The following is a 57671-nucleotide window of genomic DNA, read 5'->3' as shown; positions in this document are numbered from 1 at the left end:
GGAATAACAAATACGCTTAACTGACCAGCTATAAAAATAATCATACAAGAAATGGCTATATTTTTTACTGCCACTAATATTTTAGCAATCCACACTTTTTTTAAATCTACCGGCAGTGCCATTACTAATTTATTTTTCGTATCTCCATCTATCTTATATAAAAAGCATCCCTCTATAGCAATAACCCCTGGAAGAATTGTCGTATACCACCAGTTATAAATAGACACTTGAAAATAATTTACTATTAAAAAAACTGAAAGAAGAATCACCATTATTGGAGCTATCCATACTAATTTCTTTACAAATTTACGCTTTATCTTCATATTTTCTGAAACAAAGTATTTAAGCATAATTACTTCTCCCTCCTATATTTTCCCGCAATATTCATAAATAATTTTTCTAAATCTTCTCCTCTTTTTAACTCTCCTTCATATCCAAGAACTCCACCTGATATAATTCCAATATGGTCAGCAATCTGTTCTACTTCGCTTAGTATATGACTTGATAATATCACTGTAATGCCTTTGCTTGGGAAAGAACGTATAAGTTCTCTTAATTCTTGTATTCCAAAGGGGTCTAGTCCATTAGTTGGTTCATCTAAAATTAAAAGTTTTGGATTGTTTAAAAGTGCAATGGCAATTCCTAGTCTTTGTTTCATCCCCATAGAAAATTGTCCTGCCCTCTTTTTCCCTGTGTCTTTAAGTTCTACTATACTTAATACTTCATCTATTCTTGAATCTGGTAATCCGAGTACTGTAGTTCTAACCTTTAAATTTTCTTTTGCCGTTAAATTTTCATACAAAGGTGCTGATTCTATTAAAGAACCAATTTTTCTAAGATCCTTTCTACTCCATTTATGTCCATGGAAAAAAACTTCACCTGAAGTTGGTCTAAGCATTCCTGTAATCATTTTTAATAATGTTGATTTTCCTGCCCCATTTGGTCCTAGTAATCCATATATTGAATTTCTCTGAACTGATATTGAAACTTCCTTAACCGCCTCTTGTTTTTTAAATGTTTTACACAATCTTTTTGTTTCTAAAATAATTTCGTTCATTTCTATCATCCTCCTTACAATTAAATACTAAACCCTAATTATAAGGAATTTATAAGGAAATGAATTTTAATCCTTGATGAACCTTTTGGTAGATATATGCATCTAATTAGTGTAAGGTAAAAAAGTAGCGCTACATTTTGCAAAGGAAGGTAGGAATTCAATTGAATAAAGATGCATTTGCAGATAAGGTCCTTGAGACTGAATCTACTTTATATCATGTATCAAAATCAATTTTGATTCATGATGAAGATTGTGAAGATGCAGTTCAAAGTGCAATTTTAAAAGCCTATAACAAATTAGGCACATTAAAGAAAGAAGAATATTTTAAAACCTGGCTAATTAGGATACTTATAAATGAATGTTATAGTTTAAAACGTAAAAAGCATCCAGTGGTATCTTATGAAGAATACTTTGAGTATTCAAAAGCCCAAGATAAAGAAGATTATAGTGAATTATATTTTGCTATTAGGCAATTGCCACATCGTATTCGTATTACAATTGTTCTTCATTATGTGGAGGGATATTCTGTGGAAGAAATTAAACAGATTTTAAAAATACCCTCAGGAACTGTAAAAAGTAGATTATCAAGAGGACGAAAATTATTAAAAATAGAATTAGAGCATATGGAGGTAAGTTATGAATAATTATAATTGGAATAATGCCTTTCCAAATACACCTGAAAGTTTTAAAAATACGGTAAGTGCAACATTAAACAGCTTACCAGATCAAAAGGAGAATTGTGAAATGGAAAATAAAAAAATATGTATAAAGGGATTATTTAAGAAAAAAATTGTGGCTGCTCTAGCGGCTGTTATGATAGTAGGAACAACTGTATTCGCTGCTGGGAAAATATTCTCTATAACTTCACATAGCAGTATCATACCAACTTACACTGATATACCTACAATAGAGCAAGTAAAAAAGGACTTTGGATTTAAACCTAAATTAGTTAAGAAATTTGATAATGGCTATACATTTAAAAGTGGGCATACTGTAAATAATGAAGCACTAGATGAAAAAGGTAATTCTTTAGAGAAAACAAAATCACTTGATTTTACTTATAAAAAAGGAAATGATAGCCTAGGTCTTTATATGGAAAATGGAAGATTAGGTGAAAAACCAAAGAAAGCAACTATTGTTGATACTTATAACGGTATAGAGTTATATTATCATTCATATACTAACAAAGTTGTACCAGCAGATTACAAAATGACAAAACAAGATAAACAAGATGAATTATCTGGTAAATATGTATTTACCTATGGATCTAATAAGGAAGGAATTTCTCAAGTTCAAGGTTTACATTGGATGGAAAATGGAATTAGCTATTCTTTTGTAGCAATAGATTCTAATGTATCACAAGATGAATTAGTTAAAATGGCACAACAAATTATTGATGCCAAATAAAAGTAGTAGCTATTATGACTTTTAATGTAATGGAGGTTTACATCTCCCAGATATCCTTGTAATACCAAAAGGGGCTGTCGCATTAGCATAAAAAATATTCTAACGGGACAGCCCCATTTTCTTAAGCCCTATACTGTATCTACATAATATCCTCTACACCAAAAATGCCTATTTCCGTATTTATACTTTAAATTTGCAAATTTTTCAAATATCATTAAGCTACTTTTTCCCTTTAAAAAACCTACAAATCCTGAAACACTCATTTTCGGTGGTATTGATACAAGCATATGAATATGGTCTTTACATGCATTTGCTTCTATGATTTCTACACCATTCCTTCACATAACATCCTAAGTATTTTTCCTATTTCTTTTTTCTTATCTCTATATATTTCTTTTCTTCTATATTTAGGTGCAAATACTATATGATATTTACTCATTATTAAAATACTTAGATATAATTAAAATACTTAAACTTAATATAATAATGCTAATTAAAAATTGTACTTTAAATATATGTCTCAAAACAATCTCCTCCAAGTATATTTTCCTTTTATAATTTAAAATTATAAAAGGATTTTTAGAACATTCATAGAAGAATGCATATATAGTAAATATTTTTACTTTAGGGGGAATTTTAAATGTGTAAAAATAAGTTTACTCAATATTTTGCAAGAATCCTAATTGATATTAACAATGAACATTAATATAAAGTTTATATTAACACAATTACTTATAAGATTTTTATACTGGATATTTACATCAGTACTTGTTAACCTAGCAACTAATTTTAATAATATGTTTTTTATTGTATTTCTATGTTGCTTGTTTTTAGGTAGTTCTATTTTATTTCATAAAAAAAGAAGTAAAAAAATGTCCTTATAGCAGACTGTTTAATAGTATTAACTTTTATATTTCTAAATTATATTTTAAGATAGTATATAATTAATTTTTACTTTTTCAGTGTTTGGATCTGTTTGTATATAAGCATCTACTTTATACAATTCTTTAATAAGCTCAGGCTTTAAAACTTGTTTTGGAGTTCCACTGTCCACAATTTTTCCATCTTTTATTGCATATATTCTATCGCAATATTCTGCTGCCATGTTTAAATCATGTAAAGATATTAAAATTGTCTTTTTTAAGGTTCTAAGCAATTTAAGTATTTTTATCTGGCAACCTATATCCAAATGATTAGTAGGCTCATCAAGTATCATAAATTCCGTGTCCTGTGCTATTGCTCTAGCTATTAATATTCTTTGTTTCTCTCCACCTGATAGTTTTGAAAAACTTTTTTTCTCCATACTTTCCATTCCTACTTTTTCTAATGAGTCTCTTACTATTTGTATGTCTTGGCTATTACTTCCTTCAAAAAGCTTTTTGGATGGGTATCGACCCATTAAAACTATCTCCTTTACACTGAAATCAAATCCTACATTGTTTTCTTGTGCCACTATAGACATCTCTTCAGCCGCTTCTCTATTGGAACTTTTAATTAAATCTTTACTATTCAAATAAATGGTACCACCTTTAGGTTTTAGCACTTTATATATATTCTTTAAAAGTGTAGACTTACCACTTCCATTAGGTCCTATTATACCTACAAACTCTCCTTTGTTAACCTGAAGTTTTATTTTATCACATATTTTTTTATTTTCTATCTCATAGTCAAGATTCTCTATTTCTAGGTACATATTATTCACTCTCCAAAAGAATATCTATTTCGTTTAAGTAACCATATAAAAAATGGTCCTCCAGTAAGTGCAGTAACTATTCCTATAGGTAGTTCCTGAGGGGCAACCACCATTCTAGCTGCAACATCTGCCCAAATTATCAATAATGCCCCTAAAAGCGCAGAAATGGGAAGAACTTTTCTATGATCTGAGCCTACAAAATTCCTTGATATATGTGGCACTATTAATCCTACAAAACCTATTGATCCGCTTATGGCAACCAAAGTTCCTGTAAGTAATGCACAAACCAAAACTACTATAGTTCTTATAAGCTTTATATTCATTCCTAATACTATAGCTGTTTGCTCACCAATTAGCATGGTGTTTAACGCATTACTTAAACAAAATAATACTAGAATTGATACTATAAGTACTGCTAAAGGTATGGGAATATATATCCATTTAGTACCTGAAAGTCCGCCCATCATCCAAAATACTGCATTTCTAATTCCACTTTCATCTTTGGAACTATATATAAGGTAATTTGTAAATGCGGAAAAAATTGAAGACACTGCTAGTCCAGTAAGAACTAGTCTAATAGGTAATATTCCTTCTTTGGTTCTTGATAGAGAATATACAACAATTATAGATATTAACGAACCTATAAAAGCTCCTATTGGCATAGCAAAAATCCCAAAAATATTAAATATGCCTATAAGGGCTGCTGCCACTGCCCCTGCAGATGCTCCTGATGATATTCCAAGTATATATGGATCGGATAATGGATTCTTTGTAAAAGCCTGCATACTTACTCCAGCTATTGCAAGACCACTTCCTACAACTGCACTTAATATAACTCTTGGGAGCCTTAAATACCATACTATTCGTTGAATATTGCTACTTATTTGTGCAACCCCATCTATATTAAAACCTAGCTTGTATAATATTATTTTCCAAACATCCATAAAATCAATAGACACAGGACCAATTCCAACAGCTACCACCATTGATAAAATCATAATTACAAACAAAATTATAAAAAGAAAAGATGTGTTTTCTTTGAAGATAGTCTTCAATTATTTCACCAACCTATCTAAATAAATCAGGATAAAGTTCCTTTGCTAAATTCTCTACTGCATCTCCATTTCTAATTCCAGTAAATACACTTGGTAATGGTAAAATTACAAATCTGTTATTCTTTATTGCATCTATATCTTTTAATGCTTTGTTGCTTTTTAAGAATTTGATTTTATCTTCTGCTGACACTTTGCCATAATCATTTATAATTATGCATTGTGGATTTCTTTCTACAACTGCTTCCCAACTAACCTTTTCCCATGTCTTTTTTAAATCACCAAATATATTTTGTCCACCTGCAAGTTCAATAATATTGCTTTGAAGACTTTTTCCTGCTGTATAGGCCTGATCATTTCCACTATCATACACAAAAACTTTAATCTTTTTATCTACTTTACTTGTCTTTTTTTGTACTTCGCTAATTTGATTTTTCATCTTTTCAACTATCTTTTCCGCTCTATCCTCTACATTAAAAATTTTACCTAGATTGCGGAAATCTTCATATGTATCTTCTATTGTAGCCCCTTCTGTATAAGTAGCCTTTGAAACATAAGGCATTATACTATTGTCTACAAAATCTTTAACTGTCCCTACTCCCTTTTTCCCAAAAGCAGAACTTCTACCATATACAAAATCAGGACCTGCTCCAAGAAGAGCTTCCATTGAAGGATATTTTTCTGCCAACACAGGTATTTTTTTAAGTTTTTCCTCATATTGTGGAAGTATTTTTGCATTATTATAAGCTGTTCCAATTATTTTATCTTCTAAGCCTAATGCAAATAAATTTTCTGTTGTATGTGCATTAAAACTAACTACCTTTTCAGGGACTTTTGTATATTTTACAACTGTATTATAAGTTTCAATTTCAAAAGGAGTAAATTTTGTAGCCTTTACTTCTGTAGCCTTTCCATCTTTATTTGCTGTATCTTTAGCTGTATTTGAGCATGCTGTAAATGATGCTCCTAAAACCAAAGCTATACAAGTAGCTGACATTATTCTCTTAAAGTTCAAATTTTTCTTCATATATTTTCCCTCCTAATTCATTAAATAAAATTATGTATAAGTGATTAGCTCTGACACTAAAATTCTACAATTAAATTTAAATATTATATTATTCGTAAAAAATAAAAACTTCTCAATAACATATGAGAAGTTGATATAAAAACATATTATAGTTGTCTATAAAAGTAACTTTAATACACCTCCCCTATCAACCGTAGAGTTATTAGTGTCTAATTACAGGTAAGTCTTCTGACTTTGGTTCTTCAATTCTATAAACCTTCCCTCTTATGTGAAGTGGTATACTTTATAAAATCTCCCCATTACAGCGGCGGGACCGTACAGGATTTTCACCTGTTTCCATATTAAGCCTAACAAGGCACCTAAAATTTAAACTATTAAACTATTAAATTATTTACTTATTTTATTATAAATACGTAAACGAAATTTGTCAAAAGACGCACTTTGAGGTTTTATATTATTGCCTTATACTTGTAATAAATAGAATAGTGGAATTAACTTAAAAATATTGAATTACTTTTATTGTTAAATTTTATAATTATAGTTGCACACTTAACGTCTTTTTTAAAATAATCATCTGAAAAATTAACCATATATCTGCCTAAAAATTTTTCATTAGAATTTGGAATATATTTTAATCTATCAAAATACAAAGATATTATTTAATCTTATCCTTTTTCTTTTTATCAAAAAACCCCATAATTAACAATGTCATGAATAATGTTGTTAACATATATAACGATTGTTCCAATAATTTCACTCCCTAAGATAGTAGATTAGTTTAATATTCTATATTTTTATTATAACATAATATATGGATTTTTAATATGCTATGAAGTTGATAGTAAAAGCTTTAAATATCCTGTATACTTAATGTCAACAGACATAAAGCTTAATACTCAAACTATAATAAAATACTATTTAAACAGGTAGAGCATTGAATTGTACAACTCATGATATAATATAAAGGAAATATCTGATAAAAACTGAAAGGATGGGTTTTTAACATCACATTATAAATTGGAGATATCTATGAATAAAATTAATTCTTATTTTAAGCATTTTTTTAAGTTTTTATTGCTTTATTCCATAGCAATAATAATAATATCAATATCAATGATTTTAATAAACAATGAATTAAGTTATAATTCTATGAAATATTTTATTTTGTCATTTATAATAATGGCTGTTATTAATGCTTTTCAATATATGGATACAGAGAAAATTATACCTATTATAAATACAGCACATTTAGAAACTGCTCTAGAAGATATGAAATGGGAAATGAAACAAGAAAATAATATTATTATAATAAAACCAAGATTTATTGATTCTTTATTTGGGGAAAAAATTTTTATTAGCACATATAATGATGATAAAGTTAAAATAACAGGTGCTAAAAGGCTTGTAAATAGACTTATTAACTATTTAAATTTCATTTCTTAGTTTTACATTATCTTTAAAATGGAGTATTAATGAAATTATTATCTATAAGATTTCTATGAGGTGTTTAAAATGAAGCAAAATAAAAAAATTATATTATCTTTTTCACTTATACTAAATATTATATTAGTTGTATTATTAATATTTAGTATTTATAATTTAAATAAAGAAAAACCTTTAGAATATATTAAAGGTTTTTATCAATCTACAGAGTATTTACCTGATGTATACGAATTTAATTTTACAGAAAAAGAATTTTTTATAAAATTTAATAATAGTATAATTGAAAAAGGAAAATATCATAAATATAAAAATAATATATTTATTTGTTATGGAGAAAAAAGTATTCAGGTAGTTTCACTATTGAATAAAAACTTTTATATTTATGATAATAATAATAACAGAGTAATTGAACTGAAAAAAATATCAAATATTCCATCATCGTAAAACACATTTGTTACTGCAAATAGTAAAGGAGGTTTACCCTATTTGTAACTTCTTCATTAGATGGTATAAGATTTTATTTTTTTCCTTCAATAATAAATATTTTATCTCTAATTAACTTATCTAATAGTTGATCATCATTCAAGTTATTATCATTATGCTGTCCTTATACTATTTATTAATAATAGAAATATTTCTTAGAATAAACCTTTAATATATTCATTGCTTCCTCTATGGAAATATCACCTTTTATTTCTCCAAAATGTATTCCAAAACAATAAAAAACTTTAGTATTATATTTTGAATCTTTACTTATAGAATAAAGCCAATTATTATCTTTATCTAGTGATTTAAACTCACCATAGTCATCTAAATTAATAAATGTTTTAATTTGCTCTGTGAAAATATACTTTTTATCATTTTTATTAATATACTCATATTCTGTTACACTATCATAGCCACTTTTTATTGGATAAGCATTTATTTTATTTAATTTAAATCCATTAACTTCTCCTATTTTATCTACTTTTTTGTTACTAGAATATATTTTATCTCCATTTACTATTTTATTATAAGTATCCATATTAAAATTAGTTAAAAAATTTGATATTAAATAGGCTGTATTCTTTAATTGTTCTGAGTCTACATATGGAAATTGATCTTCTTTTTCATCTAACCTTTTTTTGCATTTATTGCATCCAATCCATTTTGAAGCAGGGATTCCTACTACATTTGATCCCAATACTCTTCTTTTTTTATCTCTTCTAAAATTTGTTTTACTTTCATATTATCCACTGAATTAAATACTTTTTCATAAAGTTTTTTTCCATCTTCAATATTTAGATTATCTACTAGTACTGATTTTAATAGCTCCTTTAAAAGTTCCTTATCTTTTTTAGGTACATTATTCATATTATTTAAAGCATCTATTACCTTTACTACATTCATCTTTTTTAAACTAATTTCTCCGCTTTTTAATGTATTTATAGATTTTGTGTAATCTTGTAGATATATGTCAATATAAATCATATCTATAAATTTATAATCTGACATTTTCTCATAATTTTCTCTAGCCTTTTCAAATTCCTCTAAAGCCAAATGGTATTTAGCTCTTTCATGATAATAATTTGTATCCCTATGTTTTTGTGGAATGTTATCTAATATTTCTTTTACTAATTTTTGATTTTCTCTTATATTTTTATTTTCCATAAAATTCACTACTTCAAAAGAAAGTTTATTATTAGTTAAATCATCATATTCTTTGGCATATTTTAAAGCTTTATTGTAGTCTTTCTTATCTTTTTTCCAACCAATCATGTAAAATTTACATAAATAAAGAAGTGCTTCCTTATCCTTTGGATTTTTATTTAATTTTTCTTCATAATGTTTAATGGCTTTTTCATATTTTTTATCTAGTATAAGTTGTTCTCCTAAAGTTAAATCTCCCTCCACTTTTATACTAGGCATTTCATCATAATTACATATTAAAGGAAGGCTGCTACCTATTAGATTTCCTTCTTTATCATATCCATTAACCACAATTGGATATTCTATATTGGGAATAAAAGTTCCTAGTATTCCTGATGGATTAACTATCATCTCTTCTCCATCAAAGGAAAGTCCTCCTACACCTATATTTTCATTTAGCTTTTTTATATTAAATTTAATATTATTTTCTCCTATCTTGTACTCTCCACTTTCATGATGTAATGGAGATCTAAAGCTACTTCCTGATTTTTCTTTTGGATTACCAAATGTTATAGGTTCTACTGTATAATAATCCGCTCCCTTTACTTTATCCCAAGAAATTTCAATTTTTTCTTTTACTATGGTTCCTGGTAGTGGTTTTTTTATTTTTATTGGTTTGATTAAATTAAAGTCAAAATCCATATCTTTATTTAGTTGTATAGAGCTTATATTTTTTCTTAAAAAAACTTTATCATATAATTGAGAGGTATTAATTCCAATTCCAATATCATAAACACCTTGTGTAAATCCTAAGGTTTCAAATTCTCCATTTTTATCTGTTATGGCAACTGGGAAATTACCTCCAGTATAAAATACTCCAATTTCATCATTCATATAAACTTCTACAAAAGGTAGTCCTTTTCCGTTGTAACTTACCTTTCCTCTAATTTTGTAGTCTCCTTTTAATTTGTTTTTATAATCCTTAAACAATATATTTTTATGGCTTACATCACTTCCACCAAATAAATACTCTCCAGGTATCCAACCAATATTACTTGCTTTTTCAAAGTAGTCCATAGCCTTTTCTATATTGCCCTTGTGTGAATAAATATCTCCTAATAAATAGTAATATTTAAAATCTAAATCCATTCCCTTATTATATCCTTGTAAAATTGTTTCTGCCTTTTTATAATCTCTTTGAGTGTAATAATAGTATCCTTCATAAAGTTTGCTTATATTTTTAATTTCTTCATTATTCTTGCCTTTTCCCCAATTTATCCAATGAATTAATTCATCTATATCTAAAGTAGCTATGCTTATATCCATTAATCTAGAATAAGCTTTTTTAGTGTATTTATTATTATAATTTTCATCTAAGTCCTTTAATAAAATTTTTTCAAATACTTCTTTTGCCTTTTTTATGTCTTCTGGAATGTTATTTTTCTCTCCACCAGATCCACTACACGTAGACATAATAGTATATTTGTGAAACCCTCCTAAAATATTTTCTCCATATAAATATAAAGCTTTTTTTTCCTTTAGTTTTATGGGACTAGATAAATAATTTTTATAAAAAGCTTGTGCTCTAGAAGATCCATTTTTATCTAAAAATTCTCCTATTCCTAAATTTATATAGGGTACTACAATTAAAAATACAAACAAAGTTAATATTATAAGTGATATTAAAGTTTTTATCTTTATTTTCATATTTTATTCACCTCTTTATCACTTCTAAAAATTATTTGAGAACCATTTAAATTTATTATTTCTATTTTTTCTTTATTAAATAAATCCTTTGGTAATATGGTTATGGCTAAAATTGCTACAAATCCTATTATTGCAGGGGATAAATTAATTTCTATTTCTCTGTTTAAAAAATTGTTTAATTTATTTTTTAAAGTTAATTTTCTATTTTTCATAATATCATCTAAAACTTCTGTGGATAATTGTATATTTTTACTTTCTTCTTCAAATATATTTTTTATTTCATCTCCTAAAGAATCCTTATAATTCATTTAATTTTCCTCCTTCTAATAGAGATGTTTTTAATAGTTTTCTTCCCCTAGAAAGCTTACTCTTTATAGTGCCTTCCTTTTCATCTAAAATTTCACTAATCTCTTTTATACTAAAATCATTAAAATAAAATAGCACTAAAACCTGTTTATATATAAAACCCATTTCCTTTAATTTTTCTTTTAAAATTCTTTTATTATTATTGTTTATTATAATTTCTTCTATGTTATCTTCACTAGTATAGTAATCTTCATAGGGTATAGTAGAAATATCATTTTTACATTTATCTTTTATAATATTTTGGGCTATTTTATATACCCAAGTATACAAGGAACTATTTCCTTTAAAACCATTAATATATTTAAACACTTTTATAAATGTGTCTTGAACTATATCTTCAGCTTCTTTTTCATCTTTCAACATAAGAAAGCAAGTTCTAAGAAGTTTATTCCCATATATATTAACTAATTTATAGTATGCTTCTTCTTTTCCACCTTTTAGATCCTTTATTAATTTCTTTTCTTCCAAAACTCCCCCTCCTCTACTTATTAGACTATATGTATCAAAAAAGGTTGCAAAAAATAAGGGACAGGGCTTTATTTATTATTTAGTAATACCTGATCCAAGCCCCTACTATGAACCATTAAAAGGATTTGAAACTGAAGTAAAAATTAAGTAAAAAAAAACTAAAAGTACGCGTTACACATACTTTTAGTTTTTATTTTTCCAAAACTCTAAGATAGTACTTATTTTCAAATTTATGTTACACTGTAATATAGTGGAACTTATAATATGTTAAATAGGAGTGCTTTTATGAATTTAAATATAAATAAACTAAAAAGAAAATTACCGCTTTTTTTCTTTTTAGTTTTTACACAAATATTTGGTTCTATATTAGGTTTTTATATTTCTCAAAAAATAAATAATGGTATTAATGTATTTAGTAATCTTAAAATGTTTTGTGTAAAATTTCAACATAACATTTTGCCTTATGTATTATTAATTAATATTCCTATTGTTTCTATTATTGTATTAAATTTTAAAAAACATGAAAAGTAAAATAGCCATTGGCTATTCACTAATCTAAGCTTTTTCGTAATGTCAATAGAGAAAAAACAACCATAATTACTCATTAATTATGGTTATTCATTAATCAAAGGGGGCTGTGGCACTAATTTTTTACTGCCACAGCCCCGTATATTAAAATATTATTTTTCTGGAATTTCATAAACTGATATTGTATCTAAAGTAAGTATTGGGTCTTCATATACATTAACTGCTGATACCTGTTCAGGTATTCCTGCATTTCCTGCTATTTTAAATGCTCTTGCTTGTATTTTTAATTTATTTCCACAAACTCCTATGATTCTTCCCACAACTTCTATAAAATCTCCTGAATATGTTGGAGCTGTAAAAGCTAATTTTTCATATCTTTTGCATTCACCTTCGTTGCCTGCATACATAATACATAAATTTGTAGCAACATCCCCTATATATTCTGTTGTACGGGAACCGTTAACTAATTCTCCTGCATAATGTGCGTGTGACGCTGATATACGAACACGTATCATCGCTTCATAATCTTTATCAGGCTTTACAAATACTTCTGCCATTTAAAAGCACCTCCAAATTTATTTAAATTTTATTTTAGGTTTTTGATTTTAATACCCTAATCCCACTTATTTTTAATTATACCTTCTGGTTGGTCTCCCCTTTGTAGGTTCTTTTTAACAATTAAAGTTCCTTTAGCCTTAGCTACTAGAACTGGTGGATCTAATACGTCTACGTCATTTACTGCAGCATTTTCTTTTCCGTTTCTTAAAGCAGGTGTAGCAACTTTATAAGTTTCAAATTCACAAGTTCTTGATGAATTTCCTAATTTAACAACCTTTCCTCTACACTCAATATAGTCTCCTTCATAAACTGGTGCTAAAAATTCTACATAATCATAACCTAAAAATAAGGATTCATCTCCATCTTTTAAAACACATAATTCTGTTCCAAGATCTCCATAGATATCTAAATGCTTATTAGGCTGAACTACTCCTCCTAAATAATGAGCATCTTCTGGATTCATTCTATACCTGTGTATAGCTTCTCTAACCATAAAAGGCACCTCCTAATTATTTTCTGTAGGTCATCTCCTACACTACTAATATATTAGGTTTCTTTTGAAAATATTTCTATTTTATTACATTTACTCAAAAGTTTTTTACGACATTTTTTTACTTTCTACCATAATAATGATTTTCTTTATATATATGCTACACTAATATAATATTAACGCTATACTTTATACTCTTTTTTAATACTTTTTTTATCTTTGTAGATTTTATACTGGTATTAACGTATAATATATATTATAATTTTAATATTTATAAAGTATAAAGGAAGTGTTCTTATGACTTTGTATGATGAAGATAATATAAACTTAATCAAAGATGATCTTAGATACTTAAAACTTTTATCAACTAAATACCCAAATATTCCATCCGCTTGTTCTGAAATAATAAATTTACAAGCAATATTAAATTTGCCAAAGGGGACGGAGCATTTTATAAGTGATATTCATGGAGAATATGAATCCTTTACGCACATGCTTAAAAATGCTTCTGGAGTTATTAAAAGAAAATTAGATGATATATTTGGTACCTCACTAATGGACAAGGATAAGGACAGTTTAGCTACTCTTATTTATTACCCAAAAGAAAAACTTGAAATATTAAAGGAAAGTAACAAAGATTTAGAAGAATGGTATAAAGTTACTTTATATAGATTAATACAGGTTTGTAAGTCTGTTTCTTCAAAATATACCCGTTCTAAAGTTAGAAAAGCATTACCTAAAAACTTTTCTTATATTATAGAGGAACTTTTAAATGAACAAGCTGATAGAGTAAATAAGCAAGAATATTATAGTGGCATAATAAATACCATAGTAGATATTGGTTGTGCAGATTCATTAATAATTGAAATATCAAAAGTTATACAAAGACTAGTTGTAGATCGACTTCATATTATAGGAGATATATACGATAGAGGGCCTGGTGCTGAAATAATAATAGATGCTTTAATGGATCATCATTCCATAGATATACAATGGGGAAATCACGATATACTTTGGATGGGAGCAGCTTCTGGATCTAAAGCTTGCACTGCTAACGTTTTAAGAATTTCCCTAAGATATGCTAATTTAGCTACAATTGAAGATGGTTATGGTATAAATCTACTTCCTCTAGCTACCTTTGCTATGAAACATTATGGAGATGATCCTTGTAAAAGTTTTATACCTAAGGTTTTAGATAAAATTTTAGATGAAAGTGATAAAAATTTATATGCTAAAATGCATAAAGCTATAGCTATAATTCAATTTAAATTAGAAGGTCAAAAAATCAAAAGACATCCTGAATTCCAGTTAGAAAATATGCTTTTGTTAGATAAAATAAATTTTGATGAGGGAACTATAACCTTTGAGGGAGCAACTTATAAATTAAATGACACTAATTTCCCAACAGTGGATCCTAAAGATCCATATGAACTGACAAAAGAAGAATTAGAATTAATAGAAAAACTTCAAAGATCCTTCTTGAACAGCGAAAAACTTCAAAAGCATATAAGATTTATGTACAGTATTGGAAGTCTTTATTTAGTTTATAATTCTAATTTGTTGTTCCATGGATGTATTCCATTAAATAAGGATGGTTCTTTTAGAACTTTAAATATTTTAAATAGGGAGTATAGGGGTAAAAGTCTTTTAGATTTATTTGATAAATACGCAAGAGAAGCTTATTACTACAAAGATGATGATAATATAAAAAATTATGCTATGGATATGATGTGGTATTTATGGTGTGGACCTATCTCGCCATTGTTTGGTAAACATAAAATGACCACTTTTGAAAGATATTTTATAGATGATAAGAAAACTCATAAAGAAATTAAGGATCCTTATTATACTTATAGAGATAGCGAAGAACTTTGCAATAGAATATTTGAAGAATTTAATTTAGATGCTGAAAAATCTCATATAATAAATGGGCATATACCTGTTAAAACTAAGGATGGAGAAAGTCCTGTAATGGCTAATGGAAAACTTCTTGTAATAGATGGAGGTTTTTGTAAGGCTTATCAACCACAAACAGGTATTGCAGGATATACATTAATATATAATTCCTATGGCTTTTTACTTTCTTCTCATGAACCCTTTGAGTCTACTAAAAAAGCTATAGAAGAGGAAGAAGATATTCTGTCCTCTACTGTTATTTTAGAAAACTCTGTTACTAGGAAAAGGGTAATGGATACGGATATTGGAAAAGAATTAAAGGATCAAATTAAAAACTTAGAAAAATTATTAGTAGCCTACAGAAAAGGATTAATACAAGAAAATATATAAACAATGGCTGTGTAAGAATATTTTAATCTTACACAGCCATTATTTTATAAATTATTTACATTCTGCAGTTTCCTCTAGATCTCTTAACTGATTCATATCTTTATATAAGAAAAACATGGTTACTAGAGCAGCTAAAATATCTGATACTGGTCCTACTATCCACACTCCATTTAATCCAAACATTGGAGGTAATATTATAAGCATCGGAATAAGAAATATAAATTGCCTTGATAAACTTAAAAATATTGCAATTTTTGCTTTTCCTACTGCTTGAAAATAGTTTGAACTAACTACTTGAAATCCTATTATAGGAAGCAGGGATAAAAATATTCTTATACCATGTGTTCCTATAGATACAAGCTGTTCGTCGCTATTAAATATTTTTATTAATGCAGTTGGAAACACTTCAACTACAATAAATCCTATAGTTGCAATGGTTACTGATGCCATTATGGCAAGTTTTAAAGTTTTTCTAACTCTTTTATATTGTTTAGCTCCATAGTTATATCCTATTATAGGTTGCATACCTTGATTTATACCAAACATAGGCATAAAAAATAACATGGATATACTATTTATAATTCCCATGGCCCCTACTGCTAAGTCTCCTCCATAGGTAAGTAAATTTTTATTTAAAATAGTTGTAACCAAGCTTGCTGCTATTTGCATAGAAAATGGAGATATTCCAATAGACATTATGGTTTTTATAGTGCCCTTGTGTAAACTTAAATTTTCTCTTTTTATTTTTAAAGTACTTTTCCCGCTAAAGAAATAGTATAGTACCCAAATAGAAGATACTGTTTGAGCAAATATAGTAGCAATAGCTGCACCCTTTATTCCCATTTTGAATACAAATATAAAAATTGGATCTAATATAGTATTTATAATGGCACCTATTAACATTGTTGCCATAGCTATTTTAGGATTTCCTTCTGCACGAATTATATTATTCATACCAAATCCTATGTTTTGAAGTAAAGCTCCTGCCATTATATATTTCATATAATCTCTAGCATAAGGCAAAGTTTCTTGACTTGCACCAAATATTTTTAATATGTCATCTAAAAATATAAGACCTATTATACTTAAACATATTGATATTAATATAATTAATACTAAAGCATTTCCTAATATTCTTTCCGCTTCATCCTTCTTTTTTTCTCCAAGTTTTATGGATATCATAGTAGAAGAACCTATACCTATAAGCATTCCAAAGGCCATATTTATTATGGACAAAGGAAAACCTACTGCCAATCCTGATATGGCAAGAGCACCTACTCCTCTTCCTATAAATACCCTATCCACCATATTGTATAAAGCATTAACTAACATTCCCACTATAGCTGGCAAGGAAAACTTAAATAAAAGTGTACCTACTTTTTCTTCACCTAATTGCTTTGATCTATCTACATTTTTTGACATAAATTTCCCTCCCTTATACCGTCTTTTGTATAATAATCAATTACATAATTATATATTAATTAAAAATAAATTTCAATAATGAAACAGTTTAACCAATTAACAATGAATAATGGATAATGAACAATTTTGGAAGGGTGTATATTAAAAATCATAAGCAAAAATGAAACTTATGGTTATGAAATATGCGAAAAATTAATAGAATTTGGATTTAAAGAAGTAACAGAGGGCAGTGTATATCCTATTCTTATAAGATTAGAGAAAAAAAGACTTATATATTCTATTATGAAGCCATCTTCATTAGGTCCTATGAGGAAATATTATTATCTTACTAATGAAGGTGAAAATGAATTAAGTGAGTTTATAAACAGTTGGTATAAGATTAAAGAAAATGTTAAAAATGTATTGGAGGGTTAACTATGTTTTTGGAATTAAAGCTTTTAAAAATAAGAATGAAAGAAGAAAAAAAGTTAAATAAAGAAAATCATACTCTGTTCAAAGAAATTGAGGAATACATGAATAATAGTACATTAAGCTCATTTGAAAAAGAGGATTTTTTTCAACAACTATTGGATATAATGCTTCAATCCCAATTACAAAATAAAAGTATAGATTTATTTATTGGAGAAGACCATAAACAATTTTACGACTCAATAATAAATGAATATAATGTTTCCAAAAGTTTTATTCTTAAAACAATAAATTTTATTGAACAATTTATTGTTTATATTGGTGTATGGATTATATTGGATATGATATTCTATTTTAAATTGCATTTTAAAGTAAGTTTTTTAATAACAGCTTCATTATTTTGTATTATTCTTTATATAAAAAAATCTCAAATATCATCAAATAACAATGTAAACTCAGGACTTAAATCACTTTCATTTGTAGTTCCAATAGTTTTTATTTCAAAAATTATAATAAATATTCTAACAGATATGCTAAGTATTGATATATCGAAAACCATAAGCTTGTACTCTATAAGATATTTTATAGTAATATCTATATTATTTTTCATATTTTTAGAGTTCTATAAGATAAAATCTAACAAATCAAAAATCATTGTATAAAATTTAATGAAAGGTTTTCTGACCCAAAGGTCAGAAAACCCTCCTTAGCTATTCACTATTATCTATTCACTATATAAGCTCATTTTATCCAAAATTTTCATAAAATCCTCTACTTTTACGCTATTATCTTTTAAAATCACACTATATCTTATATTACCTTCTGCCCAAAGAAATATATTTATATTTCCTTCAATGACTGTCCCCTTTTGTCCTCTTATAGTTATATCTTTTTCACCAGGAATTTTATCATCTTCTGAGATATTGCTCCCACCCTTTCTAACGCTGATACTACAAAAGGGTTTATTATCTTTTGTATATTCCATAATAATTTCATCATCAATATCCTTATTACCATATTGTTGTAAACTTATATCCTTTATATCTACTCCTGATTCCTTATTAAAATATAAGAAACTACAACCTAAATAATCTTTCAATGCTTTTAAATCCATTTTCTTTGTTTTTGGACCTATGTCTTCCATCTTTTCAACCTTTACTCCCTTAGGAATTTCTTGAGTAAATAAGCTATCCTTAATTTTAGGTGAAAAATCAAGTTTTGTGTACTCGCAGGAAATCTTTGTATTTGCACTTTGTGAAATACCTTTAACTACAAACCAATTATCTTTATTTATCCATAGTTCTTGTTCTCCTAATATACTTTTCTCCTCATTTGGTGTAGCCTTTAAATGATAAGTATCCATACCATTTATTTTTTCTTCTCCTAGGGTTTTTATTTCATGACTTTTCTTTATTACATCTAACATCACTTTTGTTTCTTCTCTTATAGATTTTACTGGAAGACTACCACTATCTATACTTTCCATGGTTAAAGCCCTATTTTGGTCCTTCATATAAAGTACAACTTTCTCTCCATTATTTGTAGATATAAATCTAGGTTTATTGTTCTTATCATAATCTTCAATTCTTACTCTCATTTTATCTTTAGAAACATCAAACCATTCCTTAGCATTACTCTCCTCTATCACCTTATCTCCTTCATAAACCAACATTTTTCTTTCACCATAATAAGTTTTTTTATCATTTACTTCCATAGCATGGGCAACTATTTCTTCTGGCAAAATACTAGCCTTACTTTGACATCCTGCTAATGCAGTTACTCCAAGTAACCCCACCATAAATATACTCATAATTTTCTTTTTTATCATAAAAATTCATTCCTCTCCTCTTTTAAAACACAAACCATCAAGGTTCCTCTATCTTTACTTGATAAAATATTTATTTCTCCACCATGCTTTTCTATTATCAATTTTACTATGCTTAATCCTAGCCCCGTCCCCCCTTTTTCTAGCCCTGTCCCCAGTTTTTTTCTATCTATATTTCTAGCCCTGTCCCCTTTATAAAAGGGTTCTATGATTCTTTTTATATCTTCTTTTGGTATTTCTTCGCCTTCATTTTTTACAATTATAACTGTGTTACTTTTTCTAAAACTATTAATTTTTTCCCTATCATCTCCCTGTACCCAATTAGGTAATTCATATTGGCTACTAAAGGCTCCAATGTAGATATGCTTCCCTTTTTCTGTGTGTCTTATTGCGTTGGCTACTAGGTTGTCCACAAGTCTTATCATTTGTTTTACATCTACTTTATAATTTCTATTAACCTTAATTTCTGATAGGTAATTTATATTATTTTTTTTACAAAGTTCTTCATATCCAGAAAATAGCATTTCGAAGAATTCTTCACCTTCTACATCTACAAAATCCATATTATAGTTTGATGAAAGTATTGTATACATTAGTAAGTCCTGAAGCATATTAGTCATATAATCACATTTATTTAATATGCCTTTTACATATTTATTATTTTTTTCTTCTTGTACATTCATAAGTTCTGCATAGGCTCTTATAGATGTTAAAGGGGTTTTTAAGTCATGGGATATAGCAGCTATCATGTATTCTTTGGATTTTTGTTGTTTTTCTATTTCATTATTTTTTTCTATTATTTCTCCTTTCATATAGTTAAAATGATTTATAAGCTCTCCTATTTCATCGTTAGCTTTATAATCTATAAAACTTTCTTCTCCTAGTGGAAAAGCTTTCATGGCTTTAATAGTTCCGTTATTTACTCCTTTAATTATGTTACTTCGCATTATGGTAATTTCATAAAATCCAATTAAATCTCCATCTTTAAATACAGGTTTTTTTAGTGTATCTGCTCTAAAACCATGTATTATTTTATAAAGATTTGAGTAAAGTTGTTTTTTATCTAATGGGAAAAAATATTCTTCCTCATTATTTAAAGAATATATTCTACCTCCATTTTTATCGTAAAGCTCAATTTTCATAATATCCTTGTTTTTTTCATCTATTATATTTAATTTTTTAGTAGCATAATTAAATAACCTTTCATTTACATACTTTCCTTCTTTATATATAACAAGACCTTTTTTAAACTTTAAAATATGCTCATTATTTTCTATTCCATGGTATCTTCTATATCTTCTTAAATGTGACTCCACCCTTGCTTGAAGTTCTACTAAACTAAAGGGTTTTGTAATGTAATCATCTGCACCTATATTTAATCCCCTAACTTTATCTCCATCTTCATTTTTAGCACTTATAATAAGTATTGGTACATCACTTGTAAGCCTTATATTTTTGCAAAGGGTTAAGCCATCCATTTCTGGCATCATAATATCTATCATTAAAAGGCTAAAATTTTCTTCTTTAAATTCTTCATACCCCTCTTTTCCTGTAGATGCCCATAAAACCTCATAACCTGTTTTTTCTATATATTCTTTTATGCATAAAGCTATTTCCTCATCGTCTTCCACTATTAATATTTTTTCCTTCATAGAAAGGTCCCTCCTACAATTTCAATTATAGGTTATATTATAATGCTTTTTTAAAACTTTATAAATTCTTTATAATTAAATAAACTTAAGTATATTAAATCTTATAAATATAATCTGCATATTAATATTAATGAAAATAGTAAAAAAGTTAGTATTATGATTCAGAAGTTTTTATACTTAAATTATCCTCTGAAATAAATGAAGGGTTTTCTGACCAAAAGTCAGAAAACCCTACTAAATTGTTCATTATTTGTTGTTAATTCTTCATTTAAAAAGCTTTCCTTAATAATTTATCTGTTTAAGGAAAGCTTTTTAAAATTTATTTTATTATTCTGTTATATTATTTTCTATGTTTATATGATGTTTTTCTACTATTCCATTAAGCATTAATGCAATAGCTCCATCTCCTGTTATATTACAAGCCGTACCAAAACTATCTTGTAGGGCAAATATAGTTAATACTAATGCCACTGCTGAATCACTAAATCCTAGAACTCCAGTAATCAATCCTAAGGATGCCATAACTGTTCCCCCTGGTACTCCAGGTGCTCCTATGGCAAATATGCCTAATAAAACTATAAATTGAATCATACTTCCTACAGGTGGTAATTGTCCATATACTAATTGTGAAACTGTCATTACAAAAAATGTTTCAGTTAAAACAGAACCACAAAGGTGTATAGTTGAGCATAATGGAATTGCAAAGTCTACTATTTCCTTTTTTAATACACTTGATTTATGAGCACTCTTTAATGCTATTGGCAATGTAGCTGCACTAGACATAGTTCCCACAGCAGTTAAATATGCAGGTCCATAATGTTTAGCAACTTCCATAGGATTTTTCTTTGATATGGCTCCCCCAATTCCATAAAGAAGAGTTAACCATATAAAATGTCCTACTAAAACCAATACTATAACTATTAAGAATACTGGTAACTGTTTTGTTATACTACCTTCATATGCAAGTCCTGCAAAAGTAGTGGCAATAAAGAAAGGTAATATTGGTATTACTACTTTAGAAACAATAGATAGCATTATATTTTGGAATTGATCTAACAACTTTTCAACTAAGTCTGATTTAGTCCAAGCTGTAGCTAATCCTATTAATATTGCTGTAACTAGTGCAGTCATAACAGTCATAATTGGTGGTATATCTAATTTAAAAATTATTTCTGGAATTTCTTTTAAGTTTCCTGCTTCTGTGGATATTGATAATTTAGGAATTATTGCATATCCTGATATGGCTGAAAATGTTGCTGCTCCAACTGAAGATAAATAAGCAATTACAACTGTTATCCCTAACATTTTACTAGCATTTGACCTCATTTTAACTATAGATGGTGCTATAAATCCTATTATAACTAAAGGTATGCAATAAAATATAACTTGTCCTAAAACATGTTTTATTGTAGCTATAACAGTAATAACACCTTCTGATGCAAATAATCCTATTATAATTCCAAGTACAACACCAGCTAGAAGTTTTACAACTAGATTGTCTTTTAATTTACCCATAATTCTTCCCCCTACTAATAAATTAATTATTTATTTAAAATATCTATCATTACATCATCTACAGTGGTAAAGGCTTGTCGGCTAAGATATCCAATATTTTTAATGGTTTCTTCAACATCTGTACCAACAATACCTATATTAGGATGTACAATTGTTCCATTTAAAGCAAGTAATGCACTTAAAACTGCTTCTTCAGCTGATGTACATAGTTTTAATGAACAAGTATCTTTTGCCCCATCACATATCATTCCAGATATATTGGCAAACATGTTATTACATGCACCTTGAATTTGTTCGTCAGTTCCACCTAACATCCATGTAATTCCTACAGTGGCACCAATTCCAGCACCAATAGCACAACCACATATTCCTGATAATTTTCCCGCAAATGCTTTTATGTAACAGTTTACAATATTACCAAAGAATGCTGCTCGAACCATTTTGCCTTCATCAATGTCTAATTCTTTTGCCACAATCATAATAGGTAAAGTTACACCAATTCCTTGATTTCCACTTCCACCACTTGTTATTATTTCACAATTACCACCTCCCATACGCATATCAGCTGCTGCAGCTGTTAGTATTCTTGCTTTTCTAGGCATATCAATTTTTAATAAACCATCCGATTCTAATTTCTTTAAAGAAGCTCCAACTTTTAAACCATAATCATTTGTTAAACCTTCTTCTGCTGCTTTGGTATTTTGTTTAATACCATATGCAATGAAATCTAAATCTTTTAAGTCTATCTCTTCTGTAATTTGTCTCATGATTTTAAAGTTTAGTTGTTTTAAAAAGTCATTATCAGATGATTCTTCCTCTGATGTAGATTTATTATAGATATCTTTATTATTAACAATTACCTTTACTAAGTTTGTGTGTCCATCCTGAACTATAGTTTCTACAACTTCATCTTTTCCTTTTACAATAAAATTAATATAAATATCTGGTGAACCTTCTTTTATTCCTATCTTAATTTTACCATCTTTAAGAATATTTTTTGCAGTTCTTATATGATCTTCACTTATATCTTTTAACACCATAAAACCTTTGTCAGAATTTCCACCTACAAAACCTAAACTTCCTGCTAAGTCCAATCCTGCTTCTCCAGTTCCTGGTACAATAACAGATTTTCCATTTTTATAAATATTTTTGCTTACCAATATTTCAATGGTATCAACTTGTCCCTTAAAATATTTTTTTGCTGCTGCACCAGCATATGCTACCGCCACTGGTTCTGTACATCCAAGTGCAGGAGCAGAATTTTCCCTAACTAATTTTAATAAATTATCTTTCATTTTTTCCATATGCATAAAATCACCTCTGCATATATCTAGTAGCAAATTGCGTGCCAACATTTTAAAAAAGCACCTCTAAGCCAATATACTGGGTACATAGAGCTACTTTTTATTAATTTATATATTCTTATTTATTATCATTTTTGAAAATTAAAACAATTTAAATGTGTCTAAATACTTTGATTCTCTTGTTTTAAACTAATTTATCAATTATAATAATTAATTCTCATAATTGATAAATTATATTATTTCTATATAAAATATGTTTTAATTCCACTTAATTTCTCCTTTCTTAATTCTATTTGATAAATCTTTTATCTTTTCTTCAATTAAATTCGCTGTTTTTATAAATTCTTCCTCACTTTTCCCTGTAGGATCATCTAAACCCCAATCTTCAATATGTTTCCCTGGTAATATAGGGCATTGAACATTACATCCCATTTTTATAACTATATCTACATTAGGTATTTCACTTATAAGTTTAGAATATTGACTTTTTCTCATATCTAATTTATATAAATTTTTAATAACCCTAACTGCATCCTCATTTATTTTAGGTTTTGTTTCCGTGCCAGCAGAATACGATTCAAAAACTTCTGACGCCAATAATTTTCCTAATGCCTCAGCCATTTGGGATCTACAAGAATTATGTACACAAATAAAAGCTACTTTAGGTTTCATAAAATCACTCCTTTTCATTTTATATGATTATATTCCAATATAAGCATATAATCAATATTAAGCTAATCTTCGCAAAACCTCGAAAACAAAAGATTTTCTGACCTTAGATCAGAAAATCCTCCTTAATTATTCATTGTTAGTTATTCATTGAAAATGTTGTTCACTAAATAACCGCTGCTATCAATAAAAGTTCTTCATTATCATTATAAATTTTATCAAACTGACTTATAGGCAATGGATTTTTACCAAGTCCTACTTCTATGGTAAAACCAGGTTTCCTAAATTCCTCAATAAACCAATCTTTATAACCTGCATAAGAGGCTATTCCTTCCGTTTGACTTGGAGTATAACCGCTTACCTCTGCAAAAACTTCCACTATTCTTTCTGATTCTGGTGGAGTTAATGCATCATATTGCCAATATATTACCTCTCCCTGGCTGTGATATGCTAATGCTAATCTAAAATCATGCTCTCTAGTAAAATTAACCATAGCCTGAGTTTCTGGTTCTGATTCTGGATAAGGTCCTGAATATCTTGTAGGGCCTGGACCATATACTCCATATTCTTTTTCAGCATCTTTAGATTGTTGCCAAGAAGCGTTGTAATTATGATTTAAATCTACTCCCCTATTATTTGCTTGCCAATCCTTTGAAAAATCAGAACTTCCATTATTCCATACTATTAATTGGTTATAATATGGATTGTCCCTTTTTAATCCATTTAAAACTAAGTCTACTCCATCTGGGTTAACCATAGGTACTATATATATCGTACTTCTACTCCATATATCTCCTATGTTATAACCTCTAATCTCTTCTCCAAATGCATATCCTCTTATAAAATTTTCAGCAAATTTCATAAGTAAAGGTGAAGTAATCCATTCTAAAGAATGATGTGCTCCATTATAAAAAACTTTATTAGGACCATTTCCAAGTTTTAAATAATATAATTCTTTTCCTAGAACACTTTTACCTATAGATCCTACTTCTATAAATGGATATCTTTTTTTCAATCCATCAATATCTCTTTTCAATACATCATAAGTATAGTCTATATCTGTTTGAACCACTGGTGTACCATAAGGTACTATTATTTTATCCCCCACTTGTAATCTATAAGGATCCATATTAGGATTTGCCAATAGAATACTATATAAATTTGTATTATATCTTTTAGCTATTTTATAAAATGTATCCCCCGGCTTAATGGTATATATTTCATATCCTGATAAATACCTTTCTAAAGCTTTATAAGTATTTTCCCCTACTATACCATCAACTGTAAGCGCCATATTTCTTTGAAAATTCTTTACTGCAGCTTCAGTTTGAGGTCCATATATGCCATCAACTACTCCTTTATAGTATCCTATTTGTTTTAGTATTGATTGAACTTCTCTTACTCTAGGTCCTCTACTACCTAGTTTTAATACTTCCATATAACAACCTACCTATTTATTGTTCCATTAATATTTTATTTTATAATTAAAATTATGTTACTAAATCTTTATATGTAAATACAATATTTTATCTAGTTTTTTATTATAAAATGACTATTTTCAACTTAATTTACATTTAATTATTATATAACAATATGGTACTATATTAATTGGACAACTATTATACATTTATTTTAATTATTTTGTAACTACTTTTAATATATGATTATAGTACAATTTAAAATAGATTGTATTGCTATGTTTTGGAGGCGTTTTGGATGTATATAAAAAAGAAAACCAATAAAATGAAACTAACTATTTTTTTGTTAATTACCATAATATTGTCATCTGCTTTTTTTATAAAAATATGGATTGACAAAAATTATAAGAAATCATCTTCCGCTTATTTAACACATAAAACTGAGGATATTAAAAAAAAGAATGAAAGTATTGAAAAAAAAGATATGCTCTCTTCTTCTGAAAAAAATAATGATAAAAAACTTAAAAATAGCAATACAGATAATGAGGTTTTAAATATTCCTATTACAGATTATAAAACTTTCTTTAAAGATTCAATAATTTTAGGAGATTCTATTTCTGAGGGTCTATCTTTTTATGAAGTTTTAGATGAAAATAATGTAATTGCCAAAAAAGGTCTTACAGTATATAAGGCACAGAAAGAAATTCCTAATATAGTTGTTAAAAATCCTAAAAAATTATTTATATTTCTTGGTAACAATGATCTTTTTGAGGAAACCTTAACTGAAAATCAATTTATAAAACAGTATTCAAGTTTAGTAAATACTATAAAGGAAAATCTTCCTAATACTAAGATATATGTATTATCCATTTTACCCGTAAATGATACGGCTTTAAAAGAAAATCCTTTTTTAAATGCTGATAGAATTTCATCTTTTAATGAATGTATTAAATTTATGGCAGAAAAACAAGATTTAAAATTTATTAATATTGTTCCTGTTATAAAAGGTAGAGAAAACTTATATGAACAAGATGGTATTCATTTTAAATATGATTTTTATAAATATTTACTAAGCTATGTTGAAACCTATATTAAAGAAAATAATATATAAGGAGATTGATAAAATGATTAATGTAAAAAGTTTTAAAAAATTTTTAATGCCACTTTTAATTATTGGCTGTATGATGGCTACTTTTGCTGGTTGTTCTAAGGGGTCAGATGTTAAAAATGTATCTATTAAAGAAATGGGTGAAAAAATAGAAAAAGAAGTAGATCTATCAGATATGAATTCTGGAGATGAAGCTAAACTAGAAAAACTATATAAGATTAAAGCAGATGATGTAGAAGAATTTTTTCTATATATTCCTAAATCTAATATAAAAGCTAGTGAAATAGCTATAGTTAAAGTTAAGGATGCTAATAAGGTTGAAGAGTTTAAGAAGAATTTTACAGAAAGATTAGACAAGCAATCTTCAAGCTTTAAGGATTACTTACCAGATGAATATTTTCTTATAGAAAAAAACGTATTAAAAACAAAAGATAATTACATATTCTTTGCTATATCTAAAGATGTCGATAAAGTTGAAAAAATATTTGATGAATCTTTTAAGTAAGAGTTTTAATTAATATAAAAAATCACTAGAAAAGAGGAATATATTTTGGTTTTTAGTAGCTTAGTTTTTATTTTTGTATTTCTACCAATAACTTTATTTATTTATTACTTATCACCTAAAAAATTAAAAAATTTGGTTCTTCTCATATCAAGTCTTATATTTTATGCTTGGGGAGAACCTATATACATATTTTTAATGATCTTTACTACTGTATTTAGTTATGTTTCTGCTATTCTTATTGATAAATATAAAAGTAAAAAGACAAGCTCTCTTGCCATTTTTATATTGTCCGTAGCAGTAAATTTATCTGTTTTATGTTTTTTTAAATACTATGGTTTTTTTATAGATAATATAAATAATTTATTTTCTATGAATATAAAGTTTAAAAAATTACCTTTACCTGTAGGAATATCTTTTTATACTTTCCAAACTCTTTCCTACATAATTGATGTTTATCTTAAAAAAGTACCGGTTCAAAAAAATATAATTTCTTTCAGCACTTATGTAACTATGTTTCCTCAACTAGTGGCAGGTCCTATAGTTAAATATGGAGATATTAATAAACAATTAGAAAATAGAAAAGAAAGTTTAGATAAATTTGGGGACGGGGTTAGCTATTTTATTAGAGGACTTTCTAAAAAGGTTCTTTTAGCTAATAATATAGGATTACTTTGGTCAAATGTTAAAGCCCTGTCCCCAGATAAAATATCAGTTTTTTCAGCTTGGCTTGGCATATTAGCTTTCACTTTTCAGATATATTTTGATTTTAGTGGGTATTCAGATATGGCCATTGGACTTGGAAAGTTTTTTGGATTTGATCTTATGGAAAATTTTAATTACCCTTATATTTCAAAAAGTGTTACTGAGTTTTGGAGAAGATGGCATATCTCTTTAGGATCTTGGTTTAGAGAATATGTTTATATTCCTCTTGGAGGTAATAAAAAAGGAGCACTTAAGCAATACAGAAATCTATTTATAGTTTGGTTTTTAACTGGTTTTTGGCATGGTGCTAACTGGAATTTTATAATATGGGGATTGTATTTTGGAATATTAATTACTTTAGAAAAGATTTTCGTTTTAAAGTGGTTAGATAAATTGCCTAATTTTATAAGCCATGTTTACGCATTAATTATTATAATTGTAGGTTGGGCTATATTTGAATTTGAGAATACTAGTGTACTGTTTTCTTTTATAAAAACTATGTTCGGAATGGGTTCTAATACTTTTATAGATAATCAAAGTATTTATTATTTATACACTAATTTATTCTTATTTATATTGGCAATAATCTTTTCTACACCACTACCTAAAAAATTATTTGAAAAGCTTATTTGTAATGTAAAATTTAAACCTTATGCTAAATTAATAGTTCCTACAATATATTTAATCTTGATTTTCTTATGTACTACTTATTTAGTAAATGAAACCTATAATCCTTTTCTTTACTTTAAATTCTAAATGGAGGAGTGTTATTTTTGAAACGAACTGAAGCTACCATGAATAAAGTCATGGCTATGCTATTTCTTATATTTATTAGTATTATAGTGATTTTAAGTTTTTTAACTCCTGTTAAAGAGTTTTCATCTTCTGAAAATAGAATGCTTGAACAAAAGCCTAAAATATCATTATCTCTTATAGCCAACGGTAAATTCACTAAGAACTTTGAAAAATATATTTCTGATCAATTTCCCCTACGGGATTTTTGGATTGGAGTTAAATCTAATGTGGATAAATCTATTGGAAAAAAGGAAAGTAACGGGGTGTTTTTAGGGAAAGATGGTTATCTTCTTCAAGATTTTAAAACACCTAATTCTAAAATTCTAGATGAAACTGTAAAATCAATAAATACTTTTGCTGAATCTAATAAAAATGTAAATACTTATTTTATGATGGCACCAACTTCAATAAAAGTATACGAAGATAAACTTCCTAATTTTGCTTCAACAGAAGATGAATTAAAATATATAAACATAATGAAGGAAAAATTAGATGAAAGTGTCTCCTTTATACCAATTTATAAAACACTTAATTCTAAAAAGCATGAGTATATATATTATAAAACTGATCATCACTGGACAACCAATGGGGCTTATTATGCTTACAAAACTTTAGGAAAATATATGGGGTTTACTCCTCTAAAAAAAGATTATTTTAATATAAAAGATTTATCTAATAACTTTTTAGGATCTCTTTATTCTAGAGGTGGATTTAGAAATATAAATCCTGATACAATACAAGCTTTTGTTCCTAAAAATATAGAAAATATAGATTATGAGGTTTGGTATTCAGATACTAATAAAACTTTAAATTCTTTTTATAATAAAGAAAAGCTAAATGAAAAAGACAAATATGCAGTTTTCTTTGATAGTAATCATCCCCTAGTCAAAGTAAAAACCAAAGTAAATGGTGCTATTAACGATAAGAAACTTTTAATTATAAAAGATTCCTATGCAAATTGTCTTGTACCATTTTTAACTTCCCATTATGGAGAAATATATATGGTTGATTTAAGATATTACGATAAAAACATAAACGATTTAATACAATCTGAAGGTATAGAAGATGCCTTAATCTTATACAATATCAACACCTTCTTTGAAGATGCTTCAATTACAAATATCATGTAATTGAAGTCAATTTGAGGGGACGGGGCTTAGAAATCTAAGCCCCGTCCCTTTATTTCTCTATTTTTTTATTTATTTATAGCCTTCACAATTATATATATAATCATATCATAATAAGTGTATAAATGTAAGCGTCAAAGTTTTAGCACCTTTAATAATTCCAAGAATAGTATTAAAATATCCTAGTAAGGCAAGAATATGCTTTACTAGGATTAATTTATTTTTTATCTTTAATTTTCATATTTTCAGGAATCTTATCATTCCAAGGCATAAGATTCTCTAAGCTTTCGCTATCGTATATATCTATCTTTGATAGATTATCAAATAGATAGACTAAGTACCTTTCTACAACTAAATTATTAGCCTTGGCAGTTTCAACAATACTATAAATATTGCTACTTGCAGTTGCACCCTTAGCAGTGTTAGCAAATAAGAAATTTTTTCTTCCTATAACGAAAGGCTTAATTGCTCTTTCCGCAGCATTATTATCAACTTCTAGAGAACCATCTAATAATACATTTTTTAATCCTGGTAAATGCTTTTTAGCATACTCAAGTGCCTTACCTAACGGACTTCTTGGAAGAGCATCTTTTATTTCTCTTTCAACATAATCAATAAAGTTATCTATAATTGGAGCTAGTTTCTCAGTTCTTATTTTAAATCTAATATCATAATAATTTTCATCATTTGAATAAGATTCTCTAAGTTCTTTTTCAAGTTTATAAATTTGCTCACAATAATTAAACCCTATTATTGCTCTAGAATTTTTTAGGGCTTCTTCATCTAAATCTACTATTATATTATGAAAATATCTTCTTATGTGAGCCAAGCAATATACTCTTGTAGCTCCGCTAACGGAATTGTATCCATTATATCCATCCGTTTGGAGAAAACCTTTAAAATCTCCTAAGAAATTTTTAGGGCAAGAGCTTGATCTAGTGCTTTGGTAATCATATAAGATCACAGGCTTAGAGTTAGTATTACTCATATATAACCACATGTACTTTTTAGATTTAGAATCTTTGCCATTATCATTAATTACTTTAAGAGTAGTTTCATCAGCATGAATGTAATTACGGCTAAGCAATTCTTTTTTCATATGGTTATATATCGGCTCTAAAGCATCTGCTGCAGACATAGTCCAATTGCATAGAGTTTGCCTTGAAAGAGTAGCTCCCATCATATCAAAGTAAGTTTCTTGCCTATATAGTGGCATTGCATGTTGATATTTAAGTATTAGAGTATGTGCAATTAACTCATTTGAGGCCATGCTATTATAAAAAATTGTTTTAGGGGCTTCTGGTGAAATTATTTTACTTTCACCAGTGGCTCTTTCGCATGTTTTACAAGCGTAGCTATAAATAACATGATCCTCAATTATTAATTTAGCAGGAATGTATTTAACAATCTCTTTTCTAGATTTAACTCCGATAGGAGTAAGCTTTTTACCACATTCTCTGCAGTTAAGATCCTCACCTTCTAATTTATGTTCAACAACAACTCTTTCCAAATTAGCTAAATTATCTTTCTTTCCAGTATAATTGCTTTTCTTAGCTCTTTTATATGTAATTTCCTCTAAAGTAGGTTCTTCTACCTTTGAATCACTATGTTTTTCAGCCTCGTTAAAAAAAGATAATTGATTAACATCTACTTGTTCACTGGATGCTCCAAATATCTTTCTATTTCTATTAGATATAACACCTTTTAAGAATTCTAATTCATTTTTAAGTTTTCTTATTTCTTCATCTTTTGAGCTTAATTCTTTATCTTTTTCATTAATTTCATTTTCCATTTTTTCAATTAATGCTTTTGTATTTTCATCAAGCTCATTAGTTAAAAATTCGTGACTCATAGTTACCCCTTTAGCTTTATTTGATATTTCTATTATACCACAAAACCCTTGAAATTACTATACTTCAAGGGTTCAAAGTTGATATTTTTTTAATAATAGTTACTTGCTTTTACAGGTTTAAATTTAGATTTTGTTCTTACTTCATAGCCTTTTAAAAGCCAACGTAATTCATCAATATTAATCTTTAATGCATCGGCAGCTGTCGCTGGCCATTTGAAGCGATTAGCTTCTAAACGGTGATAATATAGCCAAAAACCTTCGTCAAAGTGAAGAATTTTTAATTTATCCATTTTCTTGTTGCAAAAAACAAATAGTGCTTTATCAAAAGGATCTAACTTAAATTGGTTTTGCACTATCATAACTAAACCATCAATACTTTTTCTTAAATCCGTATAACCGCAGGCAAGATAGACTTTTTCTACCTTATCTATATTTAACATTTTAGAATTAACTCCTTAATTATTGCTGTTATTAAAGTAGCTTCGCTAACAGGAATAAGGATATTAGCATTGCCTACATTAATTTTTACTTCTTTTAATGTAGATTTATTTTCTTTAGTATTATCAACTTTACTATTCAAAGAAATAGGCTGAAAAACAGGTTCTTTACTTTCAATTGCCTTTTCTACTCTTTTTTTATGGTAATAAAATTGACTCTTATTAAGGTTATTCTCAGCACAGAAATCTTTCACTGTTATTGTATCTTTAACAGAGTTAAATTTATTTAAATATTCCTCCCAAGCATCATTATCTAATTTTTTATACATAAGTAAACCTCCCATTGATAATCTTTTACTTAAGTTTATCAATGAGAGGGTATGTTTTCTAGATACTTAATTTTTGACGCTTACGTATAAATATTATAAGAAAGAGGTATTTTTTATGGCTTTTGCATATTGTCCTATACAAGGAGGCCCACTAGCTCCTTCTATAAGAGGTATGGTTTATTTTGCTGACGTACCTGGTGGTTGTAATGTTTGCATAAATATTAATGGTCTTCCCCCATACAAACCGGCATCAGGAAATAATTCTCCCATAGGTCCACATGGGTTTCATATTCATGAATTTGGCAATTGTAGTATAGGAGATCCTAATGATCCCTTTAAAGCAGCTGGTGGACATTGGAATCCTACAAATCAACCTCATGGAAATCATGCTGGAGATTTTCCTGTAATTTTTTCAAATAATGGTTATTCATCTATGTGCTTTTTTACAAATAAATTTAAAGTAAGAGATATCATAGGCAAATCTATAATAATTCATGAAAGTCCTGATGATTATAGATCTCAACCTGCTGGAAATTCTGGTAGAAGACTGGCTTGTGGTGTAATTCAAGGTTCTACATGGTAAGTAAATGAAGGGGACGGGGCTTATATAATAAGCCCCGTCCCCTTGCTACACCTTCCTACCTTCCTACTCGTCCCCTCCTACTTAAAATTTCTCTTTTAAAAACTTCTTCAATCATATATAATTTTTTATGTATATTTAAAAATGAAATAAATTATTTAAAATAGAAAGGATTAAAAAATGAGTATTTTATCAGTTGAAAATCTTACCCATGGCTTTGGGGACAGGGCTATTTTTAATGATGTATCCTTTAAACTTTTAAAGGGAGAACATATAGGCCTTGTTGGCGCTAATGGCGAGGGGAAATCTACTTTTATGAACATAATAACTGGAAGTTTAGAACCTGATGAAGGGGTTGTTGAATGGTCAAAGCGTGTTAGGGTTGGCTATTTAGATCAACATACAGTTTTAAAATCTGGTACAACCATAGGTGAATTTTTAAAAACAGCTTTTCAGTATTTATTTGATTTAGAAAAAGAAATGAATGAAATATGTAATAAGATGGGTACTGCTAGTCCAGATGAGTTAGAATTATTATTAGAAGATATGGGTACTATTCAAGATATTTTAACCAATAATGATTTCTATATTATTGATGCAAAAATTGATGAAGTTGCAAGGGGTATGGGAATTGCGGATATAGGTTTGGATAAAGATGTACACGATCTTAGTGGTGGCCAAAGGACTAAAATTTTATTAGCAAAATTGCTTCTAGAAAAGCCAGATATACTTCTTTTAGATGAGCCTACAAATTACCTAGATGAACAACATATTCAATGGTTAAAACGTTACTTACAAGATTATGAAAATGCATTTATTTTAATTTCTCACGATATTCCATTTTTAAACAGTGTAATTAACCTTATATACCATATGGAAAATGGTGAACTTAATCGTTATGTTGGAAATTATGACGAATTTTTGAAAGTTTACGAAGCTAAAAAACAGCAATTAGAAGCTGCCTATAAAAAACAGCAACAGGAAATTCAAGACCTTAAAGATTTTGTTTCAAGAAATAAAGCCAGAGTATCTACTCGAAACATGGCTATGTCAAGACAAAAAAAATTAGATAAAATGGAGATAATAGAATTGCCTAAAGATAAACCAAAACCTGAATTCAACTTTAAACAAGGTAGAACTTCTGGGAAAATGCTTTTTGAAACAAAGGATTTAGTCATAGGTTATAACGAACCTTTATCTAAACCATTAAATCTTTATATGGAACGTGGACAAAAGATAGCTCTTGTTGGAGCTAATGGACTTGGAAAAACTACTCTTTTAAAAAGTATTTTAGGTGAAATAAATCCCATATCCGGTGAAACTACCCTAGGTGATTATCTAAGTATAGGATATTTTCAACAAGAAATAAAAAAAGCTAATTATAACACCTGTATAGAAGAAGTTTGGGCTGACTTCCCATCTTTTACTCAATATGAAGTTCGTGCAGCTCTTGCAAAATGTGGATTAACTACTAAGCATATAGAAAGTAAAGTATGTGTATTAAGTGGTGGAGAACAAGCTAAAGTTAGATTATGTAAATTAATTAATAAAGAAACTAATTTTCTTGTTTTAGATGAGCCTACAAATCATTTAGATGTAGATGCAAAAGAAGAGCTTAAAAGATCACTTAAATGTTATAAAGGAAGTATTCTTCTTATTTGCCATGAGCCTGAGTTCTATGAAGATATAGTAGATGATGTTTGGAATTGCGAAAATTGGACAACTAAAATAGTTTAAATAACTATAACAGTTAAAAAGAGGTTGGATGAAATTTATTTTTAATTTTTTCAACCGACCTCTTACTTTAAATATTTATTACTTTATTAACAATACTCCAACATAAGCAAGGGTATCATCTGAATAATTAAATTCTAAACCACAGCTTTTCAAAAGGCTTCCTAAATTTATTCCATATGCTTCTGCAGAAGATATAGCTTTCTGTGGATAAATACACTTTTTACCTTTAAGATATCCACAAGTTGTGCATAATTCACAGGGTCCTGCCCCCATGGGGAAAAATTCTAAATTACTATATTTTTCTCTTAAATTTTCTGTTAATTCTCTTGTAAAATTATTGTGCCTGTCCCTAATCACATCTGTTTCTTTTCTATCTCTTATATTTTTTACAGGATGAATTGTTTGATATATAATACCTTTTTTAAATTTCATTACTTCTTTTTTTAAATCTTCTATTTCTCCTACCCCTGGAGGACACATCCAATTTGTTCCATAGTGCCCACAAAGATTTTCTTTGCAGTAATTCCTAATTTTATTATCAAATTCTACATCTTGTAATTCAAAAGACTTTGCATATTGAGCTCCAAATTTTATTATATCTTCTAAAATAACTTCTAAATCTAGCATATTTTAATCTCATCTCCCCATAAACTTTTACATATTAATTATATAGGAATTATTATAATTTACATATACTATTACCGTGAAAAACATGAAAAAACTTTTATTTAATTTAACTATTTTCTAATATTTAAAATTTATTTTTCTTTACTAGATATATCCTCTACTATTTCTTCAAAATTCCTCATTATTTTTCCATCATTTATTAATCCACCTATAACAAATTGATTTATTCCCCAAGGCAATCTTATGCCTTCATAGCCTTTGCTGTCTTGTCTTATATCACTTAGGTGACAATATATATCTTTATATGGTATTTTTTCTTTTATTTCTTCCAAGGTATATCCTTCTTCAAACAATTTATAAAAATAATTCACTGTCCATGCAATAAATAATTCTGCTATGGTTCCTGAATCTTCATCATCAAGTTCAGCTACTATATAATCTGATTCCAACACTTTTTTACAATCATTTTTAAATATAGTTTCAGCTGTTGGGGCTTTTGACTTATCATTAGCTTCAGGATCATTTATAGGATTATGCCATTTTACATTGGATATTTCTTTTTTTAAAATTTCTTCTTCATATAATCTTTGTCTTATATCTCCTTGTTTGAACAGTTTACCTGCTATATATCCCTTTTTCATTTCCTAACAACTCCTATTTAAATATTCATCATAAGTCATTTGTCTGTCTATGATGCCATCTGGAGTTATTTCAATAATTCTGTTTGCTATAGTTTGAACAAATTGATGGTCATGAGAAGTAAATAAAATAGTTCCTGGGAAATTTATTAGTCCATTGTTTACCGCTGTAATAGATTCAAGGTCTAGATGGTTTGTTGGCTCATCTAAGATAAGAACATTAGCTCCACTTAACATCATTTTTGAAAGCATACATCTTACCTTTTCTCCTCCAGATAACACTTCAGCACTTTTTAATGCTTCTTCCCCTGAAAAAAGCATTCTTCCTAAAAATCCTCTTATAAATGTTTCAGATTTTTCTTCAGAGAATTGTCTAAGCCAATCCACTAAATTTAAATTTACTCCATTAAAATATTTACTATTATCATTTGGGAAATAGGATTGACTTGTAGTTATTCCCCATTTGAATTCTCCACTATCAGCTTCCTCTTCTCCCATGAGTATTTGAAATAATGCTGTTTTTGCTATACTATTTTCCCCTACAAAGGCTATTTTATCACCTTTATTTACTCTAAAGCTTACATTATTTAAAACTTTTTCTCCATCTATAGTTTTTGTTATGCCTTCTACTGTAAGTAAGTCATTTCCTGCTTCTCTATCTGGTTTAAAAGCTACATAAGGATATCTTCTAGAAGAAGGTTTTATATCTTCTAAATTTATTTTATCTAGCATCTTTTTACGAGATGTAGCTTGTTTTGATTTAGATGCATTGGCACTAAATCTTGCTATAAATTCTTCAAGTTCTTTTATCTTTTCTTCTTTCTTTTTATTTTGATCTTTTGCCATTTCTAATGCTAATTGGCTTGATTCATACCAAAAATCATAGTTTCCAACATAAAGTTGTATTTTGCCAAAATCTAAATCAGCTATGTGTGTACATACTTTATTTAAAAAATGCCTATCATGAGAAATTAATATTACAGTATTCTCAAAGTTTATAAGAAATTCTTCTAACCATTGTATAGATTTAATATCTAAGTGGTTTGTAGGCTCATCTAGTAATAATATATCTGGTTTTCCAAATAAAGCTTGTGCTAAAAGCACTCTTACCTTTTGTGCTCCATCTAAGTCTTTCATTAATTTATTATGCAATTCAACAGGAATTCCAAGCCCTGTTAAAAGAGTTGCTGCCTCTGATTCTGCTTCCCATCCATTAAGTTCTGTAAATTCTCCTTCTAATTCTGCAACCTTTATTCCGTCTTCTTCTGAAAAATCTGGTTTTGAGTATATTTCTTCCTTTTCCTTCATGATATTGTAAAGTCTTTGGTGTCCCATTATTACTGTTTCTAGTACAGGTTCACTATCAAATTGGAAATGATCTTGTTTTAATACTGCCATTCTTTTACCAGGCTCTATTATAACATCACCTTTATTTGCTTCAATTTCACCTGAAAGAATCTTTAAAAATGTAGACTTTCCTGCTCCATTTGCACCTATAAGCCCATAGCAGTTCCCTGGCGTAAATTTTACATTTACATCTTCAAATAAAACCCTTCCACCATATCTTAAACTTATATTATTAGTACTTATCATAGTTAATATTTTCCTCCATCTATTTCATTTTTATAATATCAAATATTGGCTATTATATCATATTAATACTTGTGAATCTAGTGGGGACGGGGCTTTATTCTTTAGTTATTTAATGGGTACAGTAGTAGCAGTAATAAGGGACAGGGCTTTGTTCTATCTGTGTTTCTCTGGGGACAGGGCTTGAAGTTTTGGCTTGAAGTTTTAACAGATTTACACTAAAAATCTTGCCCTACTGCCCTCTTTAGTTGGAATTATTTCTAATATGGTATCTATTCTTTCTTTAAGTTCTGGTACATGTGATATTATCCCCACCAATCTTCCATCATTTTGAAGATCCACCAAAGTTTCTATAGCATTATCCAGTGATTCAGGATCTAAAGTTCCAAAACCTTCATCTATAAAAATAGTATCCAAACTTATACCTCCAGCATATGATTGTATAACATCTGCTAAACCTAACGCTAAAGATAAAGAAGCTTTAAAACTTTCTCCACCAGATAAGGTTTTAACATGTCTAGCTTTTCCTGTATAATTATCAAAAACCTCTAATTCCAAGCCTTCTTGCCTTCTGCCTTTACCCTTTTCTTCTTTTCTTACAAGTAAAAATCTTCCCCCTGTCATTTTGGATAAACGTATATTGGCAGCATCTATTATTTCATCAAAATAAGCAGCTAATACATATCTTTCAAAAGTTATTCTTTCATCATTGTCCCCGTTAGATATCCTAGCTAATTCTCCTATAACCTTATATTCCTCTTCTTTTCCCTTTATTTTTTCATTTAATTTCTCTATTTCTTTTAAAGTCTTTCTATTGTTATCCAACCTAGAAAATATTATATTATATTCTCTATTTAATTGGCTTTTTTCTTCTTCAACTTTTTCTAATCTTTGTTTTATAAGATTTTCATCCCTAAGTTTTAAATCTTTACTATTTTTAATTGCTTTATCTAAATTAAACTTTACAGTTTTAACATTTTGATTGTAATTTTGTATATCTTCATCCAAATTTTTTAATTCATCTTCTGAAAGTTTCATAGATAAATAATGATTATAATCTTTAAATCCACAGTTTTTTATTTTTTTATCCATATTCTCTTTATTTTTTTCTATTTCTTTCAAAATTTCTTGTAAATTTTCTAATTTCCCTTTTTTACTTGTTTTCAAAGATATATATTCATTATTGATGGTTTCATACTCTTTCCTGGCTCTTTCCAAAGATTGATTTAATTTTAAAAGTGTATCTTCTAAATTTTTTATTTCTCTATCCAAACTTGTTACACTTCTAATTTCTTCTGGTATTTCTTTTTCTATCTCTAAAATAGAATTTTCTTCACTTTTTACTTTAGCAAAAAGATCCTTATATTCTTTATTTACTTGCTCTAATATATCACTATTTTTTTCTATTTTTACTTCTAATTTTCTAAGACTGTCCCCTAAATTAATTTTCTTTTTATGCTCTTCTTCAATTTTCTTTAATCTTTCTTTTAAATTTTGTACTTCTAAAGCAATTTCCTTGCCTTTTATAGATATAAAATTCAAAATATCTTTTTCCCAATGTTCGTCTATTACTTTACCTAAGTTTTTTTCTAGTTTTAATTTGTAATCTGATATTATTTCGTTACTATTGGTAATTACACCATTTAAATCAGACATATTTTGCAAAATCACTTCTCGTTTTTCTTTTATTACATCAAACTCATGTTTAAATTTATTAAGTTTCTCCTCCGTTGGTACACCATCTATCATTTTTGCAAGTTTTGGATGATGCTTTGATCCGCAAACCGGACATTCTATTCCATCTTTTAGATCTTTAGCCAATATTCCAGCCTGTCCCTTTTTAAAATTGTCTTCCATTATTTCGTATTTTAATTTAAATTCAATATAATTTTTTTCAATTTTATCAAAATTTATTTTCATAGTATTATATTTTTTAACATTTACCAAGTATGAATTATAGTACTTATAAAAATCCCGCATATCATTGCAAATAGATTCTCTTTCTTCCACTTTGCTAAGAACTTTTTCTTTTTCAACTTCAGATTTTTGGAGTTGAATTAATTGTTTGTTTAGCTCATTAAATTTAGCCCTGTCCCTTTTAATTTCACTATCTAAACTAGAATAATATTTCTCTTTTTCTTCTAAATTATTTTTTAATTCTTGTATATTATTCTTTTTATTTTCATATTCTTTAACTTTATTTTGAAAACTATTAAAAATTGTTAATTTGTTAGAAATCTCTTCTTTCTTATCTTCTTTAGATTCCTCTTCTTTTAATTTTTTAATAGATTCTTCTACTTTTTTCTCATATATATTAACTCTTTTTTCTAATTCTTTATACTCTTTTTCTTTTATTTGAAAATAATTTTTTCTTTCCTTGAAGTTATCTTCAAGTATTTTAACCTCCAATGCTTTTCTTCCCTGACTTAATTTGTTTTTTTTATTTTCATATTCTTCTTTTTTAGAAATAAGTCCTTTATATTTTTTTTCATATTCTTCTTTTTCTTTAATCTTTTTATTGTCCTCTTCTAGTAAAACTATTTCATTTTGTATTTTTATTTCTTCTTTATTTACTTCTTCAATCTTTTTAAAATAATTTTCCTTATCTTTTTCATCCTTCTCTATTAATTGCCCTGTCCCCAAAATTATTTCTTTAATATTTAGATGTTCTTGACTTATAAGATTAAATAATTCTTCTTGGTTAGCAGCATCTATACGTTTAATATTAGTCATTCTTTCAGTATTTACTTTGGCGATATCTTTGTAAATTTCTTTTCTTTTATCATCTAATATTTTTTGAAACTTTTCAAAAGGTTCCGTTCCAAATATTTTTCTAAATATAATCTCTCTTTCCAGGCTATCTGCTTCAAGAAGTTTTCTAAATTCCCCCTGAGGCAACATAACTATTTGTCTAAATTGATTTTTATTTATTCCAAGAATTTCATTTATCTTTTCTTCTACTGCATTTACTCCAGATACAGTATTTCCTTCTGGCAATATTAAAAAAGCCTCTGAGTTTTTATATGTAAACCCTTCACCTCTAGCTTTTTTCCTTGCTTGTTGCGGATATCTAGTCACTTTGTATTTTTTATTTCTTAAAGAAAACTCCAAATCTACATAAGTAATAGTGTCCTGTGATGCAAAGTCACTTCTAAGCCCGTCCCTATCTTTATTAGTATTAGATGCTTCACCAAACAAAGCATAACTTATAGCATCAAATATAGTGGTTTTTCCTGCACCTGTTGGTCCATTTATAAGAAATATGTTTCTGTTATCAAGTTCCGTAAAATCTATAACTTGTACATCTGCATAGGGACCAAATGCACACATGGTTAACTTTAAAGGCTTCATTTAGTTCACCTCTTTTTCTATTTTTTCTATTACATTGGTTATTATTTTAAGACTTTCTTTTTCTAATTCTTTTCCTGTCATTGAATTATAAAATTCCTTAAATAACTGTAATTTAGTTTTATTTTTATAGCCCTGTCCCGCGGATGTCTTGCTGTCTTCTCTTTTTACTTCCTCTTCCCTACTAAGTCCCATTACATTAGGATAAACGGCTCTTAACTTTGCAATAGGATCTACTAGCTCTCCTTTATCCGTTAAAATTGCATATATATAATCTTCCGTATTTGTATCTTTATAAACCTCAGGACTTATCAGTTGTTCTAAAGGACCTTTTATAATTCTCATATCTCTTTTAGGCTTAAACTCTCTAAAATCTATATCTATTTCACCATTTTTATCTATATTAACTATAGTTGCTCCTTTTTTATGGTTTACTTCTGAAAAAGAATACTTTAAAAGAGATCCCGAGTACCTTATTTTATTATCTCTAACCTTTTGGGGCTTGTGTAAATGTCCAAGGGCTGTATATGTAAATCCAGAAAAATACTCTGCATTTACTAGGTCCGTCCCCCCTATACTTAAGGGTCTTTCTGATTCTGAAAGTTCAAGTTCTTCATTATTTTTAATAAAATTTGCATATGCATGAGTTATTAATATATTTTTTCATCTTTATTTAAGTCCATTTTTATATTATCTATTAACACCCTCATTGCATCATCATTATTAGAAATTTTATCATCTCTAAAAACATGTTTTATTTCCTTTGGATCACAATATGGTAGCAAATAGAAGTTAAATTTCTCATTATCACTTTTCAACACTACTTTTTTTATTTTCTTTTTTTCTTTATCAAAACTTCCAGCTATATGAAGTCCATTTTCTGTGAAAATTCTACTACCAAAGCCCACTCTTTCTGGACTATCGTGATTTCCAGCTATAGCTAATATCGGAACCTTTAATTCTAGTAAAATTTTACTGAAAACTTCATCTAGCAATTCAACAGCCTCCACAGGTGGTATGCTCCTATCATATAGGTCTCCAGCTATAATTAATGCATTAGGTTTTTCCTCTTCAATTATATTTATAAGTTGTTTCAATACAATTTTTTGATCTTCTATCATACTAAATTCATTTACTATTTTCCCTATGTGCCAATCTCCAGTATGAATTAATTTCATTTTTATACCTCCAAAAGATATTTAATCTAACTATATTTTAATATACTATTTGCATAGAAGCTATAGTTATAATAAGGGACGGGGCTTTAAATTTTAATAAAAAAATTTAAAGCCCCGTCCCTTATATTATATTAATTAATGTCTTGGATTTTCTGATACAATTTCAATAGCCTCAGTTAATTCTTTTATAACATCAGTTCTAAACTGAACATTTAACTCATTTGATTTAGCATACATATTTCCTTTTTCACTTACTACATAAATTGGTTCTAGATTATTAAGTGCTATAGCTTTTATATCATCTATGCATTTATCACACTTACATATATCCATGTATTCATCTACAATTGTTGGAAATAAATCATCTACTATAACTTCCATATAATTTTTAATCATACTTTTATCCCTCACTTAATTTTAATCTACTGTATTTAATATTTGGAAAAACCATTCTTTTAAAGCTTGTACATCTAAATCCATACACACATTAACATTTGTTTTGTCTTTATAACTATTACTAAAATCTACTACTGTAGCTCCTAGAGTATGTTCACCCTTAGTTTCTATATCAACTTTAGCAGGAACTGTTTTAAATATTTCTGGTTTATCTAAATAAGCTATTGCACACAAATCATGCATTCTTAATCCACTTTTAAAACTTCCACTTCTATAGCATTTAAACAATAAATACATCATATGTCCTGTTTTATTCATATTTTTTATGTAATTTATGTCTTTTTCTTTGAATACAGCTTTATTTGTAATATCTAATCCACACATAACTATATCTATTCCAGATTTAAATACTATTTCAGCACTTTCTGGATCAACATAAATATTAAATTCCGCCAAAGGTGTTTTATTTCCCCTAGATGTTGATCCCCCCATTATAACTAATTTATCTATATTATCTTTAACTTCTGGATATGAACTTAAAAGTAATGCAATATTAGTTAGAGGCCCTATAGCTACTAAAGTTATTTTTTCATCTGAATTAGTTATAACTTCTCTCATCTTATCTATAGCAGATTTTTTATCTACTTCTCTTTCTATTTTAGGGAAATCATAGCCATCCAGCCCTGAATCTCCGTGTATTTCACTAGCATCATCTAATTCTCTTACTAATGGCTTTCTTGCACCTTTGGCAACGGGGACAGTCTTATTTAAAAATTGTAAAATTTTTAGTGCATTTTCTGTGGTTTTTTCCACATCTACATTTCCAGCTACAGTAGTTATTAATTCTACTTTGACTTTGGGACTGTTTAGGGCAGCTACCATAGCTACAGCATCATCAATACCTGGATCTGTATCTAAAATAATTTTAGTTTCCTTACTCATTTTGTAAATCACTCCTAAAACAAATTAATTATTCATTTTTTAGTTTATTAATTAATAAATTAGTTATCATATACATTATAATGATTATCCCAGCAAAAAGCATAGAAAATTCAAATGTTAATTTATTAATATTTTTATATATAAGAACTATAGTTTTGTATGGATTTATTATAATATTCCAACTACGAATTTGTTCAATTCTACTTAAATACATGTTAAATCCACTAAATATAGCCACTAAGAATAAAAATATCCAACTAAATGCACTATTGTATCTCTCCATAATAATCTTCCTATTTATGTGTATAGATACAAAAGATATAATGCTACAAATCCATACTCCTATGAAGACATAAAAAAAATCTTTCCATATGTTTAAATCATTTTTAAATATAACCCCTGTCCCTTTTGAATTTACCAATTCAAAATATTTATTACCATTTAAATAAACTAATTCTGTAATAACATAAGGAGCATTAGGATATGATATAACCCAAATTATACTTAATAATACAATTAAAGTTTGGGAATATTTTTTTCTATTCTTATCTCCAAATACTTTTTTAAAAAAATACGAAATTTCTAATGGTATCCATGCCAATAACAAATTCCATATCATGTACATATTATCTAATCTTTTTCCAAATACAATACATAAAAAATAAATAAAAATTACTACAACAAGAATATTTTTAAAATTATTTTTCTTATTTTTTAAGGTTTTAGACACATAATCACCTCTTAAATTGTAGGAAGTTAAGGGACAGGGCTTATTTATTCCTATTTATTCCTTATTAAATTTATGGTTTTATATATGCCCATCCATCAATCTGCTTCTTTACTAACTCACCTACCCCAGAATCAACTATTACTACTCCATCTATTAATTCTTTCCCCTTTATTTTCAAAGCTTTTAATGATTTATTACATACAACAAATGATACCTTTTTTTTCATTAGTTTTTCTATATTGATTGTATATTCACATTTTTTTTCACCAAAGAAACCGCCTCTGAATTTAGCAATATTTCTACTTCTAAATAACTATTTTTCATATCTTCAAGCAAATTTTTTATATTATTTAAATCCAATTTAAATTTATTATTTTCATCTACATGAAATATAACTTTATATTTATATATCTGAATCCTCCCTTAACATTAACAAATTTTAGTCGCTTGCAAAACCTCAAGCCCGTTAGGGCTCAAGGAATTTCAAGCTTTATCAAAAAGGATTTCCCCCACTCAATGTCGAATTTATATAAGTACCACCAAATATAAATTTAAGGAGGAACCCTTATGATCAATTTAAAAAACCAAATTCATCTTTCTAATATTTATGAAGAAGTCGTAGACTGTTTTGAAGAAGATAAGCCTAAATTTATTAAGCTTTTTGAAAAACATATTAACATGAAAATGTTAATACCTCAAAGTTTTTATAATGCCTACTATTCCTCAACTGGTCGTCGTAGAGATTATTCTCTTTCTTCAATGCTAACCGCATTCATAGTGCAAAAAATACTTGGTATCTCTGAAACTGAATTATTTATAAATATATTGAATTTGTCTAAAGAATTAAGATCTCTTTGTAATTTGAATAAAGTGCCTCATGAATCTCAGTTCTCTAGATTTAAATCTAACTTTATTCAACATATTCATAGTTTTTTCAATCATTTAGTTGATATTACTGAACCTATTTGTAAAAAACTTAATTCTGAGTTATCTAAAATAATAATTGCTGATACTACTTGTATTGAAGCTTATGTTAAAGAAAATAATCCTAAATATTTTGAATCTCTTTTAAATACTGGTAAAGTTGCTAAAAAGAAAAATTCAAATATAATTATTTTCTAGGTGATGCTGCTTATGATTGTGATGACAATTATAAATATCTAATTAAAGATTGCAACACAATACCTATTATTCCAATTAATCCTCGTAATTCTTCTGATTTACCACAGCCTAAGCGGCTTTACTGATAATGGAGTTCCCTTATGTCCGAAGGACTCTTCTCTTCCAATGAAATTTGATGGAGTTACAAGAGAAAAAGGACGTTCTATGCGAGTTAAATGGCTTTGCCCTAAATCTAAAAAAGTACGAATTAATGGTAAAACTAAGTATATACTTTCCTGTGAAAATCCATGTACATCTTCACCTTGTGGAAGAATATATCATCCAACCATCAATAAAGACTTTAGACTTAATTGTCCTCTTCCTCGAAATACAGAAAAATGGAATAACTTATATAAAATCAGAACTATTACTGAAAGAACCAACAATATTATTAAACACCCATTAGGTCTATCGACCTTAAAAATTAATAAGACGGATTCTTTAAAAGCTGAATTATTATTAGCAGGTATAACCCAATTAATTACTGTAATTATTAGCTATAAAATTAATAATAAAAATAAGATACTCTCAATAAAATCATTAATTGCTTAATCTATAGTTTGTTTTTTTAAAAATTTAATATTTATAATTTAAGGTGAGTATTTAATTTTTTAAATCATTAGTTTTGCAATCAACTAATTAACAAATTGTTTTAATACTTATGTTTACACATAGAGTATATTTAGTATATTTAATACGCCCGTCCCTATATTGTTCTAAATAAATATTTCTTCAAATATCTTAAAAATCATTTATTAATATGAATATTTTTAGTTTGTTGTGTTAAATATAGAAAATAAAGTTAATATTTTTTAATAAAGAGGTGTATTCTTATGGCCAGATCAGCTAGAAAAAAAAGTGATTTTTCTATATTTCATATAATTGTAAAAAGTATTAGTGACGTTCTGCTTTTTAAGTCTAATGATGATAAAAATTTTTATTTATCACTAATTAAACATTATCAATATGTATATAAATTTAAAGTATATTCTTATTGTTTAATGTCTAATCATGCACATTTTATAATTGATGTAAATGGCGCTGATATTTCTAAAATAATGCATTGTATAAACTTTAGATATGCCTTGTATTTTAATAAAAAGTACAAAAGGAAAGGACCACTTTTTTTAGATAGATTTAAAAGTAAAATAGTCCACAATGAGCAATATTTAATTAATCTTTCTGCATATATACATAAAAATCCTTTATCTATTAGTAAATATAGAAACTGTATTGAAAAATATACTTATTCCAGTTTATGTGTATTTCTGGGCTTCAAAAAAGATAAATTTGAAATTTTAGACGAAGATTTTATTATGCAGTTATTTAGTTCTGATGTAAAAAAAGCTAGAAAACAGTATCTGAAATTAGTTTTTATTATAGATGAAAATACTTTAAATAATCAAAATATAGAAAATGAAAAAGCTTCTTATAACAGCAATCGAAATATCATATCAAGAAGTTTTGATCCAGAACATATATTAGAATTCATCTCTGATGTTGTAAAGAAAAAAGAAAACCTTTTCAAAAATAATTGTAAAAATAAAAATGACATAGCTCTAACTATATTATTAATGCGCTGTCTTTGTGATTTTACATATGCAAAAATTTGTAAAGTTATTAATATATCAGAATACAAAGCTTGTAAATTATGTGATAATGCAGTAAATCTTTTAAAATTAAATCCTAATTTTAAAAATATAATTGAAGATTTTATATCTATTTATACACCTCTTGCCCAATAATATATAAATCTACATATTAATATAATCCTTCATTTTTTTACAAACAAAGGATTATTAAAGTTGCACAAAAATCTTTTTATCACTAATTATAACTTTTATACTTTTACTTAATATTTAAAAGTATTACGAATTTTTTAACTTAAATAGGGTGATTTTTTCTAACTCATTTACTAATATACTTTGAACTTTTTTTAATTCTTTATGTACCACACATCTTTCTGTATTGGTTGCATTACAAAAATCTTTATCTATTATACATCTATTTATTGATATAGAACCATCTATTGCTTCTATAACCTCCCTTAAATTTATATCCTTACTATATCTATTTAATGCATATCCACCATTAACTCCTCTATATGAACGTACTATTCCAGCTTGAATAAGCTTTCTTAATAACTTTAGTAAGAATCTTAAAGGAATTCTACCTCTTTCTGAAATAGTTTTAGCATCTAATTTTTCTCCTTCACCTTCTTTTGCTAATATTAAAAGTGCTCTTATTGCATAATCTGCTTCCTGTGTTATATTCATCCTCATCACCTTATATTAATTTTATTTTATCTTTAATAACAATATAATTTATGTTTATTTAAATAGTCTTTATGTCACCTCTTTTCTATTTATATGTTTATTGTATACTCTTTTACTCTTTATTATATCATTATTTTTATATAATACGTAACTATTACTTTCTTTGTTTTTGTTTTTACCCCTGTCCCTAAACTAATTTCTAACTAACTGCTTAATTAATTAATTTAAAATTACTATACATTTCTTATTTTATTGTAATATACTATATATTGTATAGAAAAACGTATCATTACACTATATATGCTATTCTAGACTAATTTAATTCAATTTTATAATATTTGTATATATTGTTTTTTTATAATATACTTATTAAGTATTCTTTAGATGAGGAGGAATTATTTTGGAACTATTAAATAATTTAGATTACACAGATTCTCTCAATAAAATAATTAGAAGAAAATTCACAAAAGAATTAGAAAAAAATAAAAATTTAACTGTTTTCGATCTTTTTAACTGGAAATCAGTAGATGTTTTTCTAAAAGATCATAAGACAGGAAAAGTTTTAGTAGATATGAAAGATCTTGAGTTTCCAGAACACTACTCGCAAAATTCATGTGACATAATAGCATCTAAATATTTTAGAAAAGCGGGCGTCCCTAATAAATATGGTTATGAAAACAGTATGAAAATGGTAGCACATAGAATGGTAAATTTTTGGGCTACTGCTTTATATAAACAAGGATTGCTAAAAACTAAAGAGGAAAAACAAATATTTTATGATGAAATGGTATATGCTTTATTAGCCCAAATGTATGCTCCAAACTCTCCACAATGGTTTAATACTGGATTATGTATGGAGTATGGAATCAAAGGAGGTCCTAATGGCACTTATTATTACGATGAAAACCTAAAACAAGTTGTAGAAAGCACAGATTCTTATTCTAGGACTCAAGCTTCTGCTTGCTTTATACTTTCTATAGAAGACAAACTTTTAGGTCCTCATTCTATTTCTGATCAATATGTTAATGAAACAAAATTATTTAAAGGAGGTTCGGGGACAGGGACTAATTTCTCCACCATCAGAGCAAAAGGCGAAAAACTTTCTGGTGGAGGAGTTTCTTCTGGACTTATGAGCTTTTTAAAAGGATTAGATAGAAATGCTGGAGCCATTAAATCCGGTGGAACTACTAGAAGAGCCGCTAAAATGGTTTGCTTAGATATAGATCATCCAGAAATATTAGATTTCATTACCTGGAAATCTCATGAAGAAGATAAAGTAAGAGCTCTTGGTAAAATGGGCTATGATATAGATATTGACGGAGAAGCTTATGAAACTGTTTCCGGTCAAAATAGCAATAACTCTGTACGATTTTCAGATTTTTTTATGAAAAAAGTTAAAAATTTAGCTGAAAAGTTAACCCCCGTCCCTGATGACGCTATAGAATTAACAGGTAGAGTAGATTCATCTGTAAATAAAAAAGTTAAAGTTAAAGACCTGTGGGATTCTTTTGCAACATCGGCTTGGATGTGTGCAGATCCAGCTCCTCAATTCTCTGATACTTTTAATGCATGGCACACTTGTCCTGCTGGAGAAGACGGAAACACTAATGCTAAACATAATAGAATTAACTCCACAAATCCTTGTGGTGAATATGCTTTTTTAGATGATAGTTCTTGCAATTTAGCCTCTATAAATATATACAAATTTTATGATGATGAACGAAAGAACATTGATTTAGAAAGTTATCTTCACGTTGTGGGCCTTGTTCAATTGGCTTTAGAGGCTTCTATATACTGGGGACAGTTTCCTACAAAAGATATTGCCAGAAAGACTTATATGTTTAGAGCAACAGGACTTGGAATAACAAATTTAGCTTCACTACTTATGGTATTAGGATATCCTTATGATTCCGAAAAAGCTAGAAATATTTCATCTTCTTTAGTTGGACTGTTAACTGGATATTCATACTATATATCCTCATTAATGGCTAAAGAAATAGGTGCTTTCGAAAAATTCTCTATAAATAAACCTTATATGCTAAGAGTAATTAAAAATCATGCTAGAGTAGCTGGAAGTATAACTAGTCCATACGAAGACTTAAACTACAATCCAATAAAAGTTGATCACAAATTATTAGAAAACATAGGTTTTTCTGAGTTAAGTAGTCTATTAAAAAAATCTTGGTTAAAAGCATTAGATAGCGGTGAAAAATATGGATATAGAAATGCCCAAGTATCAGTTATAGCTCCTACTGGCACTATTTCCTTTGCAATGGATTGTGCTGCTACTTCTATAGAACCATTTTTTAGTCATGTAGTTTACAAAAAATTATCTGGTGGCGGAATGATGACTGTAACTAATCCAGTTATAGAGCTTTCCTTAAAAAACCTTGGATATTCTGAAGAACAAATAAAAGATATTTTACAATACGTTTTAGAAAAAGAAGTAGTAGAAACTAAAGAAGGCTTTAAATACGAGAAGGTATTAGACGGTAAAATAGAGGGAGCTCCTCACTTAAAAAAGGAACATTACGCTATCTTTGACACTGCCAACAAATGTGGTAGTGGGAAACGATACATTGAACCTATGGGACATGTTAAAATGGTTGCAGCCCTAACGCCTCTAATATCCGGAGCTATTTCTAAAACCGTTAACTTACCTAATAATGCTACTGTAGAAGACTTCAAAAAAGTTATACTAACTTCTTGGGAATTAGGTATAAAAGGAATAACTCTTTATAGGGACGGGTGTAAAGCTAGCCAACCTTTAAACATAAGTTTATCTTCAGAAAAAGATTTTAAATTAGAAGATTTAAGCTATAAGAAACTTCTTGAAAAAGCAAAAGAACTTGAAAGAGAACTTCAAAGGGGCGTCCCTTATTCAAAACGTGAGAAAGCCATTGGTATAAGGAATGGTACTACTCATCCAGCTCAAATAAACGATGTTAAAATTTATACTACTGTGAACAGAAGACAAAATGGAGAAATATCAGAAATTTATATTACAACAGATAGAGAAGGTACTACTATAATGGGACTATTAAATTCCCTTTCTAAAGCTTTGTCTATTATGTTGCAATACCATGTCCCTCCTCAAGATATATCTAAAATGCTTAGGGGACAAAAATATGAACCTTATGGATTTGTTCAAAAACATCCATATATAAAATACGTATCTTCTATATCTGACCTTATTAGTAAAATAATTGATATAGAAGTTGGTGATTTCTCTAGATGTCAAGTAAAGCCTGAGAATTATGATTTAAACACCAACGCTCGTAATATTATCTTCAATACAAAAGACATTATTAAAGATCAGATTGCTACTAACTCACCTAACTATGCTAATGGTGAATCTAAGAATTCTAACAACAATAATAATGTATCTAACAATGATTTAAATTCAGATAATATGTATAGAACTGTTAAAGGTAATACTATAGCTGGTGAAAGACTTTATTGTTCTACTTGTCCTACTTGTTCTAGTACTAGAATGGTTAGAAATGGAACTTGCTTGGTTTGCCTAGATTGTGGCTCTACTACAGGATGTAGTTAAAAAATATTAAAATAATAAAGGTTCTTTATTATTAAATCATAAAGAACCTTTATTATTTTAATTTACTATGTACGTCAATCTATTTTTACTCTCTAATTGAAACTTTCTGCAATATTATCTGGAAGTAATATGAAATTTAAATTATTAAATTTATTGTTATGACTTATATTATCAGCTATATTCTTAGCCTCTTCAAGATTTCTGGCTTTGAATGTTAAGCTACCCCCGTCCCTATTATAAAATCCTCCGCCTATAAGATATTTATTTTCAGGAACTTGTCCATAAACGTCTTGATTACCATTTATTCTATAATATATTTTTATACAAAGCCTATTATTCATAAAAACTCCCCCTAATTATTTATCCTCTTTGTTTAAAATTGATCTCATTTAATTTTACTTTTTATATATTATATATTAAATAACATCTATTTATGTATAATTTATAAATTCTTTATTATGTTTTATATTATATCGAACATATGTTCGTATGTCAATATCTATATTATTTTGTATATATTTTTTTACATGAGGAATAATAAAAAAGAATTTTGGTTTTGTTTTTATTTTTATCTAAATAATATAAGGAGGTTTTCATAGTGGATATAAAAATTTTAGATGCTGGAAGCGCCAATTTTAAAAAATTAGAGGAAAACACAAAAAGAGCTTTACACGAATCAAATTTATCTGCTTCTATTGAAAGAATAACGGATTTGAATAGAATTATAAAATATGGTGATATACCTTCCCCTGTCCTAATTATAAATGATCATATAGTTTCCCATGGAAGAGTGCCTTCTACGGCTGAAATAAAAGTATATATTAATTAATATTAAAAAGAGATTAAAGTACTAAAATAATTTTATGATACTCTAATCTCTTGAATCTTATTTATCCAAATAATCTATAATAGCTCTCATATATGCAGGCAAATCCTTAGGTGTTCTAGATGTTATTAAATTTCTATCTACAACTACTTCATCATCTACATAATTGGCTCCAGCATTTTTCACATCGTCTATTATTGCATTTACACAAGTCATTTTATAATCCTTTATAACTCCTGCTGATATAAATACCCATCCTCCATGACATATAGTGGCTAGTAATTTATTTTCTTTTGCAAAATCTTCTACTAATTTTTTTACACTATCATATCTTCTTAATTTATCTGGTGCCCATCCACCTGGAACTATTATTCCATCAAATTCCTTCGAAGATACTTCATCAACATTTTTGTCAACATCTACAGGTAATCCACGTTTCCCTTTATAACTATTGTTGGTACCAGATCCTACAATAACTACTTCGCAACCTTCTTCTCTAAGTCTTATAACTGGATACCAAAGCTCTAAATCATCAAAGCCCTCTTCAGCTAACATTATTACCCTTTTCCCTGTAAGTCTCAATTTAATCATCTCCCCTTTTTATCTTACATAACATATCTTTTTTATTTTGGTACATTTTGTATTTATTATACTATCAAATAATTTCTGAGTTTACAAATATTTTTATATGCTTTTGATAAAAATTCTTCTGGAGATTTATTTTTATCTTCATCTTTTGTAAATATCTCCATACTTAGATGGCCTTTATAATTTTCAATTGGAAAATCCTTTTTTATTTTCCCCCAATCTATATTCCCCTCATAGGGAATCCAATGTCTATCTTTCAAACCATCATTATCAGAAATATGAAGAGTAAATAATCTATCTCCATACTCTTTTAATAAATTTATATCATTTCTATCTGATATTTCATTATGAGAACTGTCAAAGCACAATCCCAAATTAGGAGATTTAATGCTTTTAAAAATATAATCTATAAAAAAATTATTATCTGTATTTTCTATAGCTATTTTCACATTATTATGTTCAGCTTCCCTTACAATTTGTTTAATACTTTTTATCCCTAATTTATTAGGTTCTTTCAATAAAAATCCCTCTGATATATGCATAACCATCAAAGGTATATCATATTTTGCACAATCCTCTATTAAGTTTACATGTTTCTTAACCGTTATTTTTCTTAAATCCTCATCTTCACTCCAAAGCATATTGCAATTTAAAAATGGAGCATGTATATTTTCAAATATAAGTCCTGAGTCCTTTACTAATTTAGGAAATTCTTCTTTTTTTATCAACCTATCTCCTTCTTCATCTTCCCACCATATGGCAGTAGAATCAAATCCTGCTTCCTTTATAATCTTTAATCTTTCATTAATAGGCATTATAAATCCAAACCAAGAAAATATACCCAACTTTAATCTTTCTTCATTCATGTAAAACATCTCCTTTTAAATTTATAGCTTTGTTTAGCTCTTTATATATTTCTCTTATTCAAACTTATTCCCAAGCCCTGTCCCTATATTTCCCACATTTTTTATATTTTCAACTATTTTTATATTTTTAAGCCCCGTCCCTTATTTTTCTCTATACTTTCAACTATTTCTAAGCCCCGTCCCCTTATTTTTCTATTATGTTTACCCCCGTCCCTACGTCCACTACGTCCATATATTCTTTGTTTAATAAGCCCTGTCCCTTTTTTTTACTTGTTTTTCATTTATTTTAATACTTCTTTTATTACTCTTTCTGCATTTTTAAAGCATATTTTTTCTATTTCATCTTGGTTGAATCCGGCAGAATTTAATCCTTCTACCAGCTTGTCCATTTGAGATATATCCCTTATTTCAACCTCACAGGATATACCATCGAAATCACTACCTAATGCGATACAATCTATACCACCTTTATTTTTTATATATTTTATATGGGTAATCATGTCTTCAATTTGGCTTATTTTATTGTTTCCTAAAAAATCATTACAAAAATTTATTCCTATAATTCCACCTCTTTGGCTTAATATTTTAATCATATCATCTGTTAAATTTCTGCTATGATTTGTTATGCTTCTTGCATTGGAATGTGACGCTATAAATGGATCTTTTGAATGTTTAGCTACATCATAAAATCCACCGTCTGATAAATGAGATACATCTATTATCATACCTAATCTATTCATTTCTTCTACCAATTCTATTCCAAAGTTTTTTAAACCTTTTTCCATAAATATTTTATCACAATTAGGATAACCTATTTCATTTTCATAATTCCAAGTTAAAGTTACTAACCTCACTCCTAATCTATAAAAGTTTCGTAAATTATAAATTTCTCCAGCTAATGCTTCTCCTCCCTCTATAGTTAAAAAAGCAGATATAATATCTTTATTATTATTTTCTTTATATTCCCTATAATTTTTAGTTAACTTTATGCTTTCCTTATTTTCCTCCATTTCATTGTAAAATATATCAAGCATTTTATTACAAGTCTTAAAAGGATCTTCTATTTCTCCTTTATCTATAAAAAGAGAAAAAAATTCCCCTTTAACCTTTCCCTTTCTCATTTTATTTAAATCTACGGATAAATTATTATCCTTTAAATTTATTTTATCCTTACAATTCATTATTTTATATATAGTATCACAATGAAAATCTATTATTGACAAAATTATCACCACTCCAATGCTCTTATATTTTATTTAGTATCCCTTACTATAATTACTATAAATCAATATATATATTCTATCACTTATTATTATAAATTATATTTCATATTTAATAATCAACATAAAAAACATGCCATAAGGCATGCTTAAAACTACTGTAGATATTTATTTAAATATATTTTAAAAATTTTCTTCTATAAAATTTTCTAAGTTATCTAATTTACATTCATATGCAGATAAATTGTGCTTTTCAAAAGCTTTTGTATACTTTAGTCCACTTCCTGTTAATACACAAGCTACTGAATCATTTTCATTCAAATATCCTTCTGATTTTAATTTTTTCACTGATGCTAATGGAACACACGATTCTGGTTGAACAAATATTCCCTCTTCAGCCATTTCTTTTTGAGCCTTTATTATTTCTTCGTCTGTAACCGCTACACATGTTCCACCATTTTCTCTTATCTTTCTTAAAGTATCATTTCCACTTGGTGGGAATGGATTTTCTATACCATGAGCAATTGTACACGGATTTGATACTCTCTCTATTTCATCTTTTCCTTCTTTAAATGAATTATAAATAGGTGAACATCCTGCTGCTTGGGCACATATCATTTTAGGCACTCTATCAATTATTCCTGCTTCTTTAAATTCTACAAATCCTTTAAGAATACCTCTTATATTTCCCCCTGCACTTGTTGGCACAACCACATAATCAGGAATGTTAAAGTTTAGCTGTTCACACATTTCAAAGGCTGCTGTCTTATATCCTTCTACTCTATATGTAACATCAGAGTTTATAAAATAAATTCCTTGATTTTTACCTATCTCAAGACTTTCATAATAAAGTTTTCCATAATCTCCTTCTACTTTAATTAAATTTGCTCCATATATGGCAACAGGATTTAATTTTTCTTCCGGTATATTTTTACCAACAAATATAAATGTCTCAAAGCCTGCCCTTTGTCCATATGCTGCCACAGATACCGCCATATTTCCAGTTGAAACTGCTCCTACTTTCTTATATCCCATACTATAAGCATGTTGAATTCCAAACAGTGTACCCCTATCCTTAAAAGACCATGTTGGATTTTGACTTTCATTTTTAAAGTATATATTTTTTATTCCAATTCTCTTAGCTATTCTTGGAGATGAAACTAAAGATGTAAATCCTTCATTTAAAGATAATTCATTATTTATTTTATCAAAAGGGAAAAAATCCTGATATCTTTCAAGTATAGTTTGAGTTAACGGATTTCCCTCTTTTATTTTTCCTTCTCTTACAATCTCCATTTCTAAAGGTTCATTGCATTTTTCACATCTTGGATGAACTCTCTCAAGAGGATAAGTCTCCCCACAGCCTGTGCATATAAGCTTAAACTCCCTCATATATAAATACCTCCTAAATATTTTATACTATATTTTCTTACTATAACTAAATACTCTAAATCACAGCTATAGCTTCAATTTCAACAGCTGCATTTCTAGGTAATTTTCCAATTTCAACACAAGATCTAGCTGGAGGATCTACTTTAAAATATTCACAATATACTTTATTTACTTCCTCAAAATCAGCCATGTCCCTTATAAAAACAGTGGTTTTTACTACATTCTTTAAGCTACTGCCAGCATCTTCTAGTATCAACTTTAAATTTTCTATAGCCAACTTTGTAGCATCTTTTACATTTGTATCCAAAAGCTCACCAGTTTTTAGATTACTTGGAGTTCTCCCAGATATAAATAACAAATTTCCAACTTTAACAGCATGAGAATAAGGTCCTCTTGCAGGTGCTGCACTTTTGCAATTAACAATTTCTTTTTTCATACAGTTTCTCCTTTATATTTATATTAATAATAATATTCAATGTAAAATGTAGAAATCCTCTTAAGATAAATAATTTTTAGAATATTTATCGCTTAATTTTTTTATTTTGCAAATAACAGTTTTATAATAAGCCTGTACTAAATTATATTTTACTCATAAAACTTAGATACAGGCTTTTTTAAAATTCCATTATTATTTATTATTTTTAACTCTATTTGGTTTTGCTTTTGGTCTAATTTTAATATCTTTTTCTTTGTTTTTCATTTCATATTTATCATTTTTAAACAATTCTATAAACCATAAAAATAATATGGCAAATACAGCTGATGTAATTAACTGCAGTATAGTATTATTAGATCCGGGTTTCATTGCATTTGGTCCTACCAATACAGCTACCGATAAAGCAAATATAATCCACTTATTAGGCTTATATTTTGATAAAACATATATATTTAGTACATTATATATTATAATAACTGGAATTGCAAAGCCAAACATTTTTAATAAAAACAACAACCAATTCATATTTATAATCCTCCTTTCACCTTGCAAATTAAGCCTACTATATTATTATTCTATATTTTATTGAATATATCAACAAAAACAATTTATTTTTTGTATAATATTTGTATAATAATATTTATAAATAAATTTTTTGAGGTGACTTTTATGGATACAACGAAAAACCAACAATTAGATTCATTAGATTTACAAATACTAAATATACTTATGAAAGATTCCAGAACTCCTTATTTAGAAATTGCTAGACAATGCAATGTTAGTGGTGGAACTATACATGTTCGTC

Annotated in this window: 61 protein-coding genes, 1 pseudogene and 1 riboswitch (2 of these 63 only partly in view); of the genes and pseudogenes, 20 read left to right on the top strand and 42 right to left on the bottom strand. The window is 27.7% G+C overall.

The features are described from left to right. Positions 1 to 350 carry the 5' end (the start) of a lantibiotic immunity ABC transporter MutE/EpiE family permease subunit gene (locus CKV72_RS02500; protein ID WP_095177388.1) on the bottom strand. The gene continues 400 nt to the left of window position 1, outside the view, so the window shows 350 of its 750 coding nt (coding positions 1–350); the start codon lies at positions 348 to 350; its stop codon lies off the left edge, out of view. A 2-nt stretch (positions 351 to 352) separates the two neighbouring features. Next, complete coding sequence (locus CKV72_RS02495; RefSeq protein ID WP_095177387.1) at positions 353 to 1057, bottom strand: lantibiotic protection ABC transporter ATP-binding protein; 705 nt, start codon at positions 1055 to 1057, stop codon at positions 353 to 355. Positions 1058 to 1218: 161 nt separating this feature from the next. On the opposite strand from CKV72_RS02495, the gene CKV72_RS02490 reads away from it, so the two are divergent. Continuing rightward, positions 1219 to 1701, top strand: coding sequence for an RNA polymerase sigma factor (locus CKV72_RS02490; protein WP_095177386.1), 483 nt, complete (start codon positions 1219 to 1221; stop codon positions 1699 to 1701). After that, positions 1694 to 2464, top strand: coding sequence for a hypothetical protein (locus CKV72_RS02485; protein WP_095177385.1), 771 nt, complete (start codon positions 1694 to 1696; stop codon positions 2462 to 2464). The genes CKV72_RS02490 and CKV72_RS02485 overlap by 8 nt, the downstream gene beginning before the upstream one ends. Before the next feature lie 131 nt (positions 2465 to 2595). On the opposite strand, the pseudogene tnpA (CKV72_RS02480) reads toward CKV72_RS02485, so the two are convergent. The 5 genes and pseudogenes from tnpA (CKV72_RS02480) to CKV72_RS12200 all read right to left on the bottom strand — a co-directional run. Further along, positions 2596 to 2903, bottom strand: a pseudogene (gene tnpA, locus CKV72_RS02480) (IS200/IS605 family transposase); the annotation flags it as partial. A gap of 489 nt (positions 2904 to 3392) precedes the next feature. Continuing rightward, a complete protein-coding gene (locus CKV72_RS02475) occupies positions 3393 to 4157 on the bottom strand; it encodes an ABC transporter ATP-binding protein (RefSeq protein WP_095177384.1) in 765 nt (254 codons plus the stop codon). Positions 4158 to 4162: 5 nt separating this feature from the next. Then, positions 4163 to 5155: a FecCD family ABC transporter permease gene (locus tag CKV72_RS02470; RefSeq protein WP_095178351.1), complete on the bottom strand. Its 993-nt coding sequence runs from the start codon at positions 5153 to 5155 to the stop codon at positions 4163 to 4165. A gap of 70 nt (positions 5156 to 5225) precedes the next feature. Then, complete coding sequence (locus tag CKV72_RS02465) at positions 5226 to 6236, bottom strand: ABC transporter substrate-binding protein (protein WP_095177383.1); 1011 nt, start codon at positions 6234 to 6236, stop codon at positions 5226 to 5228. A 201-nt stretch (positions 6237 to 6437) separates the two neighbouring features. Then, a riboswitch (cobalamin riboswitch) is annotated at positions 6438 to 6614 on the bottom strand. Between the two features lie 113 nt (positions 6615 to 6727). Further along, a complete protein-coding gene (locus CKV72_RS12200) occupies positions 6728 to 6886 on the bottom strand; it encodes a hypothetical protein (RefSeq protein WP_169712339.1) in 159 nt (52 codons plus the stop codon). 379 nt (positions 6887 to 7265) lie between these two features. Here CKV72_RS12200 and CKV72_RS02460 point away from each other — a divergent pair, with 379 nt between their 5' ends. Together CKV72_RS02460 and CKV72_RS02455 are read left to right on the top strand one after the other, a co-directional pair. Beyond that, positions 7266 to 7679, top strand: coding sequence for a hypothetical protein (locus CKV72_RS02460; RefSeq protein ID WP_095177382.1), 414 nt, complete (start codon positions 7266 to 7268; stop codon positions 7677 to 7679). 69 nt (positions 7680 to 7748) lie between these two features. After that, the gene (locus tag CKV72_RS02455; protein ID WP_089865277.1) at positions 7749 to 8123 is read left to right on the top strand and encodes a hypothetical protein; all 375 of its coding nucleotides are present in this window, start codon (positions 7749 to 7751) and stop codon (positions 8121 to 8123) included. A gap of 175 nt (positions 8124 to 8298) precedes the next feature. Here CKV72_RS02455 and CKV72_RS02450 read toward each other — a convergent pair whose 3' ends face one another. From CKV72_RS02450 to CKV72_RS02435, 4 genes are read right to left on the bottom strand one after another with little or no spacing between them, the layout of a single operon-like run. Beyond that, complete coding sequence (locus tag CKV72_RS02450) at positions 8299 to 8862, bottom strand: hypothetical protein (RefSeq protein ID WP_176579551.1); 564 nt, start codon at positions 8860 to 8862, stop codon at positions 8299 to 8301. Continuing rightward, positions 8847 to 11015, bottom strand: a complete 2169-nt coding sequence (locus CKV72_RS02445) for a tetratricopeptide repeat protein (RefSeq protein ID WP_095177381.1) — start codon at positions 11013 to 11015, stop codon at positions 8847 to 8849. Before CKV72_RS02445 ends, CKV72_RS02450 begins: the two co-directional genes overlap by 16 nt. Next, positions 11012 to 11323: a hypothetical protein gene (locus CKV72_RS02440; protein WP_095177380.1), complete on the bottom strand. Its 312-nt coding sequence runs from the start codon at positions 11321 to 11323 to the stop codon at positions 11012 to 11014. The genes CKV72_RS02445 and CKV72_RS02440 overlap by 4 nt, the downstream gene beginning before the upstream one ends. Then, positions 11313 to 11849: an RNA polymerase sigma factor gene (locus CKV72_RS02435; protein WP_157726522.1), complete on the bottom strand. Its 537-nt coding sequence runs from the start codon at positions 11847 to 11849 to the stop codon at positions 11313 to 11315. The genes CKV72_RS02440 and CKV72_RS02435 overlap by 11 nt, the downstream gene beginning before the upstream one ends. A 285-nt stretch (positions 11850 to 12134) precedes the next feature. Here CKV72_RS02435 and CKV72_RS02430 point away from each other — a divergent pair, with 285 nt between their 5' ends. After that, on the top strand, positions 12135 to 12380 hold the full coding sequence (locus tag CKV72_RS02430; RefSeq protein WP_095177378.1) for a hypothetical protein: 246 nt from the start codon (positions 12135 to 12137) through the stop codon (positions 12378 to 12380). Between the two features lie 149 nt (positions 12381 to 12529). Here the strand turns inward: CKV72_RS02430 and CKV72_RS02425 are convergent, their stop codons facing one another. Beyond that, complete coding sequence (locus CKV72_RS02425) at positions 12530 to 12934, bottom strand: acyl-CoA hydrolase (protein WP_089865264.1); 405 nt, start codon at positions 12932 to 12934, stop codon at positions 12530 to 12532. Positions 12935 to 12990: 56 nt separating this feature from the next. Further along, positions 12991 to 13428 carry a hotdog domain-containing protein gene (locus tag CKV72_RS02420; RefSeq protein WP_089865260.1) on the bottom strand — a complete coding sequence of 146 codons (438 nt, stop codon included), beginning with the start codon at positions 13426 to 13428 and terminating at the stop codon, positions 12991 to 12993. Positions 13429 to 13722: 294 nt separating this feature from the next. On the opposite strand from CKV72_RS02420, the gene CKV72_RS02415 reads away from it, so the two are divergent. Beyond that, positions 13723 to 15711, top strand: coding sequence for a fructose-1,6-bisphosphatase (locus CKV72_RS02415; protein WP_095177377.1), 1989 nt, complete (start codon positions 13723 to 13725; stop codon positions 15709 to 15711). Positions 15712 to 15762: 51 nt separating this feature from the next. Here the strand turns inward: CKV72_RS02415 and CKV72_RS02410 are convergent, their stop codons facing one another. Continuing rightward, the gene (locus CKV72_RS02410; protein WP_089865256.1) at positions 15763 to 17133 is read right to left on the bottom strand and encodes an MATE family efflux transporter; all 1371 of its coding nucleotides are present in this window, start codon (positions 17131 to 17133) and stop codon (positions 15763 to 15765) included. A 123-nt stretch (positions 17134 to 17256) separates the two neighbouring features. Between CKV72_RS02410 and CKV72_RS02405 the strand changes: the two genes are divergently transcribed. Both CKV72_RS02405 and CKV72_RS02400 read left to right on the top strand, forming a co-directional pair. After that, positions 17257 to 17547 (top strand): PadR family transcriptional regulator, encoded by a 291-nt coding sequence (locus tag CKV72_RS02405; RefSeq protein ID WP_095177376.1) that lies wholly within the window; start codon positions 17257 to 17259, stop codon positions 17545 to 17547. Positions 17548 to 17549: 2 nt separating this feature from the next. Continuing rightward, on the top strand, positions 17550 to 18203 hold the full coding sequence (locus tag CKV72_RS02400; protein WP_095177375.1) for a DUF1048 domain-containing protein: 654 nt from the start codon (positions 17550 to 17552) through the stop codon (positions 18201 to 18203). Positions 18204 to 18265: 62 nt separating this feature from the next. Here CKV72_RS02400 and CKV72_RS02395 read toward each other — a convergent pair whose 3' ends face one another. The 6 genes from CKV72_RS02395 to CKV72_RS02370 form a co-directional block, all read right to left on the bottom strand. Next, positions 18266 to 19369, bottom strand: a complete 1104-nt coding sequence (locus tag CKV72_RS02395) for a LolA family protein (protein WP_095177374.1) — start codon at positions 19367 to 19369, stop codon at positions 18266 to 18268. Continuing rightward, positions 19366 to 21018, bottom strand: coding sequence for an ATP-binding response regulator (locus tag CKV72_RS02390; RefSeq protein WP_095177373.1), 1653 nt, complete (start codon positions 21016 to 21018; stop codon positions 19366 to 19368). The genes CKV72_RS02395 and CKV72_RS02390 overlap by 4 nt, the downstream gene beginning before the upstream one ends. A 327-nt stretch (positions 21019 to 21345) precedes the next feature. Further along, on the bottom strand, positions 21346 to 22533 hold the full coding sequence (locus tag CKV72_RS02385) for a dicarboxylate/amino acid:cation symporter (RefSeq protein WP_095177372.1): 1188 nt from the start codon (positions 22531 to 22533) through the stop codon (positions 21346 to 21348). A gap of 26 nt (positions 22534 to 22559) precedes the next feature. Next, the gene (locus CKV72_RS02380; protein WP_095178350.1) at positions 22560 to 23837 is read right to left on the bottom strand and encodes an L-cysteine desulfidase family protein; all 1278 of its coding nucleotides are present in this window, start codon (positions 23835 to 23837) and stop codon (positions 22560 to 22562) included. Between the two features lie 258 nt (positions 23838 to 24095). Then, on the bottom strand, positions 24096 to 24509 hold the full coding sequence (locus tag CKV72_RS02375) for an arsenate reductase ArsC (RefSeq protein ID WP_095177371.1): 414 nt from the start codon (positions 24507 to 24509) through the stop codon (positions 24096 to 24098). A 163-nt stretch (positions 24510 to 24672) separates the two neighbouring features. Beyond that, positions 24673 to 25944: a M14 family metallopeptidase gene (locus CKV72_RS02370; protein WP_095177370.1), complete on the bottom strand. Its 1272-nt coding sequence runs from the start codon at positions 25942 to 25944 to the stop codon at positions 24673 to 24675. A gap of 278 nt (positions 25945 to 26222) precedes the next feature. Between CKV72_RS02370 and CKV72_RS02365 the strand changes: the two genes are divergently transcribed. The 4 genes from CKV72_RS02365 to CKV72_RS02350 are packed head-to-tail and all read left to right on the top strand — an operon-like array spanning position 26223 to position 30164. Next, entirely contained in the window at positions 26223 to 27035 is an 813-nt protein-coding gene (locus CKV72_RS02365) for a GDSL-type esterase/lipase family protein (RefSeq protein WP_095177369.1), read from the top strand. A 13-nt stretch (positions 27036 to 27048) separates the two neighbouring features. Further along, complete coding sequence (locus CKV72_RS02360) at positions 27049 to 27537, top strand: DUF4358 domain-containing protein (RefSeq protein WP_169712338.1); 489 nt, start codon at positions 27049 to 27051, stop codon at positions 27535 to 27537. A 45-nt stretch (positions 27538 to 27582) separates the two neighbouring features. Then, the gene (locus CKV72_RS02355; protein WP_089865232.1) at positions 27583 to 28995 is read left to right on the top strand and encodes an MBOAT family O-acyltransferase; all 1413 of its coding nucleotides are present in this window, start codon (positions 27583 to 27585) and stop codon (positions 28993 to 28995) included. Positions 28996 to 29012: 17 nt separating this feature from the next. Next, positions 29013 to 30164 (top strand): DHHW family protein, encoded by a 1152-nt coding sequence (locus tag CKV72_RS02350; RefSeq protein WP_243158821.1) that lies wholly within the window; start codon positions 29013 to 29015, stop codon positions 30162 to 30164. Positions 30165 to 30378: 214 nt separating this feature from the next. On the opposite strand, the gene tnpC is transcribed toward CKV72_RS02350, so the two are convergent. The 3 genes from tnpC to tnpA (CKV72_RS02335) form a co-directional block, all read right to left on the bottom strand. Then, on the bottom strand, positions 30379 to 32013 hold the full coding sequence (tnpC, locus tag CKV72_RS02345) for an IS66 family transposase (RefSeq protein WP_095177366.1): 1635 nt from the start codon (positions 32011 to 32013) through the stop codon (positions 30379 to 30381). Between the two features lie 89 nt (positions 32014 to 32102). Further along, on the bottom strand, positions 32103 to 32453 hold the full coding sequence (tnpB, locus tag CKV72_RS02340; protein ID WP_095177365.1) for an IS66 family insertion sequence element accessory protein TnpB: 351 nt from the start codon (positions 32451 to 32453) through the stop codon (positions 32103 to 32105). Then, positions 32447 to 32779, bottom strand: coding sequence for an IS66 family insertion sequence element accessory protein TnpA (tnpA, locus tag CKV72_RS02335; RefSeq protein WP_095177364.1), 333 nt, complete (start codon positions 32777 to 32779; stop codon positions 32447 to 32449). Before tnpA (CKV72_RS02335) ends, tnpB begins: the two co-directional genes overlap by 7 nt. Before the next feature lie 115 nt (positions 32780 to 32894). Here tnpA (CKV72_RS02335) and CKV72_RS02330 point away from each other — a divergent pair, with 115 nt between their 5' ends. Together CKV72_RS02330 and CKV72_RS02325 are read left to right on the top strand one after the other, a co-directional pair. After that, a complete protein-coding gene (locus CKV72_RS02330; RefSeq protein WP_095177363.1) occupies positions 32895 to 33362 on the top strand; it encodes a superoxide dismutase family protein in 468 nt (155 codons plus the stop codon). A gap of 177 nt (positions 33363 to 33539) precedes the next feature. After that, the gene (locus CKV72_RS02325) at positions 33540 to 35096 is read left to right on the top strand and encodes an ABC-F family ATP-binding cassette domain-containing protein (protein ID WP_089865223.1); all 1557 of its coding nucleotides are present in this window, start codon (positions 33540 to 33542) and stop codon (positions 35094 to 35096) included. Between the two features lie 78 nt (positions 35097 to 35174). Here CKV72_RS02325 and CKV72_RS02320 read toward each other — a convergent pair whose 3' ends face one another. From CKV72_RS02320 to CKV72_RS12490, 11 genes are all read right to left on the bottom strand, one after another. Continuing rightward, a complete protein-coding gene (locus CKV72_RS02320) occupies positions 35175 to 35723 on the bottom strand; it encodes a DUF2284 domain-containing protein (protein ID WP_089865217.1) in 549 nt (182 codons plus the stop codon). Between the two features lie 131 nt (positions 35724 to 35854). Next, positions 35855 to 36364 (bottom strand): nucleoside 2-deoxyribosyltransferase, encoded by a 510-nt coding sequence (locus CKV72_RS02315; RefSeq protein WP_089865214.1) that lies wholly within the window; start codon positions 36362 to 36364, stop codon positions 35855 to 35857. Positions 36365 to 36367: 3 nt separating this feature from the next. Further along, the gene (locus CKV72_RS02310) at positions 36368 to 37954 is read right to left on the bottom strand and encodes an ABC-F family ATP-binding cassette domain-containing protein (RefSeq protein WP_095177362.1); all 1587 of its coding nucleotides are present in this window, start codon (positions 37952 to 37954) and stop codon (positions 36368 to 36370) included. A 210-nt stretch (positions 37955 to 38164) separates the two neighbouring features. After that, on the bottom strand, positions 38165 to 41302 hold the full coding sequence (locus CKV72_RS02305) for an AAA family ATPase (protein ID WP_095177361.1): 3138 nt from the start codon (positions 41300 to 41302) through the stop codon (positions 38165 to 38167). Next, positions 41303 to 41644: an exonuclease SbcCD subunit D C-terminal domain-containing protein gene (locus CKV72_RS12565; protein WP_338031798.1), complete on the bottom strand. Its 342-nt coding sequence runs from the start codon at positions 41642 to 41644 to the stop codon at positions 41303 to 41305. A gap of 305 nt (positions 41645 to 41949) precedes the next feature. Next, entirely contained in the window at positions 41950 to 42477 is a 528-nt protein-coding gene (locus CKV72_RS12560) for a metallophosphoesterase family protein (protein WP_338031797.1), read from the bottom strand. A 135-nt stretch (positions 42478 to 42612) separates the two neighbouring features. Beyond that, positions 42613 to 42873 carry a late competence development ComFB family protein gene (locus CKV72_RS02295; protein WP_095177360.1) on the bottom strand — a complete coding sequence of 87 codons (261 nt, stop codon included), beginning with the start codon at positions 42871 to 42873 and terminating at the stop codon, positions 42613 to 42615. A 21-nt stretch (positions 42874 to 42894) separates the two neighbouring features. Then, the gene (rihC, locus tag CKV72_RS02290; protein ID WP_095177359.1) at positions 42895 to 43815 is read right to left on the bottom strand and encodes a ribonucleoside hydrolase RihC; all 921 of its coding nucleotides are present in this window, start codon (positions 43813 to 43815) and stop codon (positions 42895 to 42897) included. 28 nt (positions 43816 to 43843) lie between these two features. Beyond that, positions 43844 to 44545, bottom strand: a complete 702-nt coding sequence (locus tag CKV72_RS02285; RefSeq protein ID WP_089865195.1) for a DUF1361 domain-containing protein — start codon at positions 44543 to 44545, stop codon at positions 43844 to 43846. A 70-nt stretch (positions 44546 to 44615) separates the two neighbouring features. Then, positions 44616 to 44771 (bottom strand): DsrE family protein, encoded by a 156-nt coding sequence (locus CKV72_RS02280; RefSeq protein ID WP_089865192.1) that lies wholly within the window; start codon positions 44769 to 44771, stop codon positions 44616 to 44618. 8 nt (positions 44772 to 44779) lie between these two features. Further along, positions 44780 to 44905 carry a hypothetical protein gene (locus tag CKV72_RS12490; RefSeq protein WP_257452677.1) on the bottom strand — a complete coding sequence of 42 codons (126 nt, stop codon included), beginning with the start codon at positions 44903 to 44905 and terminating at the stop codon, positions 44780 to 44782. A gap of 207 nt (positions 44906 to 45112) precedes the next feature. Between CKV72_RS12490 and CKV72_RS12350 the strand changes: the two genes are divergently transcribed. The 3 genes from CKV72_RS12350 to CKV72_RS02270 all read left to right on the top strand — a co-directional run bounded on the left by CKV72_RS12350 (position 45113) and on the right by CKV72_RS02270 (position 47451). Next, positions 45113 to 45667, top strand: coding sequence for a transposase (locus CKV72_RS12350; RefSeq protein WP_242955734.1), 555 nt, complete (start codon positions 45113 to 45115; stop codon positions 45665 to 45667). Positions 45668 to 45832: 165 nt separating this feature from the next. Then, complete coding sequence (locus CKV72_RS12345) at positions 45833 to 46258, top strand: hypothetical protein (protein ID WP_238021720.1); 426 nt, start codon at positions 45833 to 45835, stop codon at positions 46256 to 46258. A gap of 281 nt (positions 46259 to 46539) precedes the next feature. Beyond that, a complete protein-coding gene (locus CKV72_RS02270) occupies positions 46540 to 47451 on the top strand; it encodes a transposase (RefSeq protein ID WP_095177358.1) in 912 nt (303 codons plus the stop codon). A 123-nt stretch (positions 47452 to 47574) separates the two neighbouring features. On the opposite strand, the gene CKV72_RS02265 is transcribed toward CKV72_RS02270, so the two are convergent. After that, positions 47575 to 47982 (bottom strand): Rrf2 family transcriptional regulator, encoded by a 408-nt coding sequence (locus tag CKV72_RS02265; protein WP_089865186.1) that lies wholly within the window; start codon positions 47980 to 47982, stop codon positions 47575 to 47577. Between the two features lie 400 nt (positions 47983 to 48382). On the opposite strand from CKV72_RS02265, the gene CKV72_RS02260 reads away from it, so the two are divergent. Beyond that, positions 48383 to 51538, top strand: coding sequence for a vitamin B12-dependent ribonucleotide reductase (locus CKV72_RS02260; protein WP_095177357.1), 3156 nt, complete (start codon positions 48383 to 48385; stop codon positions 51536 to 51538). Positions 51539 to 51630: 92 nt separating this feature from the next. On the opposite strand, the gene CKV72_RS02255 is transcribed toward CKV72_RS02260, so the two are convergent. After that, on the bottom strand, positions 51631 to 51879 hold the full coding sequence (locus CKV72_RS02255; protein ID WP_089865179.1) for a hypothetical protein: 249 nt from the start codon (positions 51877 to 51879) through the stop codon (positions 51631 to 51633). Between the two features lie 257 nt (positions 51880 to 52136). Between CKV72_RS02255 and CKV72_RS02250 the strand changes: the two genes are divergently transcribed. Beyond that, positions 52137 to 52367 (top strand): thioredoxin family protein, encoded by a 231-nt coding sequence (locus tag CKV72_RS02250; protein ID WP_089865176.1) that lies wholly within the window; start codon positions 52137 to 52139, stop codon positions 52365 to 52367. A gap of 57 nt (positions 52368 to 52424) precedes the next feature. On the opposite strand, the gene CKV72_RS02245 is transcribed toward CKV72_RS02250, so the two are convergent. The 6 genes from CKV72_RS02245 to CKV72_RS02220 form a co-directional block, all read right to left on the bottom strand. Continuing rightward, positions 52425 to 52955, bottom strand: coding sequence for a type 1 glutamine amidotransferase domain-containing protein (locus CKV72_RS02245; protein ID WP_095177356.1), 531 nt, complete (start codon positions 52953 to 52955; stop codon positions 52425 to 52427). A 56-nt stretch (positions 52956 to 53011) separates the two neighbouring features. Beyond that, positions 53012 to 53818: a sugar phosphate isomerase/epimerase family protein gene (locus tag CKV72_RS02240; RefSeq protein WP_089865170.1), complete on the bottom strand. Its 807-nt coding sequence runs from the start codon at positions 53816 to 53818 to the stop codon at positions 53012 to 53014. 281 nt (positions 53819 to 54099) lie between these two features. Beyond that, positions 54100 to 55041: a dipeptidase gene (locus CKV72_RS02235; protein ID WP_095177355.1), complete on the bottom strand. Its 942-nt coding sequence runs from the start codon at positions 55039 to 55041 to the stop codon at positions 54100 to 54102. A gap of 180 nt (positions 55042 to 55221) precedes the next feature. Beyond that, positions 55222 to 56430, bottom strand: a complete 1209-nt coding sequence (gene thrC / locus CKV72_RS02230; protein ID WP_089865164.1) for a threonine synthase — start codon at positions 56428 to 56430, stop codon at positions 55222 to 55224. Between the two features lie 55 nt (positions 56431 to 56485). Next, entirely contained in the window at positions 56486 to 56866 is a 381-nt protein-coding gene (locus CKV72_RS02225; protein ID WP_089865162.1) for a RidA family protein, read from the bottom strand. Positions 56867 to 57058: 192 nt separating this feature from the next. Next, positions 57059 to 57391, bottom strand: a complete 333-nt coding sequence (locus tag CKV72_RS02220) for a hypothetical protein (RefSeq protein ID WP_089865159.1) — start codon at positions 57389 to 57391, stop codon at positions 57059 to 57061. Positions 57392 to 57535: 144 nt separating this feature from the next. Between CKV72_RS02220 and CKV72_RS02215 the strand changes: the two genes are divergently transcribed. Then, positions 57536 to 57671, top strand: the 5' end (the start) of a protein-coding gene (locus CKV72_RS02215; RefSeq protein WP_168943738.1) for an Lrp/AsnC ligand binding domain-containing protein. Its footprint extends 338 nt past the window's final position; the window shows 136 of its 474 coding nt (coding positions 1–136); its start codon is at positions 57536 to 57538; its stop codon lies off the right edge, out of view.

The organism is Clostridium cochlearium (genome assembly GCF_900187165.1).
GTDB lineage: Bacteria > Bacillota > Clostridia > Clostridiales > Clostridiaceae > Clostridium_G > Clostridium_G cochlearium.
This window is presented reverse-complemented; position numbering and strand designations above follow the sequence as displayed.

Coding starts and splice junctions, on each gene's coding strand:
- CKV72_RS02325 (WP_089865223.1), top strand. CDS start 33,540: ATGAGTATTTTATCAGTTGAAAATCTTACCCATGGCTTTGGGGACAGG.
- CKV72_RS02375 (WP_095177371.1), bottom strand. CDS start 24,509: ATGAAACCTAAAGTAGCTTTTATTTGTGTACATAATTCTTGTAGATCC.
- thrC (WP_089865164.1), bottom strand. CDS start 56,430: ATGAGGGAGTTTAAGCTTATATGCACAGGCTGTGGGGAGACTTATCCT.
- CKV72_RS02400 (WP_095177375.1), top strand. CDS start 17,550: ATGTTTTTGGAATTAAAGCTTTTAAAAATAAGAATGAAAGAAGAAAAA.
- CKV72_RS02460 (WP_095177382.1), top strand. CDS start 7,266: ATGAATAAAATTAATTCTTATTTTAAGCATTTTTTTAAGTTTTTATTG.
- CKV72_RS12560 (WP_338031797.1), bottom strand. CDS start 42,477: ATGAAATTAATTCATACTGGAGATTGGCACATAGGGAAAATAGTAAAT.
- CKV72_RS02365 (WP_095177369.1), top strand. CDS start 26,223: ATGTATATAAAAAAGAAAACCAATAAAATGAAACTAACTATTTTTTTG.
- CKV72_RS02470 (WP_095178351.1), bottom strand. CDS start 5,155: ATGATTTTATCAATGGTGGTAGCTGTTGGAATTGGTCCTGTGTCTATT.
- CKV72_RS02220 (WP_089865159.1), bottom strand. CDS start 57,391: ATGAATTGGTTGTTGTTTTTATTAAAAATGTTTGGCTTTGCAATTCCA.
- CKV72_RS02425 (WP_089865264.1), bottom strand. CDS start 12,934: ATGGCAGAAGTATTTGTAAAGCCTGATAAAGATTATGAAGCGATGATA.
- tnpC (WP_095177366.1), bottom strand. CDS start 32,013: ATGAGTCACGAATTTTTAACTAATGAGCTTGATGAAAATACAAAAGCA.
- CKV72_RS02280 (WP_089865192.1), bottom strand. CDS start 44,771: ATGAAAAAAAAGGTATCATTTGTTGTATGTAATAAATCATTAAAAGCT.
- CKV72_RS02380 (WP_095178350.1), bottom strand. CDS start 23,837: ATGGAAAAAATGAAAGATAATTTATTAAAATTAGTTAGGGAAAATTCT.
- CKV72_RS02255 (WP_089865179.1), bottom strand. CDS start 51,879: ATGAATAATAGGCTTTGTATAAAAATATATTATAGAATAAATGGTAAT.
- CKV72_RS02295 (WP_095177360.1), bottom strand. CDS start 42,873: ATGATTAAAAATTATATGGAAGTTATAGTAGATGATTTATTTCCAACA.
- tnpA (WP_095177364.1), bottom strand. CDS start 32,779: ATGTATAAAAAATTAGATAATGATGCTTGGGAGGAATATTTAAATAAA.
- CKV72_RS02420 (WP_089865260.1), bottom strand. CDS start 13,428: ATGGTTAGAGAAGCTATACACAGGTATAGAATGAATCCAGAAGATGCT.
- CKV72_RS12350 (WP_242955734.1), top strand. CDS start 45,113: ATGATCAATTTAAAAAACCAAATTCATCTTTCTAATATTTATGAAGAA.
- CKV72_RS02410 (WP_089865256.1), bottom strand. CDS start 17,133: ATGTCAAAAAATGTAGATAGATCAAAGCAATTAGGTGAAGAAAAAGTA.
- CKV72_RS12345 (WP_238021720.1), top strand. CDS start 45,833: ATGAAATTTGATGGAGTTACAAGAGAAAAAGGACGTTCTATGCGAGTT.
- CKV72_RS02395 (WP_095177374.1), bottom strand. CDS start 19,369: ATGATAAAAAAGAAAATTATGAGTATATTTATGGTGGGGTTACTTGGA.
- CKV72_RS02455 (WP_089865277.1), top strand. CDS start 7,749: ATGAAGCAAAATAAAAAAATTATATTATCTTTTTCACTTATACTAAAT.
- CKV72_RS02440 (WP_095177380.1), bottom strand. CDS start 11,323: ATGAATTATAAGGATTCTTTAGGAGATGAAATAAAAAATATATTTGAA.
- CKV72_RS02370 (WP_095177370.1), bottom strand. CDS start 25,944: ATGGAAGTATTAAAACTAGGTAGTAGAGGACCTAGAGTAAGAGAAGTT.
- CKV72_RS02330 (WP_095177363.1), top strand. CDS start 32,895: ATGGCTTTTGCATATTGTCCTATACAAGGAGGCCCACTAGCTCCTTCT.
- CKV72_RS02360 (WP_169712338.1), top strand. CDS start 27,049: ATGATTAATGTAAAAAGTTTTAAAAAATTTTTAATGCCACTTTTAATT.
- CKV72_RS02385 (WP_095177372.1), bottom strand. CDS start 22,533: ATGGGTAAATTAAAAGACAATCTAGTTGTAAAACTTCTAGCTGGTGTT.
- CKV72_RS02315 (WP_089865214.1), bottom strand. CDS start 36,364: ATGAAAAAGGGATATATAGCAGGTAAACTGTTCAAACAAGGAGATATA.
- CKV72_RS02265 (WP_089865186.1), bottom strand. CDS start 47,982: ATGAATATAACACAGGAAGCAGATTATGCAATAAGAGCACTTTTAATA.
- CKV72_RS02240 (WP_089865170.1), bottom strand. CDS start 53,818: ATGAATGAAGAAAGATTAAAGTTGGGTATATTTTCTTGGTTTGGATTT.
- CKV72_RS02310 (WP_095177362.1), bottom strand. CDS start 37,954: ATGATAAGTACTAATAATATAAGTTTAAGATATGGTGGAAGGGTTTTA.
- CKV72_RS02485 (WP_095177385.1), top strand. CDS start 1,694: ATGAATAATTATAATTGGAATAATGCCTTTCCAAATACACCTGAAAGT.
- CKV72_RS02270 (WP_095177358.1), top strand. CDS start 46,540: ATGGCCAGATCAGCTAGAAAAAAAAGTGATTTTTCTATATTTCATATA.
- CKV72_RS12565 (WP_338031798.1), bottom strand. CDS start 41,644: ATGAGAATTATAAAAGGTCCTTTAGAACAACTGATAAGTCCTGAGGTT.
- CKV72_RS02465 (WP_095177383.1), bottom strand. CDS start 6,236: ATGAAGAAAAATTTGAACTTTAAGAGAATAATGTCAGCTACTTGTATA.
- CKV72_RS02245 (WP_095177356.1), bottom strand. CDS start 52,955: ATGATTAAATTGAGACTTACAGGGAAAAGGGTAATAATGTTAGCTGAA.
- CKV72_RS02475 (WP_095177384.1), bottom strand. CDS start 4,157: ATGTACCTAGAAATAGAGAATCTTGACTATGAGATAGAAAATAAAAAA.
- CKV72_RS02305 (WP_095177361.1), bottom strand. CDS start 41,302: ATGAAGCCTTTAAAGTTAACCATGTGTGCATTTGGTCCCTATGCAGAT.
- CKV72_RS02320 (WP_089865217.1), bottom strand. CDS start 35,723: ATGCTAGATTTAGAAGTTATTTTAGAAGATATAATAAAATTTGGAGCT.
- tnpB (WP_095177365.1), bottom strand. CDS start 32,453: ATGTTAAATATAGATAAGGTAGAAAAAGTCTATCTTGCCTGCGGTTAT.
- rihC (WP_095177359.1), bottom strand. CDS start 43,815: ATGAGTAAGGAAACTAAAATTATTTTAGATACAGATCCAGGTATTGAT.
- CKV72_RS02430 (WP_095177378.1), top strand. CDS start 12,135: ATGAATTTAAATATAAATAAACTAAAAAGAAAATTACCGCTTTTTTTC.
- CKV72_RS02415 (WP_095177377.1), top strand. CDS start 13,723: ATGACTTTGTATGATGAAGATAATATAAACTTAATCAAAGATGATCTT.
- CKV72_RS02390 (WP_095177373.1), bottom strand. CDS start 21,018: ATGAAGGAAAAAATATTAATAGTGGAAGACGATGAGGAAATAGCTTTA.
- CKV72_RS02225 (WP_089865162.1), bottom strand. CDS start 56,866: ATGAAAAAAGAAATTGTTAATTGCAAAAGTGCAGCACCTGCAAGAGGA.
- CKV72_RS02445 (WP_095177381.1), bottom strand. CDS start 11,015: ATGAAAATAAAGATAAAAACTTTAATATCACTTATAATATTAACTTTG.
- CKV72_RS02495 (WP_095177387.1), bottom strand. CDS start 1,057: ATGAACGAAATTATTTTAGAAACAAAAAGATTGTGTAAAACATTTAAA.